Annotated in this window: 55 protein-coding genes and 1 tRNA gene (2 of these 56 only partly in view); 37 read left to right on the top strand and 19 right to left on the bottom strand. The window is 67.3% G+C overall.

Annotated features, from left to right (window positions below):
* Positions 1-1,432, top strand: the 3' portion of a protein-coding gene (locus ACGVWT_RS01855; protein WP_315461296.1) for a long-chain fatty acid--CoA ligase. It extends 158 nt beyond the left edge of the window; only the last 1,432 of its 1,590 coding nucleotides appear in the window; its start codon lies beyond the left edge, outside the window; the stop codon is at positions 1,430-1,432.
* A 341-nt stretch (positions 1,433-1,773) separates the two neighbouring features.
* Entirely contained in the window at positions 1,774-3,558 is a 1,785-nt protein-coding gene (locus ACGVWT_RS01850) for a cation:proton antiporter (protein WP_116461241.1), read from the top strand.
* Here ACGVWT_RS01850 and ACGVWT_RS01845 read toward each other — a convergent pair.
* The gene (locus ACGVWT_RS01845) at positions 3,549-3,983 is read right to left on the bottom strand and encodes a DUF488 family protein (RefSeq protein ID WP_116461446.1); all 435 of its coding nucleotides are present in this window, start codon (positions 3,981-3,983) and stop codon (positions 3,549-3,551) included. The two genes, ACGVWT_RS01850 and ACGVWT_RS01845, sit on opposite strands and share 10 nt — an antisense overlap.
* A 67-nt stretch (positions 3,984-4,050) precedes the next feature.
* Here ACGVWT_RS01845 and trmFO point away from each other — a divergent pair, with 67 nt between their 5' ends.
* Positions 4,051-5,418 (top strand): methylenetetrahydrofolate--tRNA-(uracil(54)-C(5))-methyltransferase (FADH(2)-oxidizing) TrmFO, encoded by a 1,368-nt coding sequence (gene trmFO, locus ACGVWT_RS01840; RefSeq protein ID WP_315461297.1) that lies wholly within the window; start codon positions 4,051-4,053, stop codon positions 5,416-5,418.
* Here trmFO and ACGVWT_RS01835 read toward each other — a convergent pair.
* Both ACGVWT_RS01835 and ACGVWT_RS01830 read right to left on the bottom strand, forming a co-directional pair.
* A complete protein-coding gene (locus ACGVWT_RS01835; RefSeq protein WP_315461298.1) occupies positions 5,351-5,821 on the bottom strand; it encodes an EF-hand domain-containing protein in 471 nt (156 codons plus the stop codon). The genes trmFO and ACGVWT_RS01835 overlap by 68 nt on opposite strands.
* A 59-nt stretch (positions 5,822-5,880) precedes the next feature.
* Complete coding sequence (locus ACGVWT_RS01830) at positions 5,881-6,537, bottom strand: squalene/phytoene synthase family protein (protein WP_315461299.1); 657 nt, start codon at positions 6,535-6,537, stop codon at positions 5,881-5,883.
* Between the two features lie 154 nt (positions 6,538-6,691).
* On the opposite strand from ACGVWT_RS01830, the gene ACGVWT_RS01825 reads away from it, so the two are divergent.
* The 3 genes from ACGVWT_RS01825 to ACGVWT_RS01815 are packed head-to-tail and all read left to right on the top strand — an operon-like array spanning position 6,692 to position 9,977.
* Positions 6,692-8,641 (top strand): Tad domain-containing protein, encoded by a 1,950-nt coding sequence (locus ACGVWT_RS01825; protein ID WP_394425170.1) that lies wholly within the window; start codon positions 6,692-6,694, stop codon positions 8,639-8,641.
* Positions 8,638-9,267 carry a TadE/TadG family type IV pilus assembly protein gene (locus ACGVWT_RS01820; RefSeq protein WP_315461301.1) on the top strand — a complete coding sequence of 210 codons (630 nt, stop codon included), beginning with the start codon at positions 8,638-8,640 and terminating at the stop codon, positions 9,265-9,267. The genes ACGVWT_RS01825 and ACGVWT_RS01820 overlap by 4 nt, the downstream gene beginning before the upstream one ends.
* Positions 9,258-9,977, top strand: coding sequence for a TadE/TadG family type IV pilus assembly protein (locus tag ACGVWT_RS01815; RefSeq protein WP_315461302.1), 720 nt, complete (start codon positions 9,258-9,260; stop codon positions 9,975-9,977). The genes ACGVWT_RS01820 and ACGVWT_RS01815 overlap by 10 nt, the downstream gene beginning before the upstream one ends.
* A gap of 42 nt (positions 9,978-10,019) precedes the next feature.
* Here the strand turns inward: ACGVWT_RS01815 and ACGVWT_RS01810 are convergent, their stop codons facing one another.
* Complete coding sequence (locus ACGVWT_RS01810; RefSeq protein WP_315461303.1) at positions 10,020-11,435, bottom strand: pyruvate dehydrogenase complex E1 component subunit beta; 1,416 nt, start codon at positions 11,433-11,435, stop codon at positions 10,020-10,022.
* Between the two features lies 1 nt (position 11,436).
* Positions 11,437-12,477, bottom strand: coding sequence for a pyruvate dehydrogenase (acetyl-transferring) E1 component subunit alpha (gene pdhA, locus ACGVWT_RS01805; protein ID WP_017978905.1), 1,041 nt, complete (start codon positions 12,475-12,477; stop codon positions 11,437-11,439).
* A gap of 298 nt (positions 12,478-12,775) precedes the next feature.
* Between pdhA and ACGVWT_RS01800 the strand changes: the two genes are divergently transcribed.
* The 3 genes from ACGVWT_RS01800 (at position 12,776) to ACGVWT_RS01790 (ending at position 16,509) form a co-directional block, all read left to right on the top strand.
* Positions 12,776-14,131, top strand: a complete 1,356-nt coding sequence (locus tag ACGVWT_RS01800) for an MFS transporter (protein WP_315461304.1) — start codon at positions 12,776-12,778, stop codon at positions 14,129-14,131.
* Positions 14,128-15,048 (top strand): cysteine synthase A, encoded by a 921-nt coding sequence (gene cysK, locus ACGVWT_RS01795; RefSeq protein ID WP_315461305.1) that lies wholly within the window; start codon positions 14,128-14,130, stop codon positions 15,046-15,048. Before ACGVWT_RS01800 ends, cysK begins: the two co-directional genes overlap by 4 nt.
* Before the next feature lie 201 nt (positions 15,049-15,249).
* Positions 15,250-16,509 (top strand): cell wall hydrolase, encoded by a 1,260-nt coding sequence (locus tag ACGVWT_RS01790; RefSeq protein WP_315461306.1) that lies wholly within the window; start codon positions 15,250-15,252, stop codon positions 16,507-16,509.
* A gap of 240 nt (positions 16,510-16,749) precedes the next feature.
* Here the strand turns inward: ACGVWT_RS01790 and ACGVWT_RS01785 are convergent, their stop codons facing one another.
* Positions 16,750-17,001 (bottom strand): hypothetical protein, encoded by a 252-nt coding sequence (locus ACGVWT_RS01785; protein WP_017978909.1) that lies wholly within the window; start codon positions 16,999-17,001, stop codon positions 16,750-16,752.
* A gap of 134 nt (positions 17,002-17,135) precedes the next feature.
* Here ACGVWT_RS01785 and purF point away from each other — a divergent pair, with 134 nt between their 5' ends.
* The 8 genes from purF (at position 17,136) to ACGVWT_RS01745 (ending at position 23,134) form a co-directional block, all read left to right on the top strand.
* Complete coding sequence (gene purF / locus ACGVWT_RS01780; protein WP_315461307.1) at positions 17,136-18,608, top strand: amidophosphoribosyltransferase; 1,473 nt, start codon at positions 17,136-17,138, stop codon at positions 18,606-18,608.
* Positions 18,608-19,315, top strand: coding sequence for an SDR family NAD(P)-dependent oxidoreductase (locus ACGVWT_RS01775; protein ID WP_116461254.1), 708 nt, complete (start codon positions 18,608-18,610; stop codon positions 19,313-19,315). The genes purF and ACGVWT_RS01775 overlap by 1 nt, the downstream gene beginning before the upstream one ends.
* Before the next feature lie 81 nt (positions 19,316-19,396).
* On the top strand, positions 19,397-19,975 hold the full coding sequence (locus ACGVWT_RS01770; protein ID WP_024310548.1) for a NifU family protein: 579 nt from the start codon (positions 19,397-19,399) through the stop codon (positions 19,973-19,975).
* Positions 19,975-20,568 carry a malonic semialdehyde reductase gene (locus ACGVWT_RS01765; protein WP_116461255.1) on the top strand — a complete coding sequence of 198 codons (594 nt, stop codon included), beginning with the start codon at positions 19,975-19,977 and terminating at the stop codon, positions 20,566-20,568. The genes ACGVWT_RS01770 and ACGVWT_RS01765 overlap by 1 nt, the downstream gene beginning before the upstream one ends.
* Before the next feature lie 222 nt (positions 20,569-20,790).
* Positions 20,791-21,432: a tRNA (adenosine(37)-N6)-threonylcarbamoyltransferase complex dimerization subunit type 1 TsaB gene (gene tsaB / locus ACGVWT_RS01760; protein ID WP_315461308.1), complete on the top strand. Its 642-nt coding sequence runs from the start codon at positions 20,791-20,793 to the stop codon at positions 21,430-21,432.
* A complete protein-coding gene (gene rimI, locus ACGVWT_RS01755) occupies positions 21,432-21,899 on the top strand; it encodes a ribosomal protein S18-alanine N-acetyltransferase (RefSeq protein ID WP_063689428.1) in 468 nt (155 codons plus the stop codon). The genes tsaB and rimI overlap by 1 nt, the downstream gene beginning before the upstream one ends.
* A gap of 85 nt (positions 21,900-21,984) precedes the next feature.
* The gene (locus tag ACGVWT_RS01750; RefSeq protein WP_017978916.1) at positions 21,985-22,407 is read left to right on the top strand and encodes a Fur family transcriptional regulator; all 423 of its coding nucleotides are present in this window, start codon (positions 21,985-21,987) and stop codon (positions 22,405-22,407) included.
* A gap of 10 nt (positions 22,408-22,417) precedes the next feature.
* Positions 22,418-23,134: a 1-acyl-sn-glycerol-3-phosphate acyltransferase gene (locus ACGVWT_RS01745; RefSeq protein ID WP_116461257.1), complete on the top strand. Its 717-nt coding sequence runs from the start codon at positions 22,418-22,420 to the stop codon at positions 23,132-23,134.
* Positions 23,135-23,137: 3 nt separating this feature from the next.
* On the opposite strand, the gene ACGVWT_RS01740 is transcribed toward ACGVWT_RS01745, so the two are convergent.
* Positions 23,138-24,115 carry a hypothetical protein gene (locus ACGVWT_RS01740; protein WP_315461309.1) on the bottom strand — a complete coding sequence of 326 codons (978 nt, stop codon included), beginning with the start codon at positions 24,113-24,115 and terminating at the stop codon, positions 23,138-23,140.
* Between the two features lie 112 nt (positions 24,116-24,227).
* Here ACGVWT_RS01740 and miaB point away from each other — a divergent pair, with 112 nt between their 5' ends.
* From miaB to ACGVWT_RS01710, 6 genes are all read left to right on the top strand, one after another.
* The gene (miaB, locus tag ACGVWT_RS01735) at positions 24,228-25,568 is read left to right on the top strand and encodes a tRNA (N6-isopentenyl adenosine(37)-C2)-methylthiotransferase MiaB (protein ID WP_315461310.1); all 1,341 of its coding nucleotides are present in this window, start codon (positions 24,228-24,230) and stop codon (positions 25,566-25,568) included.
* A 95-nt stretch (positions 25,569-25,663) separates the two neighbouring features.
* Complete coding sequence (locus ACGVWT_RS01730; protein WP_043059261.1) at positions 25,664-26,659, top strand: PhoH family protein; 996 nt, start codon at positions 25,664-25,666, stop codon at positions 26,657-26,659.
* Positions 26,660-26,707: 48 nt separating this feature from the next.
* Positions 26,708-26,971, top strand: coding sequence for a type II toxin-antitoxin system VapB family antitoxin (locus ACGVWT_RS01725; RefSeq protein ID WP_043059260.1), 264 nt, complete (start codon positions 26,708-26,710; stop codon positions 26,969-26,971).
* Positions 26,968-27,363, top strand: coding sequence for a type II toxin-antitoxin system VapC family toxin (locus ACGVWT_RS01720; RefSeq protein ID WP_315461311.1), 396 nt, complete (start codon positions 26,968-26,970; stop codon positions 27,361-27,363). The genes ACGVWT_RS01725 and ACGVWT_RS01720 overlap by 4 nt, the downstream gene beginning before the upstream one ends.
* Entirely contained in the window at positions 27,360-27,872 is a 513-nt protein-coding gene (ybeY, locus tag ACGVWT_RS01715) for an rRNA maturation RNase YbeY (protein ID WP_315461312.1), read from the top strand. Before ACGVWT_RS01720 ends, ybeY begins: the two co-directional genes overlap by 4 nt.
* An 11-nt stretch (positions 27,873-27,883) precedes the next feature.
* Entirely contained in the window at positions 27,884-28,792 is a 909-nt protein-coding gene (locus ACGVWT_RS01710; protein ID WP_116461262.1) for a hemolysin family protein, read from the top strand.
* A gap of 39 nt (positions 28,793-28,831) precedes the next feature.
* Here ACGVWT_RS01710 and ACGVWT_RS01705 read toward each other — a convergent pair whose 3' ends face one another.
* Together ACGVWT_RS01705 and ACGVWT_RS01700 are read right to left on the bottom strand one after the other, a co-directional pair.
* Positions 28,832-30,037, bottom strand: a complete 1,206-nt coding sequence (locus tag ACGVWT_RS01705; protein ID WP_315461313.1) for a cyclopropane-fatty-acyl-phospholipid synthase family protein — start codon at positions 30,035-30,037, stop codon at positions 28,832-28,834.
* Between the two features lie 29 nt (positions 30,038-30,066).
* Positions 30,067-30,975, bottom strand: coding sequence for a histone deacetylase (locus ACGVWT_RS01700; protein WP_315461314.1), 909 nt, complete (start codon positions 30,973-30,975; stop codon positions 30,067-30,069).
* A gap of 60 nt (positions 30,976-31,035) precedes the next feature.
* Between ACGVWT_RS01700 and ACGVWT_RS01695 the strand changes: the two genes are divergently transcribed.
* The 10 genes from ACGVWT_RS01695 to ACGVWT_RS01650 all read left to right on the top strand — a co-directional run bounded on the left by ACGVWT_RS01695 (position 31,036) and on the right by ACGVWT_RS01650 (position 41,102).
* On the top strand, positions 31,036-32,043 hold the full coding sequence (locus ACGVWT_RS01695) for an alpha/beta hydrolase (RefSeq protein WP_315461315.1): 1,008 nt from the start codon (positions 31,036-31,038) through the stop codon (positions 32,041-32,043).
* Complete coding sequence (locus tag ACGVWT_RS01690; RefSeq protein WP_116461266.1) at positions 32,040-32,534, top strand: RNA pyrophosphohydrolase; 495 nt, start codon at positions 32,040-32,042, stop codon at positions 32,532-32,534. Before ACGVWT_RS01695 ends, ACGVWT_RS01690 begins: the two co-directional genes overlap by 4 nt.
* A 49-nt stretch (positions 32,535-32,583) precedes the next feature.
* Positions 32,584-33,513 carry a YdiY family protein gene (locus ACGVWT_RS01685; RefSeq protein ID WP_315461316.1) on the top strand — a complete coding sequence of 310 codons (930 nt, stop codon included), beginning with the start codon at positions 32,584-32,586 and terminating at the stop codon, positions 33,511-33,513.
* 51 nt (positions 33,514-33,564) lie between these two features.
* On the top strand, positions 33,565-34,761 hold the full coding sequence (locus ACGVWT_RS01680; RefSeq protein ID WP_394425159.1) for a M20 family metallopeptidase: 1,197 nt from the start codon (positions 33,565-33,567) through the stop codon (positions 34,759-34,761).
* Positions 34,758-35,774 (top strand): arginine N-succinyltransferase, encoded by a 1,017-nt coding sequence (locus ACGVWT_RS01675; RefSeq protein ID WP_315461318.1) that lies wholly within the window; start codon positions 34,758-34,760, stop codon positions 35,772-35,774. Before ACGVWT_RS01680 ends, ACGVWT_RS01675 begins: the two co-directional genes overlap by 4 nt.
* A gap of 2 nt (positions 35,775-35,776) precedes the next feature.
* Positions 35,777-37,039, top strand: a complete 1,263-nt coding sequence (locus ACGVWT_RS01670; RefSeq protein WP_315461319.1) for an N-succinylarginine dihydrolase — start codon at positions 35,777-35,779, stop codon at positions 37,037-37,039.
* Positions 37,040-37,092: 53 nt separating this feature from the next.
* Positions 37,093-37,326 (top strand): hypothetical protein, encoded by a 234-nt coding sequence (locus tag ACGVWT_RS01665; protein ID WP_063689472.1) that lies wholly within the window; start codon positions 37,093-37,095, stop codon positions 37,324-37,326.
* Positions 37,224-38,285, top strand: a complete 1,062-nt coding sequence (cysD, locus tag ACGVWT_RS01660; protein ID WP_315471929.1) for a sulfate adenylyltransferase subunit CysD — start codon at positions 37,224-37,226, stop codon at positions 38,283-38,285. Before ACGVWT_RS01665 ends, cysD begins: the two co-directional genes overlap by 103 nt.
* A 157-nt stretch (positions 38,286-38,442) precedes the next feature.
* Positions 38,443-40,356: a sulfate adenylyltransferase subunit CysN gene (cysN, locus tag ACGVWT_RS01655; protein ID WP_315461321.1), complete on the top strand. Its 1,914-nt coding sequence runs from the start codon at positions 38,443-38,445 to the stop codon at positions 40,354-40,356.
* Complete coding sequence (locus ACGVWT_RS01650; RefSeq protein WP_315461322.1) at positions 40,353-41,102, top strand: 3'(2'),5'-bisphosphate nucleotidase CysQ; 750 nt, start codon at positions 40,353-40,355, stop codon at positions 41,100-41,102. Before cysN ends, ACGVWT_RS01650 begins: the two co-directional genes overlap by 4 nt.
* Here ACGVWT_RS01650 and ACGVWT_RS01645 read toward each other — a convergent pair.
* Both ACGVWT_RS01645 and ACGVWT_RS01640 read right to left on the bottom strand, forming a co-directional pair.
* A complete protein-coding gene (locus ACGVWT_RS01645) occupies positions 41,094-42,086 on the bottom strand; it encodes a bile acid:sodium symporter family protein (RefSeq protein WP_315461323.1) in 993 nt (330 codons plus the stop codon). The two genes, ACGVWT_RS01650 and ACGVWT_RS01645, sit on opposite strands and share 9 nt — an antisense overlap.
* Positions 42,087-42,164: 78 nt before the next feature.
* Positions 42,165-42,241 (bottom strand) — tRNA-Arg (locus ACGVWT_RS01640).
* Between the two features lie 84 nt (positions 42,242-42,325).
* Here ACGVWT_RS01640 and ACGVWT_RS01635 point away from each other — a divergent pair.
* A complete protein-coding gene (locus ACGVWT_RS01635; protein ID WP_315461324.1) occupies positions 42,326-42,823 on the top strand; it encodes a hypothetical protein in 498 nt (165 codons plus the stop codon).
* Here ACGVWT_RS01635 and ACGVWT_RS01630 read toward each other — a convergent pair.
* From ACGVWT_RS01630 to hemB, 3 genes are read right to left on the bottom strand one after another with little or no spacing between them, the layout of a single operon-like run.
* Positions 42,820-45,033, bottom strand: coding sequence for a fused MFS/spermidine synthase (locus ACGVWT_RS01630; protein ID WP_315461325.1), 2,214 nt, complete (start codon positions 45,031-45,033; stop codon positions 42,820-42,822). The genes ACGVWT_RS01635 and ACGVWT_RS01630 overlap by 4 nt on opposite strands.
* Entirely contained in the window at positions 45,030-45,566 is a 537-nt protein-coding gene (locus tag ACGVWT_RS01625) for a GNAT family N-acetyltransferase (protein WP_315461326.1), read from the bottom strand. Before ACGVWT_RS01625 ends, ACGVWT_RS01630 begins: the two co-directional genes overlap by 4 nt.
* Positions 45,563-46,555, bottom strand: coding sequence for a porphobilinogen synthase (hemB, locus tag ACGVWT_RS01620; protein WP_116461277.1), 993 nt, complete (start codon positions 46,553-46,555; stop codon positions 45,563-45,565). Before hemB ends, ACGVWT_RS01625 begins: the two co-directional genes overlap by 4 nt.
* A gap of 90 nt (positions 46,556-46,645) precedes the next feature.
* Here hemB and ACGVWT_RS01615 point away from each other — a divergent pair, with 90 nt between their 5' ends.
* Entirely contained in the window at positions 46,646-47,524 is an 879-nt protein-coding gene (locus ACGVWT_RS01615; RefSeq protein WP_315461327.1) for a diacylglycerol kinase family protein, read from the top strand.
* Here ACGVWT_RS01615 and ACGVWT_RS01610 read toward each other — a convergent pair.
* Complete coding sequence (locus ACGVWT_RS01610; RefSeq protein ID WP_315461328.1) at positions 47,508-47,936, bottom strand: hypothetical protein; 429 nt, start codon at positions 47,934-47,936, stop codon at positions 47,508-47,510. The genes ACGVWT_RS01615 and ACGVWT_RS01610 overlap by 17 nt on opposite strands.
* Positions 47,937-48,019: 83 nt before the next feature.
* Here ACGVWT_RS01610 and ACGVWT_RS01605 point away from each other — a divergent pair, with 83 nt between their 5' ends.
* A complete protein-coding gene (locus ACGVWT_RS01605; protein WP_315461329.1) occupies positions 48,020-49,384 on the top strand; it encodes a deoxyribodipyrimidine photo-lyase in 1,365 nt (454 codons plus the stop codon).
* A 3-nt stretch (positions 49,385-49,387) separates the two neighbouring features.
* On the opposite strand, the gene ACGVWT_RS01600 is transcribed toward ACGVWT_RS01605, so the two are convergent.
* Entirely contained in the window at positions 49,388-50,278 is an 891-nt protein-coding gene (locus tag ACGVWT_RS01600; RefSeq protein ID WP_394425151.1) for a LysR family transcriptional regulator, read from the bottom strand.
* A 100-nt stretch (positions 50,279-50,378) separates the two neighbouring features.
* Here ACGVWT_RS01600 and ACGVWT_RS01595 point away from each other — a divergent pair, with 100 nt between their 5' ends.
* Entirely contained in the window at positions 50,379-52,457 is a 2,079-nt protein-coding gene (locus ACGVWT_RS01595) for a malate synthase G (RefSeq protein WP_315461331.1), read from the top strand.
* A gap of 10 nt (positions 52,458-52,467) precedes the next feature.
* On the opposite strand, the gene ACGVWT_RS01590 is transcribed toward ACGVWT_RS01595, so the two are convergent.
* The 3 genes in view from ACGVWT_RS01590 to ACGVWT_RS01580 are tightly spaced (at most 33 nt apart) and all read right to left on the bottom strand, a layout consistent with a single transcriptional unit that may run on beyond the window.
* Positions 52,468-53,469, bottom strand: coding sequence for an NAD-dependent epimerase/dehydratase family protein (locus ACGVWT_RS01590; RefSeq protein WP_315461332.1), 1,002 nt, complete (start codon positions 53,467-53,469; stop codon positions 52,468-52,470).
* 33 nt (positions 53,470-53,502) lie between these two features.
* A complete protein-coding gene (locus ACGVWT_RS01585; RefSeq protein WP_315461333.1) occupies positions 53,503-55,011 on the bottom strand; it encodes an MFS transporter in 1,509 nt (502 codons plus the stop codon).
* Positions 55,008-55,082: the 3' portion of a tryptophan halogenase family protein gene (locus ACGVWT_RS01580; RefSeq protein ID WP_315461334.1), read on the bottom strand. Its footprint extends 1,401 nt past the window's final position; only the last 75 of its 1,476 coding nucleotides appear in the window; the start codon falls outside the window, past its right edge; its stop codon occupies positions 55,008-55,010. The genes ACGVWT_RS01585 and ACGVWT_RS01580 overlap by 4 nt, the downstream gene beginning before the upstream one ends.

Below are 55,082 nucleotides of genomic sequence, written 5' to 3'. Positions count from 1 at the left end.
GCGGGCGCTGGAACGGCTGGGCATGCGCGCGGGCGACCGGATCGCGACGCTGGCGATGAACCATGCGCACCACCTGATCGCCTGGTACGGCACGATCGGCATGGGCGGCGTGATCCATACGATCAACCCGCGGCTGTTCGACGACCAGCTGATCTATATCGCCAATCATGCCGAAGATCGGGTGCTGTTCTACGACCGCGCTTTCCAGTCGATCGTCGACCGACTGCGCGGGCAATGGCCGACGATCGAACATTACGTGGTCATGGACGGCGATGGGCCGGACAGTTTCGCGGCGCTGATCGCCGCGGAAGACGACGATTATGTCTGGGCGACCGGATCGGAGCGCGACCCGTGCATGCTCTGCTATACCAGCGGCACGACGGGCAACCCCAAGGGCGTGCTGTACGAACATCGCTCGACTGTGCTGCACGCGATGCTGGCGTCGTCGCCCGCGGTGCTGGGACTGTCCTCCGCCGATGTGCTGCTGCCGGTAGTGCCGCTGTTCCATGCCGCGGCCTGGGGCACGCCGTTTGCGGCGCCGATGGCGGGGACGAAGCTGGTCTTTTCTGCGGTCAACGATCCCAAGGTGCTGTGCGGCCTGATGAACGAGGAGCGCGTGACGATATCCTCGGGCGTGCCGACCGTCTGGCTGGCGATGTTTGCCTATGCGGATGCGACCGGCGAGAACCCGCGCCATCTGCGGATGGCGACGATCGGCGGGTCCGCCGCGCCGCGCGCGATGATCGCGCGGCTGATGGGCATGGGCGTCGACGTCAAGCATCTGTGGGGCATGACCGAAACCTCGCCCGTCGCGACGGCTGCGGCGCCGCCGCCCGACTGGGAAGACTGGTCGGAGGATGCCAAGCTCGACGTGCTCACCAAGCAGGGGCGCATCCCCTATGGCGTCGAACTGGCGGTAATCGATGACGAGGGGCGGCATCTGCCGCGCGACGGCACCAGCGCGGGGCGGCTGCACATCCGCGGGCCGTGGGTGGTGAAGCGCTATTACGGTGCGGAGGCGGATGCGATCGACGCGGACGGCTGGTTCGACACCGGCGACGTCGCGGTGCTCCATCCGGACGGCACGATGCAGATCACCGACCGGTCGAAGGACGTGATCAAATCGGGCGGCGAGTGGATCAGCTCGGTCGAGCTTGAAAATGCCGCGGTCGGCTGTCCCGGCGTCGCCGAGGCGGCCGCGATCGGCATCGCGCATCCGAAATGGGACGAACGGCCGCTGCTGGTCGTCGTGCGCAAGCCGGGCAGCGAGGTGAGCGAGCGCGAGATCGTCGAGCATCTGAAGGGCGCGGTGGCGAAATGGTGGCTGCCCGACGCGGTGGTGTTCGTCGACAGCCTGCCGCACACGGCGACGGGCAAGCTGCTGAAGACGGCACTGCGGGAGCAGTTCAAGGATTTCAAGCTGGCGGCGTAAGGGCGCCCTTTTTGTCATCCCGGCGGACGCCGGGATCCATGGATACGATGATGCCGGGGTAGCGCGCACCATTCGCCGCCCGCCCCCATGGATCCCGGCGTCCGCCGGGATGACGAATTAAGGGGTGGCGTAGGCACCTGCCCTCCCCCAACCGTCATTCCCGCGGAGGCGGGAAGCCAGACTGGCTGGCGGTGCGGCTCTATCGGCGCCGTTAGAAATGTGGATTTCCGCCTTTTCGGGAATGACGGGCGAGTGCAGCGCGGGAATGACGATGTGTTGCCGGATGGTAGAAACACCATCAAGGGGCTGACAAATGGCCCCCGGTCCCTACAGTCGCCCCTATGGCGATCGGACTGGATAATGCGGGGTTCAGCGACGCGCTGGTGATCCTGGGGGCGGCGGGACTGGTGATTCCCGCCTTTGCGCGATTTCGGGTGAGCCCCGTCATCGGCTTCATTCTGGTGGGGATGCTGGTCGGTCCGTTCGGGCTGGGGCAGCTGACCACACAGGCGCCGTGGCTCTATTATCTCACCATATCCAACCCGCATTCGATCGAGCCGTTCGCGGAATTCGGCATCATATTGCTGCTGTTCTCGATCGGGCTGGAACTGTCGTTCAAGCGTCTCTGGGCGATGCGGGCGCAGGTGTTCGGCACCGGGCCGGCGGAGCTGATCGGATCGGCGGTGCTGATCGCGATCGCGGTGCACCTGTTGGGCCAGGATTGGGCCGGCGCGGCGGGGCTGGGCCTGGCGCTGGCGCTGTCCTCGACCGCGCTGGTGCTGCCGCTGGTGGGGACGACGAGCCCGGTCGGGCGCGGCGCGTTCGCGATGCTGTTGTTCGAGGATCTGGCGCTGGTGCCGATCATCTTTGCCCTTGGCGCAATGGCGCCGACCGCGAGCGAGGAAGGCTGGGTCGGCATCGCCGGCGTCGCGCTGCGCGGGGCGGCGACGGTGGTGGTGATGTACCTTGGCGGGCGGCTGGTGCTGCCGCGACTGTTCGCGCAGGCGGCGCGGACGAAGAGTCCGGAGCTGTTCCTCGCCGCATCGCTGCTGGTCGTCATCGTCGCCAGCGTCGCGACGACCGCAGCGGGCCTGTCGCCGATCGTCGGTGCGCTGCTCGCCGGGCTGCTGATCGCCGAAACCGAATATCACACCGAGGTCGAGGTGATGACCGCGCCCTTCAAGGGGCTGGCGCTCGGCGTGTTCCTGATCACCGTCGGCATGAGCGTGAACCTGCGCGAAGTGCTCGACAATTGGCCCGCGCTGCTCACCGCGGTCGTGGCGGTGGTGGGGGTGAAGGCGGTCGTCACCTTCCTGCTGCTCCGCGTCGCGCAGACCGGGCGCGGGATCGCCGCGGAAACCGGGCTGTTGATGGGCAGCCCGTCGGAAACGACGCTGATCGTGCTCGCCACCGCGGCGCAGGCGCAGCTGATCCTGCCGTCGACCGCCGCCTTCTGGCAGACCGTCACCGCGATCGGCCTGACGATCACGCCGCTGCTCGCCAAGGCCGGCCAGCGGCTGTCGCGCGGCATCGATCGCGCGCCGATCGATGCGGGGCCGATCGACGATGGCGAGGGGCCGGGCACGGTCGTGATTGGCTTCGGCCGTGTCGGGCGGATGGTCGCCGACATGCTGAAGATCCATGGCCAGCGCTATCTCGCGGTGGATGCGGACATCGACAATGTCGCGGATGCGCGGCGGGCGGGGCATCCGGTGCTGTTCGGCGACGTAGCGCGCGCCGAGCTGATCGACCGGCTCGACCTCGCCCGCGCCCGCGCGCTCATCCTGACGATGGACGATCCGGTGCTGACCGTGCGGCTGGCGCGGCGGATGCGCGCGCTGGCGCCAGAGTTGCCGATCATCGCCCGCGCCCGCGATCCGCAGCATGCGGCGGAACTGTACCGCGCCGGCGTGACCGATGCGGTGCCGGAAACGCTGGAAAGCTCGCTGCAATTGTCGGAAGCGGTGCTGGTCGATTTAGGCGTGGCGATGGGCCCGGTGATCGCCTCCATCCACGAAAAGCGCGACGAACTGCGCCAGTCGATCAAGGCCGAAGCGGAGATCGACCGCGAACCGCGCATCCGGCGGGTGAAACGGTTGAGCGAGGCGACCGCGCCTCAGGCGTAGAGATCCACCACCTCCACCCCCTCACCCACGGCATCGAGCAGCAGGGTGCGATGGCAGTGCGTCGGTTCGCGTTCGTAGCAGAGGAGGGCGCTGGGCTTTTCCTGTGCGAGGTCGAGCATCCGGGCGGCGGCGGCCTGGGCCTCGGGTAGCGCCAGCTGGTCGTCGTAGACGGCGGTGAGGGTTTCGACATCGCCCTTCTTGGCAGCATCGCGGCCGCGCTTGGGGGTGCCGAGGGCCTTCAGGTGGACATAGTCGATACCCACCTCTTTAAGGCTGGCGGCGAGCGAGGATTTAGAGAAGCCGGGACGGCGGGATAGCGGCAATGCGCGGACGTCGATGACGCGCTCGACGCCGGCCTTGCTGAGCGCGGCGAGGAAGTCGGCCATGGTCGTCGCTTCGTAGCCGATCGTGTAGATGGTCGTCATGGCGGTACAACGCGCGGAGCCCCTGCCGCGTTGCTCCCCTGCCCGCTGCGGCCTAGAGGCTTGGCGCATGACTCATGACATCCATATCGTCGGCGGCGGGCTCGCCGGATCGGAAGCGGCGTGGCAGCTGGCCGAGGCGGGGTTTCGCGTGCGCCTGTCCGAGATGCGGGGCAGCGGCGAGCGTACGCCCGCGCACCAGACCGATGGCCTTGCCGAACTCGTCTGTTCGAACAGCTTCCGGTCCGACGACGCGGAGGCGAATGCGGTGGGGCTGCTGCATCAGGAGATGCGGCGGCTGGGGTCGCTGATCATGGCGCAGGCGGACGCGCATCGCGTGCCGGCGGGGTCGGCGCTGGCGGTGGATCGTGATGGCTATTCGGACGGCGTGACGCAGGCGCTTGCCAACCATCCGAACGTCACTTTGGTGCGCGAGCGGGTGGATGCCTTGCCGGAAGGACCGGCGATCCTGGCAACCGGACCGCTGACCGCGGCGTCTTTGGCCAATGAAATCGGCGGAGCGACGGGGGCTGAGGCGCTGGCGTTCTTCGACGCGCTGGCACCGATCGTCCACTTCGACACGATCGACATGGATATCGCGTGGAAGGCGTCGCGCTGGGACAAGGGCGAGGCGGATTACATCAACTGCCCGATGGACAAGGAGCAGTATCTCGCCTTCCACGCCGCGCTGCTGGCGGGCGAGAAGACCGAGTTCAAGGAATGGGAGAAGGACACGCCCTATTTCGATGGCTGCATGCCGATCGAGGTGATGGCGGAGCGCGGGGTCGATACGCTGCGCTATGGGCCGATGAAGCCGGTGGGCCTCGACAATCCGCGCACCGGGCGCTGGCCTTATGCGGTGGTGCAGCTGCGCCAGGACAATCGGCAGGGCACGCTGTGGAATATCGTTGGTTTCCAGACCAAGCTGAAGCATGCCGAGCAGGTGCGGCTGTTCCGTACGATCCCGGGCTTGCAGAATGCCGAGTTCGCGCGGCTGGGCGGCCTGCATCGCAACACCTTCATCCGCTCGCCCGAATTGCTGGATGAGACGCTGCGGCTGAAGAACCGGCCGAACCTGCGCTTCGCCGGACAGATCACGGGGTGCGAGGGCTATATCGAGAGCGCGGCAATCGGCCTGCTCGCCGGGCGTTTCGCGGCGGCCGAACTGCGGGGCGAGACGCTGGCGCCGCCGCCGATAACGACCGCGCTCGGCGCGCTGCTGGGGCATATCACCGGGGGTGCGGAGGCGGAGACGTATCAGCCGATGAACGTCAATTTCGGGCTGATGCCGCCAATCCCCGGCCGCACCAAGAAGGCGGATCGCAAGCGGATGTACACCGACCGGGCGCGCGCCGCGTTCGAGCCGTGGCTCAGCTCTCTTCCGCCGGAGCCTGTTGCGGCGGCGGACATTTCACGCGAGACGGTGCCTTCCGCTTGACGGCGGTGGTGGCGAATTCGGCCGCATTCATCGCGCCGGAGGCGTCCTTGTCGGCGGTGGCGAATTTGGTCGTCGCCTTAATCGCCCATTCGTCGAAGCTGAGCCGGCCGTCGCCGTTGGTATCAAGCTTGACGAAGGCCTTGCGGCGGGCGGCGAGATATTCGTCGCGCGTGATGCGGCCGTCGCGATCCTTGTCGTAGCGGTTAAAGCGTTTCTGTTCACGCGTGGCGGGCGCAGCTTCCGGAACGGGCGGGTCTTCGGCGTCAGAGGTGGTCTGCGCAGCGGCCTGCTGGACGAGCGGTTGCGCCGGCAGCAGGTCGGGCTGGCCGCGATGTCCGGCGATCAGCACCCCTGCCCCGACCGCTGCCGCCAGAGCACCGCCACCCGCCAGATATCGCCACATCGCCCGCCCTCCCGATTGCGGCGGAAGGCTATCATGCGAAGCGGCGCAGGCAACCGCCGCTATCGCCCGGTGAAGCGGAAGCGCGCGACGCGCCAGGCTTTGGCGAGCGGCGTGCCGCCCTCCAGATCGAGCCTGGCGAGCAGCGCGAGAACGCCGACCGCCCGCGCGGGCGCCGGCCATGTCGCGGTGAAGGCTTGGGAAAGCGCCGCCCGCGCTTCGGACGACGCACGATCGGCCAGCCCGGCGGCGGTGAGATGGCGGGCGAGATCGGCATAGGCCCAGCCCTGCCCTGCGATCCGCAGCACCGCCGGCTCGGCGCCGAGCAATCGTCCCGCCAGCGCGAACAGCGTGCCCCCACGCGAATCGGCATGACGGGCGAGCGCGTCGCCATTCAGCGGATCGGTGACGACCAGTTCTTCCCACCCGTCGGTCATCGCCGCGATCGCCGCGCCGCTCACGCCCCGCGGCAGGAGCAGGCGTGCGACGTCCTGAAGCAGGGGTTCGGCCGGGGGCGGCATCGTATCGAGCCGCTCCAGCGCATCGTGCCACCAGGCGAGCCGCATCTGGCCGACCATCGGTTCGCGCGTCGTCCGGACGATCCCCGCGAGCCGATCGTCGAGCTCGAACAATGTGCGCAGCGCATCCCGCGACGAAGGCGGGGCGGCGGCGAGCATCAGTTCGCGATCGGGCGGCGGGACAGCGGAGGGATCGGTCATTGTGACGGATCGCTGCCCGTCCGCATCGCGACTTGCAAGTCCTGCGCGCGCGCTCTCACCTCGGCCGATAGAGCCGGATCGGGCGCGGCGTTTACGCATTCGTCAACTTTAACCGCCTAGAATTCCGATCGATTATGGACGGGACCTGGGCGGCGTGACGATCGATCGGCATCAGACGGACAACCACGGCCAGCTATCGTTCCTGTCGCGTTTCGCCCGCGCGAAGGGCGGCAATACGCTCGCGATGCTCGCCGCCTTCCTGATCCCGATGTCCGCGCTCACCGGGTCTGCGGTCGATTTCGGGCGCATGTATCTGGTGAAGGTACGGTTGCAGCAGGCGTGCGACGCGGGTGCCCTCGCCGGTCGCAAGGCGATGACCGACAGCAGCAGCAGCACGCTGGACCCGGCGGCGGCGGCCACGGCGAAGACGTTCTTCGCGAACAACTTCCCCAGCGGGATCATGGGCACCCCCGCCTATACCAGCGCGACCGTCCCCTTCACGCCGACCAAGACGAGCGACAATCAGGTCGCCGGCACCGCCTCCGTCCGGGTGCCGACGACGATCATGAAGATGTTCGGCATGTCGGCCCGGACGATGACCGTGACGTGCGAGGCACGCTACGACGTCGCCGATTCGGACGTGATGTTCGTGCTGGATACCACCGGCTCGATGGCGTGCACGCCGGCCAACGGCTGCACGTCGCAGACCGGCAGCTATACTAGGCCCGACGGCACCACTGGCTATTATGCGGTCGAGGCGGATGGATCCAAGATTTCCGGCCTGCGATCAGCGGTGCTCAGCTTCTACGACACGATGGCGGCGAATGCGGATACGTCGACGCACGTGCGCTATGGCTTCGTCACCTATACGTCGACGGTGAATGCCGGGTTCGCGCTGCCATCGAGCGCGATCGTCGACACATGGACCTATCAGTCACGGCGGATCGTCGGCGAAACCAACAATGGCGACGATACGTCGAGCACCAGCTACAATGTGTCGCAGAGGAACTGCAACAACCGCGCGACGGGACGTTCGCCGCAGAACGTGCTGAACCCCGACGGATCGGTCGCGACCTACGTGTTCCGCACAGACGGCACCGCGGAATATGTTACGTCCAGCTGGTCCAGTAACTCCGGCGGCACCTGCACCGTCACCACCGATCCCAAGATGCCGATCTGGCAATATCAGCCGGTGTCGTACGACGTCAGCCAGTTCAAGCTGGGCAATGCGGTGCCCGATCCCAGCAAGGTCACCGGGCAGACGGCCAAATGGCAGGGGTGTCTGGAGGAGCGCAATACGACCTATGGCGCGCTGAGCTTCGACCAGAGCAACCTGCCGCCCGACTTGGATCCCGACGCCGTCGCCACCAGCGATGCGACGCGCTGGCGGCCGATGTGGCCGGAGGTCGTCTATTATCGCGGCTCGACGTCCAACCCCAATGCCGGCAACACCGCGCGGCCCTATTCGCCGACTTCGCCCTTCGTGTACGGCGACGTGTCGACCACGACGACCAGCGCCACGGCGACCTGGACGTCGCTCGCCTACCCTGCGAACCTGCGGGCGGCCTATGTGTCGTGCGGCAAGCCCGTGCGCCGGCTGGGCGTGATGACCCGCAGCGACGTGTCCGACTACGTCAACGCGGTCGATTTCAAGGCGCAGGGCGGCACCTATCACGACACGGGCATGATCTGGGGCACGCGGCTGATGTCGCCGACCGGCCTGTTCGCGACCGATACCGCCGCCTGGCCGGGGCGTCAGGCGCCCAATCGGTACATCGTGTTCATGACCGACGGCGACATGGCGCCCAATCCGATGATCTATGGCATGTACGGGCTGCAGGCCTATGACGGCCGGGTCGCGAGCACCGGTACGGATGCCAACGGCCTGATCCCCTATCACAACGCGCGCTTCCTCGCCGAATGCACCGCGGCCAAGGCGCGCAACATCACCGTCTTCGTCATCGGTTTCGGCCAGACGCTGACGCCGCAGCTGACGCAATGCGCCTCGCCCGGCCAAGCCTTCTACGCCAGCGACAATGCGTCGCTGGATGCGGCCTTCCGTCGGATCGCCAATCAGGTGGCGCTGCTGCGGGTGTCGAAATGAGCATCGGCCGCGGGCTGCTGTCGCGGCTGGGCCGCGACCGGCGCGGCGTCACGTTGGTCGAGTTCGCGATCATCTTTCCGGTGATGGCGCTGATGATGATGGGCCTCGGTGACATGCTGTATCAGATGTACGTCAAGCAGCTGCTGTACGGCGCGATCCAGAAGGCGGCGCGCGATTCGGCGATCCAGGGCGGCGCCCAGCAGACCGCCGCGATCGACGGGCGTGTGTTGCAGACGATGACGGGCGTCATGAAGATGCCGACCGCGTCCTGCGCCAGCACGCCGGCGCCCGGCACCTATTGCTCGACGCGGCTTAGCTACGCGACGTTCAGCGCGGTCGGCCCCGAGCCGTTCGAGGATACCAACGGCAACAACCAGCGCGATCCGGGCGAATGCTATCGCGACATCAACGGCAACGGCAGCTGGGATGCGGAGCCGGGCACGGCAGGCCAGGGCGGCGCGAACGACGTGACGCTGTACCGGATGCGCATCACCTATCCGCGCATCTTTCCGGTCGCGCCGCTGATCGGGGCATCGCCCTATCAGACGGTGACCGCAGAAACGCTGTTAAAGAACCAGCCCTATGCCACGCAGGCGGCGCCGACGGTGAAGCGTCTATGCAATTGATCCCCCCACCCCAAACCCTGTGGCGGCGGCTGGCGCGCAACCGCCGCGGCGTCGCGATGATCGAATTCGCCTTTGCCGGGCCGGTCGTGCTGGCGCTCGGCCTGTATGGCGCGGAGATGGGCAATCAGGCGCTGACGCATATGCGGATCAGCCAGATCGCGCTGGCCCTTGCCGACAATGCATCGCGCATGGGGCAGATCGGTTCGAACAACATCGAACAGATGCGCGACGGCGACATGAACGACGTGCTGCAGGCGGCACGGTTGCAGGGTGCGCCGCTTCAGCTCGGCACGTATGGCCGGATCACGATCTCCAGCCTGGAATATGTCCAGCAGAGCTATGACAGCGCCCGCGTCCAGCGCATTCACTGGCAGCGGTGCATGGGGATGAAGCGGGGCGCGGGCTATGAGTCGAGCTATGGCACGACGTCGGCGACCGCCGGTTCGACCGCGACGTCGGCCGATGCCGGCACCGCGGCGCCGAACGGCATGGGCGATCCTGGCCGCATGGTCAGCGCGCCCGCCGACACGGGCGTCATCTTCGTCGAGGTGAATTACCAGTATCAGCCGCTGGTCAGCGCGTGGCTCGCGAAGCCATTCCGCATGCACTATGTCGCGTCGATGGTCGTACGCAACAACCGCGACTTCCGGCAGATCTACAATCCGCTCAATTCGGCGACGCCGTCCACCTGCAACCTGTTCGCGGCGTAAACGGTCGAAGGGGACGGCAGCGCCGCCCCCTTCCCGTCATGGTCAGACGATCTTCTTGACGGTCGCGACGATCTTCGCGGCGTCGATCAGCGCCTTCTTTTCGAGGTTCGCGGCGTAGGGCAGCGGCACGTCCTCGTTGGTGACGCGCAGCACCGGCGCGTCGAGATCGTCGAAGCCCTGTTCCATCACCACTGCGGCGATCTCGCTGGCGATCGAGCAGGTCGGCCAGCCTTCCTCGACGACGACGAGGCGATTGGTCTTGGCGAGGCTCTTCAACACGGTCTTGGTGTCGAGCGGACGCAGCGTGCGCAGATCGATGACCTCTGCCTCGACGCCATCCTTCGCCAGCGTCTCGGCGGCTTCGAGCGCGAGCCCGACGCCGATCGAATAGCTGACCAGCGTGACGTGCTTGCCTTCGCGCATGATCCGCGCCTTGCCGATCGGCAGAACGTGATCGTCGAGCTTGGGCACGTCGAACGAGCGGCCGTACATCAGCTCGTTCTCGAGGAAGACGACGGGGTCTTCGCTGCGGATCGCGGCCTTCAGCAGGCCCTTGGCGTCGGCCGCGTCATAGGGCGCGATGACGATCAGGCCAGGGACGGAGGCGTACCACGGACCGTAGTTCTGGCTGTGCTGCGCGCCGACGCGGCTGGCGGCGCCGTTGGGGCCGCGGAACACGATCGGGCAGCGCATCTGGCCGCCGGACATATAGTTGGTCTTGGCCGCCGAATTGATGATGTGGTCGATCGCCTGCATGGCGAAGTTGAACGTCATGAATTCGATGATCGGACGCAGACCGCCCATCGCCGCACCGGTACCGACGCCGGCGAAACCATATTCGGTGATCGGCGTATCGATGACGCGCTTGTCGCCGAATTCGTCGAGCAAGCCCTGCGTGACCTTATAGGCGCCCTGATACTGGGCGACTTCCTCGCCCATCACGAAGACGCGCTCGTCGCGGCGCATTTCCTCAGCCATCGCGTCGCGCAGCGCTTCGCGGACGGTGGTCTTCACCATTTCGGTGCCTTCGGGGATCGCCGGGTCCTGCTTGCCTTCGTTCTCGGCCGCTTCGAACATCTGGCGCGTGCCGGTCTCGACCTTTTCCTGTGCGGGGTGCGCAGAGTCTTCGACCTTGTCCGCCGGCTTGGCCTCGTCCGCCTTGGCGTCGGCCTTGGGGCTGTCGTCCTTGGTCGTGGCGACCGAATCGGCGCTCTCGCCGTCTTCGAGCAGCACGGCGATGACTTCGCCGACCTTCACATTGTCGGTGCCTTCAGCGACGACGATCTTGCCGATCGTGCCTTCATCGACGGCTTCGAATTCCATCGTCGCCTTGTCGGTTTCGATCTCGGCCATGATGTCGCCGGACTTCACCGTGTCGCCTTCCGTGACGAGCCACTTGGCGAGCGTGCCCTCTTCCATCGTCGGCGACAGCGCCGGCATCTTAATCTCGATCGCCATCTCAGTACGTCTCCACCAGCACGTCGGTATACAGCTCGGCCTCTTCGGGCTCGGGCGTGCTTTCGGCGAAATCGGCGGCTTCGTTCACGATCTTGCGGATATCCTGTTCGAGCGTCTTGAGATCGGCCTCGGTCACACCGTGGCCTTCAAGCAGCTTCTTGACGTGGTCGATGGGGTCGGACTTGTCGCGGACGCCCTGCACCTCCTCGCGGCTGCGGTACTTGGCGGGGTCGGACATCGAGTGGCCGCGGTAGCGATAGGTCTTCATCTCGAGGATGACCGGGCCCTTGCCGGCGCGCACCCAGGCGAGCGCTTCCTCGGCGGCACCGCGGCAGGCGAGCACGTCCATGCCGTCGACCTGGATGCCGGGGATGCGGAAGCTTTCGCCGCGGCGGTACAGCTGGTCTTCCGACGAGGCGCGGTTGACGCTGGTGCCCATGGCGTATTGGTTGTTCTCGATCACGAAGATGATCGGGAGCTTCCACAGCTCCGCCATGTTGAAGCTTTCGTACACCTGGCCCTGGTTCGCCGCGCCGTCGCCGAAGTAGGCGAGGCAGACGCCGCCATCGTTGCTGTACTTGTGGCCGAAGGCCAGACCGGTGCCGAGCGACACCTGCGCGCCGACGATGCCGTGGCCGCCGTAGAACTTATGTTCGGTCGAGAACATGTGCATCGAGCCGCCCTTGCCGCGGCTGATGCCGGCGGCACGGCCGGTCAGTTCGGCCATGATGACCTTGGGGTCGATGCCATAAGCGAGCATGTGGCCGTGGTCGCGATATCCGGTGATCACCGAATCCTTGTCGCCGTCTAGCGCCGACTGCAGGCCGACCGCGACCGCTTCCTGACCGATGTAGAGGTGACAGAAGCCGCCGATGAAGCCCAAGCCATAGAGCTGGCCCGCCTTTTCCTCGAACCGGCGGATCAGCAGCATCTGCTTGTAGAAGTCGAGCAGTTGCTCCTTCGTCGCCTCGAACGGCTTGGGATCGGCGGGACGCTCGCGATTGCTGAGCGGTACGGCGGGAGGAGCAGGCGATTTGGCCACGTATTACCTCAACGGTCCTGGGGATGTGACCGAGCCTATAGGCCGGGTTCGCGGGGAACATCAATTCCCTGGGGTAAGATGGCTGTGACGTAGCGTTTCCGGTGCCGCCTGCATCTCGTCATCCCGGCGTACGCCGGGATCCATGGGAGCGCCGGGCTGACGGTGACGCGCCTGACGTCTGCCTCGTGTCCATGGATCCCGGCGTGCGCCGGGATGACGGAGGAAAGGTAGGAACGCCATCATCCGAAAGCGCAACTATGTTGCCCTTCCCCTCGGCCCGCGCCAAAGCTCGTCCCACATGAGTACGCGCCCCGTCCATCCGTTCCGCATCGCCAACTTCCGCGCCTATTGGCTGTCGCGGTTCAGCGGAACGATCGCCGTATCCGCGATGTCGATCGTGATCGGCTGGCAGGTCTACAATTTGGCGCGCGTGACTATGGACGTGCGGCAGGCGGCGTTCATGCTGGGCATGATCGGCTTTGCGCAGTTCGTGCCGCTGTTCCTGCTGACCCCGGTCACGGGCCTGGTTGCCGACAGCGTGGACCGGCGCTGGATCGTGCGCAGCACGACGGCGCTGCTGGTCGTGACGGCGGGGATGCTGTGGTTCCTGACCTGGTCGGGGCACCTCAGCCTGATCGCGCTATTCGCCGCGGCGGTGGCGTTCGGCGTTGCGCGCGCCTTTTCGGGGCCGGCCTATTCGGCGCTCGCGCCCAATCTGGTGCCACGCGAAAGCCTGCCGACCGCGATCGCCGTTAGCTCGATCGCGTGGCAGGTGGGGACGATCGCCGGACCGAGCGTCGGCGGGCTGCTGTACGCGATCCACCCCGAGGTGGCGTACGGCGTCGCCACCGTGCTGTTCGCGGTCGCGCTGACCTTCATGTTCCTGATCGGCTCGGTGCCGCAGCCGCCCGCGCAGGCCGACCACCGGCCGCTGGCGCGAATCGCCGAGGGGTTCCGCTATGTTCGCCGCAACCGGCTGGTCCAGGCGGCGATCACGCTCGATCTGTTCGCGGTGCTGCTCGCCGGCGCGACCTCGCTGCTGCCCGTCTATGCACGCGATATCCTGCACGTCGGATCGCAGGGGCTGGGCGTGCTGGCCGCGGGTATGGGCATCGGCGCGGCGGCGACCGCGATCTGGTTCTCGTTCAAGCCGATGAGCACCAATGTCGGCGTGAAGATGCTCGTCGCGGTCGTCGTCTTCGGCCTCTCCATCCTGACCTTCGGCATCGCGAGCCATGTTACCGGCGCGCTCGGCCTGACGACGCGAACGGTTCAGCTGGGCGATTTGCCGGTATTCGTCCATCCCGCCTTCCTGCTCAGCCTCGTCGCGCTGATCGTCGCGGGCGGCGCGGACATGGTGTCGGTGTACGTCCGCCAGTCGCTGATCCAGCTGCACACCCCCGATGCGATGCGCGGGCGGGTGAGCGCGGTGTCGCAGCTCACCATCTCGGCGTCCAACGAACTGGGCGAATTCGAGAGCGGGGTGATGGCCTCGCTACTCGGCCCGGTGGGCGCCGTGGTGTTCGGCGGGCTGGGCGCGATCGGCGTTACCTTGCTGTGGGCGCGGCTGTTCCCGGAACTCGGCGCCGCGCGAACCTTTGACCCACCAGAGATCCTGCAAACCGAACCTAGCCACGGAGAAGCCAAGCCATGAAGGCCAACACCATCCTGGAAACGATCGGCAACACGCCGCACATCCGCGTGTCGAAGCTGTTCCCCGATTCGGAGGTCTGGATCAAATCGGAACGGTCGAACCCCGGCGGATCGATCAAGGACCGAATCGCGCTGGCGATGGTCGAGGCCGCGGAGGCGAACGGCGACCTGAAGCCCGGCGGCACGATCATCGAACCGACCAGCGGCAACACCGGCGTCGGCCTGGCGATGGTCGCGGCGGTGAAGGGCTATAAGCTGGTGCTCGTCATGCCCGAATCGATGTCGCTCGAGCGGCGGCGGCTGATGCTGGCCTATGGCGCGACGTTCGACCTCACCCCGCGCGAAAAGGGCATGAAGGGCGCGATCGAGCGCGCGATCGAGCTGGTGCATGCGACGCCGGGTGCGTGGATGCCGCAACAGTTCGAAAATGGTGCGAATGTCGATGTCCATGTCCGTACGACGGCGCAGGAAATCCTGAACGACTTCCGCGATTCGCCGATCGACGTGATCATCACCGGCGTCGGCACCGGCGGCCATATCACGGGCGTCGCCGAGACGCTGAAGAAGGAATGGCCGAACCTAAAGGTCTTCGCGGTCGAGCCGGCGGCATCGCCGGTGATCGCGGGTGGCCAGCCCGGGCCGCACCCGATCCAGGGCATCGGTGCGGGCTTCATCCCGCGCAACCTCCACACCCAGGCGCTGGACGGAGTGATCGAGGTGGATGCGGCCGTCGCCAAGGACATGGCGCGGCGCTCGGCGCGTGAAGAGGGCATTCTGGTCGGCATCTCGTCGGGCGCGACGCTGGCGGCGATCCTGCAGAAGCTGCCGGACCTGCCGGATAACGTTCGGGTGCTCGGGTTCAACTACGACACGGGTGAACGCTATCTGTCGGTGCCGGACTTCCTGCCGGAGCAGTAACGCCGGCCCCTGCCCCCACCTCGTCATTCCCGCGCAGGCGGAATCCACACTGGTTGGCCTCGCGGCGCGATCCGCGACGGGAGCGGGTCTGGATCCCCGCCTGAGCGGGGATGACGGGCGCGGGGCGGGGTGGCACACACCCCCGTAATGACTTTGGCGAATCAGGGCGGTGCGGCCCCCTACCCCCTTTGGCTGCGCCCCGTGCTGGCCGTCACTGCGCTGGCGGCGATCGCCGTGCCGGCACTGGTCGTGTCTCATCCGCCGGCGATCCCGAAGCAGCCGAAGGCGGTGAAGCTTCCCCCGCGGCGCGTCGTACCCGCCGCCGAAGTACCGGACGTCGAGCCGGTCGCGTTCGTCGACCTGTCGGCCGAGGATGCCAAGGCGTACAACGATGCTATCCCTTTCTCCACCCTGCCCAATCCGGCGGCGCGGCCGTTCCACTTCGCCGGGGCCGCAGAGGATCGGGCGCGGGCGCTCGACTGTATGGCGGTGGGCGTGGTGTACGAGGCAGGCGACGATGCCGAGGGCGAGCGCGCTGTCGCGCAAGTCGTGCTCAACCGGCTGCGCCATCCCGCCTTCCCCAAGACGATCTGCGGCGTGATCTTCGAAGGGCAGGAGCGCAGCACCGGTTGCCAGTTCAGCTTTGCCTGCGACCATGCGCTCAGTCGCTGGACCCCGACCGCGGACCAGTGGCGGCGTGCCCGCGCCGTGGCGGACGCGGCCTTGTCGGGCGCGGTCTATCGACCGGTGGGCTATGCGACGCATTACCATACCGACTGGGTCGTCCCCTATTGGCAAGCGAGCCTGGACAAGGTGGTCGCGGTGCACAGTCATCTGTTCTTCCGCTGGACGGGCTGGTGGGGCACGCCGCCCGCGTTCAACCGGCAGGTGAGTTCGGCGGAGCCGGTGATCGCCCAGCTCGCCCCCGTGTCCGATGCGCACAAAACCGGCGCGGCGCTGGCCGAGGCGGATACCGCGCTGCTCGATGCGGCGGAGGCGCTGGGGATGCTGGGCGACGACGTTGTGGCAGCAACGGTCGCAGCGACGGCGCCGGCGGCGGACGGGACGAACGAGACGATCCTCGCGACGCTGCCCAAGGGCGTGACGCCGGACCTGTATCCCGCGGTGGCGATGAAGGCCTGCGCCGAGCGCAAAACCTGCCGCTTTTCGGGCTGGACCGAGGCTGCGGCGACGCCGGTCGCGCTGCCGCTGACGACGGAACAGGTCGCCGCGATGGCGTTCAGTTACTGGCGCGATCGGGATGCGGGGATCGAGAAGCCGCTGTGGAACTGTGGGCTGGTGAAGCGGGCGGACCGGCGGCAGTGTATGAAGCAGCAGGTGTTGCTGAGCGCGGTGCCGGTGGCTGCGGCGACGGCGGTGCCCGCGGCTGTTCCGGCGGCGAAGGGGCCAGAGGATCTGGGCGGCGTGCGGCGTAAGGGTGACGCCGCTGGGGCGCGGTAGGCAACCGCAAACGCACCGTCACCCCGGACGTGTTCCGGGGTCCACCGGGCCGCCGAAGGCCGGCTGGAGCCTCTTGCCGCCCCCCAGCCGCGGAGTGGACCCCGGAACGAGTCCGGGGTGACGGGGGATGTGGGGCGGCGTCAAATGCGGCTACTGCGGCTGCTGCGAGACGTTAAATCAGCCAAGCCGTCGTTCCCGCGCAGGCGGGAATGACCGGGGATGTGGGACGGGCCGCTCCCTCTACTTATGCCCGCGGATCGCCTTGATCAGCGCGGGCTTGTCCATTTTCGATCGGCCTTCGATACCGATCTCGCGCGCTTCCTTCATCAGGTCGGCCTTGGTGCGGTCCTCGAGATGCGTGGCCTTGTGGTCGAGCGATCCGTTCGCCTTGGCATTGGCGATGCGCGCGGCCTTTTCCTTCGAATTGCCCTGTTTGCGGAGCTCTTCGTACAGCCCGTCGTCCTTGATCTGTGCGCCGTGGTCTTTTGCCATGGGATGCCTCCTCAGCGGAAGCCCATCCAACGGCCCATCCCGCGAAACGGTTCGTTCGCGGATGACAAATACGCGACAAAGCCGGAATGCGCTCCTATATGGCCACCCGCCCGATAGCCCGAGCCCCTGTCCTTATGCTGACCACCAATCCCTTCGACATCACTTCGGACGATGGCGATACGCTGCGCGAGGAATGCGGCGTGTTCGGCGTGTCCGGCAGCGATAGTGCCGCCGCGCTGGTCGCGCTGGGGCTGCACGCCTTGCAGCATCGCGGACAGGAAGCCGCCGGGATCAGCAGCTTCGATGGCACGCTGTTCCACACGCATCGCGCGATGGGCCATGTCGCGGGCAATTTCGACCGCGACGACGTGATCCGCGCGCTGCCCGGCACCACCGCGGTCGGCCACGTCCGCTATTCCACGACGGGCGAGACGGCGCTGCGCAACGTCCAGCCGCTGTACGCCGATCTGTCGACCGGCGGCTTTGCGGTCGCCCACAACGGCAATATCTCCAACGCGATGAAGCTGCGCCGCGAACTGGTGCGGCGCGGATCGATCTTCCAGTCGACCAGCGATACCGAGACGATCATCCACCTCGTCGCGACCTCGAACTACCGCACGCTGCTCGACCGCTTCATCGACGCGCTGAAGCAGGTTGAGGGCGCCTACAGCCTGGTCGTGATGACGCCCGAGGGCATGATCGCCTGCCGCGATCCGCTGGGAATCCGGCCGCTGGTGATGGGGCGCCTGGACGGCGCGGTGATCTTTGCTTCCGAAACCGTGGCGCTCGACGTGTGCGGCGCGACCTTCGAACGGCAGGTCGAGCCGGGCGAGCTGGTGATCGTGCAGGGCAAGGACATCCGCTCGATCAAGCCCTTCGCAGAGGTCGCGCCGCGGCCCTGCATCTTCGAATGGGTGTATTTCAGCCGCCCCGATTCGATCGCGGGCGATCAGTCGGTCTATTCGGTGCGCAAGGCGATCGGTGCGCAGCTGGCGATCGAGGCGCCGGTCGAGGCCGACCTCGTCATCCCGGTGCCCGATTCGGGCGTGCCCGCCGCGATCGGCTATGCGCAGGAATCGGGCATTCCGTTCGAGCTGGGCATCATCCGGTCGCATTATGTCGGCCGCACCTTCATCCAACCCGGCGACAAGGTGCGCCATCTGGGCGTCAAGCTGAAGCACAATGCCAATCGCGCGCTGATCAAGGGCAAGCGCATCGTGCTGATCGACGATTCGATCGTCCGCGGCACGACCAGCCTGAAGATCGTGCAGATGATGCGCGATGCGGGCGCGGCCGAGGTGCATATGCGGATCGCATCGCCGCCGACGCGGCATAGCTGCTTCTATGGCGTTGACACGCCCGAGCGCGCCAAGCTGCTCGCCGCCAAGCATGACGTGGGCGGCATGACCGACTTCATCCATGCGGACAGCCTGGCCTTCGTGTCGATCGATGGCCTGTACAAGGCGCTGGGCGAGGAACAGCGCGCGTCGCGCCTGCCGAAGTATTGTGATGCCTGCTTCACCGGCGACTATCCGACGACGCTGACCGACCATGACGATGTCGCCGACGTCGACCAGTTTGCGATGCTCGAAGAGCGCGTGAACTGATGGCCAAAGCACTGGAAAACCAGCTTGCGCTCGTCACCGGCGCCAGCCGCGGCATCGGCGCGGCGACTGCGATCGCGCTCGCCGCAGCGGGCGCGCATGTGGTGCTGACGGCGCGGACGGCGAAGGACCTGGAGGCGGTCGAGGAGACGATCTTCGACGCAGGCGGATCGGCAACGATCGCGCCGCTCGACATGACGCAGACCGACAGCATCGCCCGGCTGGCGAGCGCGGTCGGCGAACGCTGGCAGGCGCTGGACGTGCTGGTGCTCAACGCCGGCATGCTGGGGACGCTGGCGGCGGTGCCGGCGATCGACCCCAAGGAATTCGCGCAGGTGCTGACGCTGAACGTCAGTGCGCAGGTGGCGATGATCCAGGCATTCGATGCGATGCTGCGCAAGGCGCCGGCGGCGAAGGTGATCGGCGTCACCTCCAGCGTCGGGCGCAACCCTCGCGCCTATTGGGGGGCCTATGGCGCGTCCAAGGCAGCGTTCGAGACTCTGATCGGCGCCTATGGCGACGAGACGAGCGAGATCAGCGGCATCCGCACCGCGATCCTCGATCCCGGCGCGACGCGGACCAAGATGCGCGCGCGCGCCTATCCGGGCGAGGCGCCGGAGTCGGTGAAGCCTCCGGAAGTGGTGGCCGAGCGGATCGCGGCGCTGGCGATCGCGGGCTTTCCGGCAGGGCATCGCGAGCGGGTGGGCTGAGGCGCTCCGCTTCGCGACGGGAAACAAAGCCTTTCCGCGGCTGTGCTTGATCCGCGGTCGCGCGCGGTCCACATGGCCCCCATGCTGATCGAGACCGAAGCCACACCCAATCCGGCGACCCTCAAGTTCCTGCCGGGCCGCATCGTTATGGACGCCGGCACGCGCGATTTCGCGACGCCCGAAGAGGCGGAGGCGAGCCCGCTCGCCGAGATGCTGTTCGCGCTCGGCGACGTAACGGGCGTGTTCTTCGGCCGCGACTTCGTGTCGGTGACCGCCGCGCCGGGCGTCGACTGGGTCGGGCTGAAGCCGGACGTGCTCGCCATCCTGCTCGACCATTTCGCGGCCAACATGCCGCTATTCCGTCAGGGCAGCGCGGGCTTTAGCGTCCCGGCCGGCGACAGCGACGAGGTGACGACCGACGACCCCGCCGATGCCGAGATCGTCGCGCAGATCCGCGAACTGATCGACACCCGCGTCCGCCCGGCGGTGGCGAACGACGGCGGCGACATCGTCTATCGCGGCTTCGACAAGGGCAAGGTGTACCTGCGCATGCAGGGCGCGTGCGCCGGCTGTCCGTCGTCGAGCGCGACGCTGAAGAACGGCATCGAGCAGCTGCTGAAGTATTATGTTCCCGAAGTCACCGAAGTGAGGGCCGTCTGATGTCCGCTCCCCTGCCCGATGCCGCGCTCGACACGCTGTTCCGTGAGGCACGCAGCTACAATCATTATTCCGACCGTGCCGTCGGCGAGGATCAGCTTCGGGCGATCTGGGACCTGATGAAATGGGGGCCGACCTCGGCCAACCAGCTGCCCGCGCGGCTCGTCTGGTGCGTCAGCGATGAGGCGAAGGCGAAGCTTGCCGCCTGCGCGTCGGAGGGCAATCGCGACAAGATCCTGAAGGCGCCCGTCACCGTCATCATCGGCATGGACGTGGAATTCCACGAGCATCTGCCCGAGCTGTTCCCCCATACCGATGCCAAGGCGTGGTTCGACGGGAATACCGAGCTGCGCACCGCGTCCGCATTCCGCAATTCGTCGTTGCAGGGCGGGTATTTCATTCTCGCGGCGCGGGCGCTGGGTCTGGATACGGGGCCAATGTCGGGCTTCGATCAGGGCGCGGTAGACAAGGCGTTCTTTGCCGACCAGCCGGGCGTGCGCAGCAATTTCATCTCGACATTGGGCTATGGCGACCCCGCCAGCCTGCACCCACGCTCGCCGCGGCCGGCGTTCGAGAAGTTCAACACGGTCGCGTAAGGCCGTCGCCGATTGGGGTTTGCCAGCCCCCTTCCGCATATTGCCGTCACCCCGGACTTGGTCCGGGGTGCACCATCCCGCGAAGTGGGAGCCGGAGCGTCTCGCCGTCCCCCTCGCCTCGGAGTGGACCCCGAAATGACTCTGGGGTGACGGGGGAATTGCGGTTACCGCCACTCGCATCTTGCCCCGGCGCGCGGGCTGCCGCAAAGCAGGCGCTTCATCATGACTGCCCGCACTCTCGTCATCGACACCGCCACCGCCGCCTGCTCAATCGCGCTGATCGAAGGCGGGCAGGTCATCGCCGCCGAGCATCGCGAGGTCGGGCGGGGCCATGCCGAGCAGCTGCTTCCGATGATCGCCGCATTGCCCGATGGCGGACGTGCCGGGCATATCCTGGTCGACGTCGGCCCCGGTAGCTTCACCGGTCTGCGCGTGGGCATCGCCGCGGCCCGGGCACTTGCGCTCGGCTGGGGCAGCACCGTCGCCGGCTATTCCAGCCTGTCGCTGCTCGCCGCTGCCGCCTTTGCCGGCGGGCGGGAGGGGCAGATCGCCGCGATGCTGGAGGGCGGGCACGGCGAGGTGTTCGTCCAGGGCTTCGCGGCCGGACCGGTGCCGCTCGATGGGCTCGCCTCGGTGAAGCCGGAGGCGGCGATCGCCGCCCTGGGCGAACGCTATCCCATCGGCAACGGCGTGCGCTGGCTGCAACAGGTCGCGCCCGACCTCGCCGGCCAGCCCGCTTTGCCCGATGCGCGCGACGCGCTGCTTCTGCCCGAGGCGTTGAAGACGCTGCCCGCGCGTCCGGTCTACGGCCGTGCTCCCGATGCCAAGCTGCCTGGCGGCCGCGTGCCGGAGCCGGCGGCCTGATGGCGACGCACCAGATCCTGCTGCGCACCGGCGATCCCCGCGACGTAGCGACGGTCGACGCGCTGATGACCGCCGCCTTCGACCCGCGCTATGGCGAGGCGTGGACGCGCAACCAGTGCCTGGGCGTGCTCGCGATGCCGGGCGTGCGGCTAACGCTGGCGCTGGTCGACGATCGGCCCGCCGGTTTCGCGATGGTGCGCAGCGTGATGGACGAGGCAGAGCTGCTGCTGCTCGCGGTGGATCCCGCCTTTCGTCGGCGGGGTATCGGCACCGCTCTGCTGCGCGCGGTGATCGCCGAGGCGCAGATGAGCGGCATCGCGGACCTGCATCTGGAGGTGCGGGCGAACAATCCCGCGGTGGCGCTGTACACTGAGCAGGGCTTTGCCAAGGTGGGCGAGCGGCGCGGCTATTATCGCGGGCGCGGCGGCGAGGCGTTCGACGCGCATACGTACCGGCGGGCGGTGTAACCCGACCCCACCGATCGCCGCGTCCGATCACTGTTGCGAGTCGGTTTCGCTTTTCGCAACAAGCGCACTGTTCTACACGGTGCTCATGCCTCGCAAGATCGACCTCGAAGCCCTGTGCAACCAGAAGGGCCTGCGCATCACCGAACAGCGTCGCGTCATCGCGCGCGTTCTGTCGGAAGCCGAAGACCATCCCGACGTCGAAAAGGTGTATGAGCGCGCCTCGCTGATCGATCCGGGCATTTCGATCGCGACCGTCTATCGCACCGTGCGCCTGTTCGAAGAGGCGGGCATCCTGGATCGCCACGATTTCGGTGACGGCCGCGCGCGCTACGAGCCGTCACCGGAAGCGCATCACGATCACCTGATCGACGTCGAGACGGGCAAGGTCATCGAATTCGTCGATCCGGAACTGGAGCAGCTACAGAAGGCGATCGCCGAGAAGCTCGGCTTCCGCCTGGTCGACCATCGCATGGAATTGTACGGCGTCAGCCTCGATCGCAAGGCGTAAGCGCGGGCGCGTGATCGCCAACCTGCGCCTCGCGACCCGGTTGGCGGCGCTGGTGATCGCCCTGATCGCTGCGCTATGCATCCACGGCCTGTGGCGGGTATTCCGCCTGCCCTCGCCCTGGCCGCGCCTGTTCCTGGGCAGCGTCGCGTGGATCGTCGGTGCGCGCGTGCGCGTGATCGGCCGGCCGCTGAAGCGTGACGTCGTATTCTTGGCCAACCATCTGAGCTGGATCGACATTCTCGCCATCGCCGGCGCGACGGGCAGCGCCTTCGTCGCCAAGGCGGAACTGCGCGCGGCGCCGCTCGTCGGCTGGCTGTGTACGCTGAACCGCACGATCTTCGTGACGCGCGAGGACCGGTTGCAGGTGTCCGCACAGATCGCGCGGTTGCGCGATGCGCTGGCCGAAGGCTGGGCGGTGACGATCTTCCCCGAAGGCACGACCAGCGACGGCACGACCCTGCTGCCGTTCAAGGCGGCCCTGCTCGCCGCACTCGATCCTCCGCCGCCGGGCGGCCGGGTGCAGCCGGTGCGCGTCGATTACGGGCCGGCGACCGCCGAACTCGCCTGGGTCGGCGACGAGCCGGGACAGGTCCATGCGCTGCGCGTGCTGCGGCGGCGGGGTACGTTCCCAGTGACGCTGCATATGCTTGATGCCTTCGACCCGGCCGACATCGGTGGTCGCAAGGCGATCGCCGCCCGCGCGCGAGACGCGATCGGCGCTGCCTAAGCATCAGGCGGGCGGCGGATCGGGTTCGAGCGAATCGACCCGGCGGCGGAAACAGGCGAGCGTCGCCTCGACGGTATCAGCACCGGATTTCGTACAGGCGCGCACGATCGCACAGCCGATCCGGTCGACGCGCTTGTCGCCGCTGGAGATATCGGCGTGACACCACCGCACCCGATCGCCATCGACGCCATAGCGCAGGCGGAGACGCCGCAACCGCCGGGCGATAACGACGATATCGTCGGGCTGGGTGGACGCTTCGGGGGTCGGGGTGGTGGGGCCGGAGGGTACCGCCCCCGCGGTCCCCCTTCGGGTGGCGCTAGTCTCGCGGACGATCGTAGGTTCGGCTTGCCGTGCTGGAGCGATCGCTTCTGGCGAGATCGCCGAGGAGGCAGGCTTTGCCGCGGGGGCCGGGGCGGCCCGCGGCGATCCCGGACAGTCGCCGATCCGCTCTGCGTTCACCTGCCAGCGCTTGATACGCCCCCGGCTTCGAAAGCTTCCGGACTCCACGACATAGTCCGCCCGCAATCGCGTCTCGGCGATCGTCGCACGAAGGCCTGTCGCGATTTGGAGCGCGGGTCCGCCGCCCATCATCACGCTGCACCGCCGGTTTCCCACTGCGTGCGTTCGGTCGATGGCGAGCTTCAGGGGAGAACACAGCATGCCGCTGTCCCCGATCGCCCGAATGCCGGCCTGCTCACCAATCAATTGGTCGACAATCGCGGGCGTGTCGCCATCGGTGATGCAGCGATTCCATTCCCGGCCCTGTTCCGGTGGCACTCTCGGTTCACCCGGTGCAGGATCGGTCAGCGTCACCCCCGACCGGAAGCGCCACAGGCCCGCCACCATCTTCGGCGTCGCGCCATTGACGACGATGTCGGGACCGTCCGCACCCGATCGAGACGGCGCAACCTGTGCGCTAAGCGACGCCGCAACGGCTGCCGCCGCAATGAAGACGCCTGCATACCCTATTGCCCGTCCCATGGCGTTCTCCCCCAAGCGCACTTTTCAGGAAAAAAGGGAGCGCGGCTACCATCTTCTGCCGGCCGCTCCTCCCGCTGGCGACGGAGAGCCGCTTCCTGTATGGCCCGCGGCCATGACCCCCGCGGACACCAGCAAGCGCAAGCCCCAGACCTTCCACGTCAAGTCGTTCGGCTGCCAGATGAACGTCTATGACGGCGAGCGGATGGCGGAATTGATGACCGCCGAGGGCATGACCGCCGCGGCCGACGCGGCCGACGCCGACCTGGTCGTGCTCAACACCTGCCATATCCGCGAAAAGGCGACCGAGAAGGTCTATTCGGACATCGGCCGACTGCGCAAGGACGCGCGCCTCGCCGAGCGGGCCGCGCCGATGATCGCGGTCGCCGGCTGCGTCGCGCAGGCGGAGGGCGAGGAGATCGTCCGCCGTGCGAATGTCGATGTCGTGGTGGGGCCGCAGGCCTATCACAACCTTCCCGGCCTCGTCGCCCAAGCGGCGAGCGGCGCCGCCGGGCTCGACACCGACATGCCGTTACTCTCGAAGTTCGGCGCATTGCCGGCGCGGCGCCGCGTCGGGCCGTCGGCATTTCTGACGGTGCAGGAAGGCTGCGACAAATTCTGCACCTATTGCGTCGTGCCCTACACGCGCGGCGCCGAGGTGAGCCGTCCGTTCGCGGCGATCGTCGACGAGGCGAAGGCGCTGGTCGATGCCGGTGCGCGCGAGATCACGCTGCTGGGCCAGAACGTCAACGCCTGGGACGATGACGGGCGGGGCCTGCACGACCTGATCCGCGTGCTAGACCGCATCCCCGGCCTCGCCCGTATCCGCTACACGACCAGCCATCCCAACGACATGGCGCAGGGCCTGATCGACGCCCACGGCGACGTCGAAAGCCTGATGCCGTTCCTGCACCTGCCGGTGCAGGCGGGCAGCGACCGGGTGCTGAAGGCGATGAACCGCAGCCACGATCGCGACAGCTACCTGCGCCTGCTCGACCGCGTGCGCGCCGTGCGCCCCGACATCGCGCTGTCCGGCGACTTCATCGTCGGCTTTCCCGGCGAAACGGAGGCGGAGTTCGCCGAGACGCTCGCCCTCGTCGATGCGGTCGGATACGCGCAGGCCTATTCGTTCAAATACAGCCCCCGCCCCGGCACCCCCGCCGCGGACATGGCCGGGGCCGTGCCGCCAGAGGTGATGGACGAACGGCTGCAGCGCCTGCAAGCCGCGCTGGGCCGCGACCAGCAGGCGTTCAACCAGGCGAGCGTCGGCCGGACGTGCGACGTCCTCATCGAGCGCCAGGCCAAGCTGCCCGGCCAGATGCTCGGCAAGTCGCCCTGGCTGCAATCGGTGCATATGATGACCGACGCCGCCATCGGCGACATCGTGACGGTCGACCTGCTTTCCGCCGGCCCGGTCTCGATGGCGGGTGCGGTGCGCGTGAAGCAGGCCGCGTAGGTCAGGATGCCAGCCTAGATCACACGTTTGCCGCTTCCCTTTCGCGCGCGGGCATCCCACATTCGGTGCATGCCATTTCGGCACGAAAGGATTGCATGAGTCGCAAGCCCGTCCCCGCCCGCTCCGGTGAACGCAGCCGGGCGGAGGTGTTGTTCGACAAGCCGCAGCTGCTCGCCACGCTGTTCGGCCAATATGACCAGAATCTGGTGGCGCTCGAAAACCGGCTGGGCGTCTATATCACCGCGCGCGGTAACCGCGTCGGACTGGAGGGCGCGGCCGAGAATGTCGCGCTGGCGCGCGACGTGTTGCAGGATCTGTACCAGCGCATCCAGCGCGGTGAGGAAATCGACACCGGCCTAGTCGATGCGTCGATCGCGATGGCGGCCGAACCGACGCTCGACGGCATCGTCAGCACCGAACGCAGCGCGATCCCGTCGATCATGATCCGGACGCGGAAGAAGACGATCGTACCGCGCACCCCGGCGCAGGCGCATTACATGCGCGAGTTGAGCACGCACGACATGATCTTCGCGCTCGGGCCGGCGGGTACCGGCAAGACCTATATCGCCGTCGCGCAGGCGGTGTCGCAGCTGATTACCGGCAGCGTCCAGCGGCTGATCCTGTCGCGTCCCGCGGTCGAGGCGGGCGAGAAGCTGGGCTTCCTGCCCGGCGATATGAAGGACAAGGTCGATCCGTATCTGCGGCCGCTCTACGATGCGCTGCACGACTGCCTGCCGGCCGAGCAGGTCGAGCGCCGGATCGCGAGCGGCGAGATCGAGATCGCACCGATCGCCTTCATGCGCGGCCGCACGCTGGCCGATGCCTTCGTCATCCTCGACGAGGCGCAGAATACGACGCCCGCGCAGATGAAGATGTTCCTGACCCGCTTCGGCCAGAACAGCCGGATGGTGATCTGCGGCGATCCCAACCAGACCGACCTGCCCGGCGGCGTTGCGGCAAGCGGCCTGGCCGATGCGACGATGCGGCTGGAGGGCGTGGAGGGTATCTCGATGACGCGCTTCAGCAGCGCGGACGTCGTCCGCCATCCGATTGTCGGGCGGATCGTCGAGGCGTATGAGGGGGCCGGTTGACGGGAGCGTATATCCTCGCCACCTTGGCGGGATATACCGGAGGTGACGATGGCGTCGCTCTACATTAAGAATGCGGACACCGCCGATCTGGCGCGCGAAGTCGCCGAGCTGCTCGGCACGAGCAAGACGGCAGCGGTCCACGATGCCCTGCTCCACCGCAAGCGTGAGCTGGAGCAGGAGCGTCGGTCCCCTGGCGTGCCGCTGCGCGAGCGCATGAAAGCCTGGCGCGAGGCACATCCCCTGGGTCGTCCAACCGGCCTCGTTGCGGACAAAGCGTTCTATGATTCGCTCAACGACGAGGACGACGATTGACCATCTTCGTCGATGCCTCGGCGATCGTCGCGATCGTCTATGGCGAACCGGAGGCCGACGATTTCGCTGATGCGATCGAGGCGCATAACGACCGCTTGTATTGTGCGGTCGGCGCTTGGGAAGCTGCCCACGCCATCGCCCGTCTGCGGGAGGTGAGCCTGCACGAAGCAGCAGAAGCCGTGAACGGTTTTGCCTATGAGGCCGGCTTGCGCGTCGTGTCGATCGGCGAACTGGAACGAGATGAAGCGATCCGTGCGGCGGCGCGTTACGGCAAAGGCCACCACCCCGCCCGCCTCAACATGGGCGATTGTTTCGCTTATGCCTGTGCCAAGACCAACGACGCCCGCCTGCTGTACAAAGGCGACGATTTCTCGAAAACGGACCTTGCATGATCCACATCGAACTTGCCCATGAAGCGCCCTGGGCCGACGCCACCGACTGGGACGCGCTCGCCGTCCGTGCCGCGCGCGCGGCGATCGAGCGGACGCCGCATGGCGAATTGCTCACGACGCCCGCGACCGTAGAGATCAGCGTCCGCCTGACCTCCGACGACGAGGTACAGGCGCTCAACCGTCAGTATCGGCAGAAGGACAAGCCGACCAATGTCCTGTCCTTTCCGATGGTGCAGCCGGATCTGATCGACACGGTCAGCCAGAATAGCGACGATGGCGAACTCTTGCTCGGCGATATCGTCCTTGCGCATGGCGTATGCGAACGCGAGGCCGCCGAAAAGGGCGTGAGCGTGGAAGAACATGCCACGCACCTGCTGGTACATGGCACGCTGCATCTGCTAGGCTATGACCACATGGGGGACGACGAGGCCGAGGCGATGGAGGAGATCGAGCGTCAGGCTCTGGCCACGCTCGGCATCGCGGACCCTTATCTCGTGCGTGAGGACTGACACAGACTGCCATGGCAGAGGACCGAAGTAGCGCCGGTTACGGCGACTCCAATGAATCGAGTATCTGGCGCGGGCTGCGCACGCTGATCTTCGGCGGCGGCCAGGAGGAATCGCTCCGCGACCAGCTGGAAGAGGCGATCGACCGGCATGAGGACGATCCCGGCCCCGACGCCAAGGGCGACCTGACGCCGCTGGAACGGCAGATGGTGCGCAACCTGCTGCACTTCGGCGAGCGCGACGCGGGGGATGTCGGCGTACCGCGTGCGGACATCATCGCGATCGAGGAAAACACCACCTTCGCGCATCTGGTGCAGATCTTCGCTGAGGCGGGGCACAGCCGCCTGCCGGTCTATCGCGGGCAGTTGGATACGATCATCGGCATGGTCCACATCAAGGATGTGTTCAACATTCTGGCGACCGGGGCCGAACATCCGACGAGCATCGCCGGGCTGATCCGCGAGCCGCTGTACGTGCCGATGAGCCGCGGCGCGCTCGACCTGCTCGCCGACATGCGCCAGCGCCATGTCCACCTCGCGATCGTGCTCGACGAATATTCGGGCACCGAAGGCCTCGTGACGATCGAGGATCTGATCGAGGAGATCGTCGGCGAAATCGAGGACGAGCATGACGAGGCGCCGAGTGCGCTGCTCGTGCCGATCGACGGCGGCGCGTGGGAAGCGGATGCCCGCGCCGAGCTGGAGGATGCGGCCGAGCTGATCGACCCGCGTCTGGGCGAAGCCGAGAGCGACGTCGACACACTCGGCGGCCTTGCCGCGGTGCTGGCGGGGCATGTGCCGCATGTCGGCGAGTGCGTGGATCACCCGTCGGGCTGGAAGTTCGAAGTGCTCGATTCGGACGAGCGGCGCATCCATCGCCTGCGGCTGCACCCACCCGTGGCGCGCGAGGTGGAAGACGCCTGAGTCCGGGCCGGCGCGGGATCGTCTCGCGCCGGCCGACGCTCAGCCGCGTTTCACCAGCGTGACCTGCGCGACGTCGATGCCGCCGCCGCGGAAGCCGCCTTCGCAATACATCAGGTAATAGCGCCACAGGTCGCGGAAGCGGGCATCGAGCCGTTCGGGCAGACGCCCTGCCTTGTCGGCATTGTCGAACCGTTCACGCCAGTGGCGCAGCGTCTGCGCGTAATCGAGACCGAAGGCGTGGTGATCGGTCCAGGCGAGGCCGCGTGCTTCGCATAAGGCGCGAAAGCGGCTTTCCGACAGCAGCATGCCGCCGGGGAAGACATAGCGCTGGATGAAGTCGACGCTGGAGGCGTAGCGTTCGAACACGTCGTCAGCGATGCTGATATATTGGATCGCGGCGCGGCCGCCGGGCTTCAGGACACGGGCGAGCGTGTCGCAATAGGCGGGCCAATAGGCCTGGCCGACCGCTTCGACCATCTCGATACTGGCGACCGCATCATAGATGCCGGTGACGTCGCGATAGTCGGTGAGCGAGACGGTGACGCCGGGAAGCGCGCGCGCATCGACCTCCGCCTTCTGCTCGGTCGAGAGGGTGAGGCCATGGATGCTGCGGCCCGCCGCCGACGCCGTGGCGGCAAACGATCCCCAGCCGCAGCCGATTTCCAAAATGGTGTCGCCGGGCGTTGTGCCGGTCCGGTCGAGAATCGCCGTGAGCTTGCGGCGCTGGGCCTGCTCGAGCGTATCGCCCGAACCGTAGATGCCGCTGGAATAGGTGAGACTGGGGTCGAGCCATTCCTGGTAGAAATCGTTGCCGAGGTCGTAATGGTCGGCGATGTTGCGGCGCGACCCCTTGCGGTCGTTACGGCGCAGCGCGTGCCAGCCGCGGAGCAGCAGCTTCGGAATACCGCCGGCGCGCGCGACATTGGCCAGCGGCACGCGGTTGCGCATGAACAGGTCGAACAGCGGCACCGGATCGGGACTGGACCAGTCGCCGTCCGCCCAGGCCTCATACCAGCCCACCGAACCGCCCGTGGCGAGGCGCACGAGCGCGCGCCAGCGGTGAATGGTGACGAGCGGCACCGGCCCCGGCTTGCGCCCGCCGAGCAGCCGGTGAGTGCCATCGGGCAGACGCGCCTCGATGCCGCCGCGCACCAGCCCGGTGTCGATCCGGTCGAGGAAGCGATGAAACGCGGGCGCGAAAAGGCGTTGCTGCAATGTGTCCCCGGGCATGTCGGGCGCGCTCATGCCGCAGCTTGGCCGCAGTGGAAAGGGGGTCAGGAAATCGCGGCTTCGCGAGCCATCGCCTCGCCCAGCGTGAGGATCGCGGTGACGTGGCGGCGGGCGATCTCCAGCGCGTCGTCGCCATAGCCGCCGCCGACCGTGCTCGCGAGCGGCACGCCGCCCGCCAGCCGGGCGATCAGGCGCTCACGCGCCACCAGACCGTCGAGGCTGAGCGACAGGCGCCCGAGGCGATCGCCGACGAAGGGATCGACGCCTGCCTGATACAGGATCAGCTGCGGCCGGTGCTCGGCGAGGAAGGGCGCGAGCGTCGCCTCCAGCGTCGCGAGATAGCCGGCGTCATCCACGCCATCGGCGAGCGGCACGTCGAGCGTCGAGCGCGCCTTTCGGGCGGGGAAGTTCTTCTCCGCATGGATCGAATAGGTGGCAATCCCCGGCCGCCCGGCGAGCAAGGCGGCGGTGCCGTCGCCTTGATGCACGTCGCAATCGACCACTACGAGGCGATCGACCGTGCCCTCTTCGACCAGCCGCACCGCAGCGAGCGCGAGGTCGTTGAACACGCAATAGCCGGCGCCGGTATCGGCGAGCGCATGATGGCTGCCGCCCGCGGTATTGGCAGCAAAGCCGTGGCGAAGCGCGAGCTGCGCGGCGAGCCACGTGCCGCCGGGCACCGCGGCGGCACGGGCCGCGACCGCAGGGGTGATCGGAAAGCCAATGCGGCGGGTCTTGGGCGCAGGGACACGCGCTTCCAGAACTTGCGCGACATAATCGGGATCGTGGACCGCCTCCAGCCAGTGGCGCGGCATGGCTTCGGGTTCGTGCCAGGTCACGCGGTCGCCCGCCTCGCGCAGCAGGTCGCGGATCAGCCCGTTCTTGTTCCAGCGGTACGTGGAGCGCGCCGGCGCGGGCGCGACATAGGCGGGATGATGGACGACGGCGATCACGCTGCCTAGGTAGGAGCGATCGAGCGCCGTCCCAAGCGGTGCCCCGCCGGAGAGAGCCGAATGACCGAAACGACCGCCGCCCCCACTCCCTACGTCCGGCCGGACGTGCGCGGATTCCTGGATTATCTGAACGCAATGCCGGGGCCGCGCACGCATCAGATGACGCCCGAGGCGGCTCGGCAGGTGTTCACGGCGATGAAGGACGTCGCCGATCTGCCGGTGGGCGAGCTGGCGGTGCTCCGCGACCTGTCGATCCCCGGGCCCGGCGGCTCCATCCCCGCCCGTTTGTTCGACGCACGCGACACGCGTCAGCCGGGGCCGGCGCTGGTCTTCTATCACGGTGGCGGCTTCGTGATCGGCAATATCGACACGCATGCGGGCTTCTGCGCCGAGATGGCGCGCGTGCTCGACGTGCCGGTCGTCTCGGTCGACTATCGGTTGGCCCCCGAACATCGCTGGCCCGCCGCGCCCGACGATTGCGAGGCGGCAGCGCGTTGGGTGGCGGAAAGCCCGACGGAGCTGGGACGCAGCGTTACCGGCCTGATCCTGTGCGGCGACAGCGCGGGCGGCACGTTGACCATCGTCGCAGCGATGGACTTGCGCGACCGGCCGGCGGCGGTGCCGGTGATCGTGCAGGCGCCGATCTATCCGGCGGCTGATTCGTCGCAGCCCTATCCGTCGTTCGATCAGTTCGCCGACGGCTATCTGCTGACGCGCGATACGATGCTGTGGTTCGTCGATGCCTATGCGGCCGATATCGCGCATAGCCGGGGATCGCCCCTGCTCGGGCGGCTGGACGGCTTGCCACCGGCGGTGATCGTCACCGCCAGCCTGGACCCGATCCGCGATCAGGGCCGCGCCTATGCCGCCGCGTTGATCCAGGCGGGCGTGCCGGTGGTGTTCCGCGAGGCGGTGGGGACCGTCCATGGCTTCATCACGCTGCGCAAGGCGATCCCGTCGAGCCAGGGGGACGTCGCCGGCTATCTCGCGGCGCTGAAGGACGTGATCGTGGAGGCAGAGGCCGCGCGCGTCATGGCGCAGGCCGCGGGACAGGAGGCCGCACGATGACCGATCCCGCCACCCTGCCCTATCGCCCCTGCGCCGGCGTGATGCTGCTGAACCGCGAAGGCAAGGTCTTCGTCGGGCAGCGGATCGATACGACGCTGGAGGCATGGCAGATGCCGCAGGGCGGGATCGATCCGGGCGAAGAGGCCTATGACGCCGCGGTGCGCGAGTTGGGCGAGGAAACGGGCGTCGCGCCGCACCATGTCGAACTGATCGTCGAGGCGCCGCAGGACTTTTTGTACGACCTGCCGCCCGACATGATCGGGAAGGTGTGGAAGGGCAAGTGGCGGGGGCAGCGGCAGCGCTGGTTCCTGTTCCGCTTCCTAGGCGAGGACCGCGACATCGATATCGCGACCGAGCATCAGGAGTTTCGCGCCTGGCGATGGAGCGACCCCGCCGACCTGCCAACGATGATCGTGCCGTTCAAGCGAGCGCTGTACGAGGACGTGCTCGCCGCGTTCGCGCCTCATCTCGCCGCAGCGGACCCGCGCTGACCTGCGTTGGGGGGTGTCAGACGCGCGACGAACGGCTAGAGCGCCGGATGTGCGCGCTACCTTGCTCCTTTCGCTGTGCCTTGCCCCCCTGCTGATCGCCAATGCGCCGGTCGCCGATGGCGGCCAGCCGGACGACACCAAGGTGCCGATCCCCGCAGCGATCCGATCGATGCTGGATGCCGCGATCGAAAGCGGCAACGACGGCGACGTCTCGGTCGTGGTCAAATATGCGCGGCTGGCCGATCCGGCGAGTGCCGACGCGGTGCTCGCCATCGCGCAGAAGTGGCGCAACGATCGGGCACAGGCGCGGCAGACCACGATCAGGCAGGCCAGCATGTTCGACCTGTGGAGCGGCCGAGCAGAGCTGGGCGGTTACATCACCACCGGCAATACCGAGAGCAAGGGCGGATCGGCGATCCTCGACTTGACGCGCGAGGGGCTGCAATGGCGCCACAAGTTCCACGTGCAGGCGGATTATCAGGAAAACGCCAACATCACGACGCGCGAACATTACCTCGCGAGCTACGAACCCAATTACAAGATCAACGACCGTCTCTACGCCTATGGCGCCGCGCAATATGAGGCGGACCGGTTCCTGGGCTATTACAACCGCTATTCGGCGTCGGCCGGCGCAGGCTACAGCGCGATCAAGAGCCCCAAGGTGCGGCTTGACGTCGAGCTGGGCCCGGCGTTCCGCCAGACGCATTTCACCGACGAGACCCGGCAGAGCAATATCGCCGCGCGCGGGACGCTGGCGTTCAACTGGCGCGTGCTGCCCGGCCTGTCGGTGACGCAGAACGCCTCCGCTTATGTGCAGAGCGCCAATTCGACGCTGAGCGGCACAAGCGCGCTGAATGCGAAGCTGATCGGGCCACTGTCCGCTGCGTTTTCGTATAACGTGCAATATGAAAGCGAGCCGCCGGTGAAGTCCAAGAACACCGACACGATCGGCCGGGCGTCGCTGGTCTATACTTTCTGAACCTGGTTTCATCGGAGACCATATTCGACTAGCCTCGCTGCGATGAGAGGCATGTCGAACGACGAACGCGCCTTGGTCGAGCAGATCGACCAGGCGGCTATGCTGGCGCAGGTCGAGCGCTGGGCGGCGGTGAACAGCGGTACGCGCAACCTGGCCGGCGTCGGGCAGATGGCCGCACTGCTTGCCGATGCCTTTGCGGTGCTGCCCGGCGAGATCGTGATGGTCGAGCCGGAGCCGGTCGAGGCGGTGGCGGCAGACGGCACCGTCGCCGCGCTGGCGCACGGTAATCACCTGCACCTGCGGGTCCGGCCCGAGGCGCCGGTCCGCATGCTGTTCACCGGGCATATGGATACGGTCTATCCCGTCGATCACCCGTTCCAGACGCTGACCCACCGCGACGACGGCACGATCAACGGGCCGGGTACGGCGGATATGAAGGGCGGGATTGCGGTGATGCTCGCCGCGCTGACCGCCGTGGAGGCCGGGGGCGCCGATGGCTTCGGCTATGACGTCGTCATCAATTCGGACGAGGAGACGGGATCGCTCTCGTCCGCCAAGTTGCTCGCCAGGGCAGCACGGGGGGCGGTCGCGGCGCTGACCTACGAGCCGGCGCTCCCCGACGGGACATTGGCCGGCGCACGCGGCGGCACGGGCAACTTTTCCATCGTGATCCGCGGGCGGAGCGCTCACGCGGGGCGCAACCCCGAAGAGGGGCGGAATGCGATCGTCGCTGCCGCCGCGCTGGCGGTACGGCTGGCGGGGGCGGGTGGGCCGGGCCTGTCGGTCAATCCGGCGCGGATCGATGGCGGTGGGCCGAACAACGTCGTGCCCGACCTCGCCATCCTGCGCGTCAACTTCCGCCCCGCCGCCGCGGATGCGATCGCGCGGGCGCAGGCCGCGATCGACGAGAGTGTCGCTGCCGTCGCCGCAGCGCATGACGTGCGGATCGAGGTGCATGGCCGCTTCAATCGCCCGCCCAAGCCGATCGATGCCGGCGCCGAACGCCTGTTCGCCTGCGTCGCGGAAGCCGGCGCGGACCTGGGCCTCAGCATCGGCTGGCGCGCGACCGGGGGCGTATGCGACGGCAACAACATAGCCGCAGCCGGCGTACCTGTGGTCGACACGATGGGCGTGCGCGGCGGCGCAATCCATTCAGCGGACGAATTCATGATCGTCGACAGTCTCGCCGAGCGGGCGGCGCTGTCGGCGCTCACCATCAGTCGTATCGTACAGCGGGGACGGCCATGACCTTTCGCATTCGGGCCGCGCGCGCCGACGATCTGCAGCATCTGTATGAAATGGCGAAGCTGACCGGCGGGGGGTTCACCAACCTGCCGCCCGACCGCAAGGCGCTGCGCACGAAGCTGGACCGCAGCGGCGAGGCATTTGCGCGCGACGATGGGCCAATCACGGACGAGCTGTTCGTCCTGATGCTGGAGAATGGCGAGACGGGGGAGGTGCGCGGCACCTGCCAGCTGTTCACGCAGGTGGGGCAGAAACACCCCTTTTACAGCTATCGCCTGGGCACGCTGACGCAGCACAGCAAGGAACTGGAGCGCACGTTCCGTGCGGAAATGCTGGCGCTGACCACCGATCTGGAGGGCGCGTGTGAGGTCGGCGGGCTGTTCCTGCATCCGGGCGAGCGCGCGGGTGGGCTCGGCCTGTTGCTGGCGCGCAGCCGCTATCTGTTCATCCGCGCGCATCGGGCGCGCTTCGCCGATCGGATCCTCGCCGAATTGCGCGGGATCATCGACGAAGCGGGTGGATCACCGTTCTGGGACGGTCTGGCGGGGCGCTTCTTCGGCATGAATTTTCAGGACGCCGACCAGTTCAATGCGACGCATGGCCACCAATTCATCGCCGACCTGATGCCCAAGCATCCGATCTATACAGCGATGCTCTCCGAAGCGGCACGCGCGGTGATCGGCCTGCCGCATCCGAGCGGCCGGGCGGCGATGCGCATGCTGGAGAATGAGGGTTTTCACTATGAAAACTACATCGATATCTTCGATGGCGGACCGACGATGACGGCGCGGACCGACCGGGTGCGGACGATCGAGAGCGCACGCGACTGCCCGGTGATCGCGATCGATGACGATGGCGGGGACGAGGCGTTGGTCGCCACGGGACGGCTCCAGGACTTCCGGTGCGCGTTCGGGCATGTTCGCATGGTCGGCGATGGCGTGGTGCTGTCTTCCGACTGCGCCAAGGTGCTGGGCGTACAGCCCGACGATCGCGTCCTGTTCGCATCGCGGTGGTGAACATGCTGACCGAAATCAATTTCGACGGGATCGTCGGGCCGAGCCACAATTATGCCGGTCTGTCGGCGGGCAACCTCGCCGCGACGGCGCATGCCGGACAGGCGTCGCAGCCGCGCGCGGCCGCCTTGCAGGGCCTTGACAAGATGCGGCGCAATCTGGCGCTGGGGCTGACGCAGGGTGTGCTGCTGCCGCATCGCCGGCCGGATCATCGCTGGCTGGCGAGCCTGTCGACGGACTATGCGGGCGCCCCTGCCCTGTTGCAGGCGCAGGCGATGTCGGCATCGGCGATGTGGGCGGCCAATGCCGCGACCGTCTCGCCTGCGCCGGATACGGCGGACGGCCGCTGCCATCTGTCGGTCGCCAATCTGATGACGATGCCGCATCGCAGCCACGAATGGCCCGAGACGCTCGCGCAGTTGCGCACCGCCTTCGCGCACGACGCCTTTGCGGTGCATGGGCCCGTGCCCGCGCCGTTCGGCGACGAAGGTGCGGCCAATCATATGCGGCTGTGCGCGCGCCATGACGCGCCGGGCGTCGAGGTGTTCGTCTATACGGTGCCCGGTGGCCCCTTCCCCGCGCGCCAGCATCCGACGGCGAGCGAGGCAATCGCGCGCGCGCACGGGCTGTCGCCCGAGCGGACGCTGTTCGTGCAGCAATCGGCGGAGGCGGTGGCGGCGGGCGCATTCCACAACGACGTCGTCGCGGTCGCCAACGAACGCGTGCTCTTCGCGCACGAGCTGGCCTTTGCCGACAAGGGCGGCCTCTACGCCGACCTGCGCCGCCTGCTGCCCGAGGTGGAGATCGTCGAGGTACCGGCCAGCGAGGTGAGCCTGGCCGATGCCATCGCCTCCTACCTGTTCAACGCCCAGCTCGTCACGACAGCGGACGGACCGACGCTGGTCGTGCCAATGGAAGCGCGCGGCAATGCCGCCGTCTGGGGCTGGCTGGAGCGGCATCAGGCCGGCAACGGGCCGATCCGCCGGGTCGAGACGGTCGATGTCACGCAGTCGATGGCGAACGGCGGCGGGCCGGCATGCCTGCGGTTGCGGGTGGTCGCCGACCCGGAGACGGTCGATCCGCGGTTCCTGGTCGATGCGGCGAAGCTCGACGCCATTGACGCGGTGGTGCGGCGCTGGTGGCCGGAGGCGATCGATCCGGCAGCGCTGGGCGATGCGGCGCTGGTTCGGGACGTCGAAGCCGCGCACGAACGGCTGCTGGATGCGCTGCACCTGTCGGGTTACTTTACTGTTAACCACGGGCCTTAAGTCGCAAAGTGCGGAAATCCGCCATTGGCGCGCGGCTTGCTTAACCTTGCTACATGTGGACCCGCATCAGACGCCTCTTCACCATCAAGACCAAGTTCGAGGCGTTCGTCATCATCTATGGCCTCGCCATGGGGGCGGTGGAGCGCGGCATGCATTATCTGCAGCAATATCCCGGCTGGCAGGGGTGGATGCTGTTCTGCTGCTGCCCGATCGCGGTGTTCATGGTCGGAGGCGTGCTGATCGATTCGGTCGAGCGGCGACGCGAGGAGTGGGGCCAGCCGGAATAGGGGCACCCCCAAGGATAAGTTGGTCGCATCGCGCGAGCGGAGGCTTATCTGAAAGTCCCATGAGCGGGCTTACCCATTTGCAGCGGCTGGAAGCCGAGAGCATTCACATCATGCGCGAGGTCGTCGCCGAGGCGGAGCGGCCGGTGATGCTGTATTCGGTCGGCAAGGATTCGGCGGTGATGCTGCATCTGGCCAAAAAGGCGTTCTTTCCGGCGCGACCGCCCTTCCCGCTGCTGCATGTCGATACGACGTGGAAGTTCCGCGCCATGTATGCGCTGCGCGACAAGGCGGCGGCGGATGCGGGGATGGAGCTGATCGTCCACAAGAATCCAGAGGCGGAGGCCGCGGGGATCAACCCGTTCGACCATGGCAGCCGGCATACCGATCTGTGGAAGACCGAAGGGCTGAAGCAGGCGCTGAAGGCGGGCGGCTATGACGTCGCCTTCGGCGGGGCCCGGCGCGACGAGGAAAAGTCGCGCGCGAAGGAGCGCATCTTTTCCTTCCGCTCGGCGAGCCAGGGCTGGGATCCCAAGGCGCAGCGCCCCGAGCTGTGGAACCTGTACAATGCGCGTATCCATCGCGGCGAAAGCATCCGCGTGTTTCCGCTGTCCAACTGGACCGAGCTGGATATCTGGCAATATATCCTGCGCGAGGGGATCGAGATCGTACCGCTCTATTTCGCCGCGCCGCGTCCGACGGTGGAGCGCGACGGCATGCTGCTGATGGTGGACGACGATCGCTTTCGCCTGGCGCCCGGCGAAGTGCCGGTCGAACGCTCGATCCGGTTTCGCACGCTCGGCTGCTATCCGCTGACCGGCGCCGTGGAGAGCGAGGCGGCGACGTTGCCGCAGGTGATCCAGGAAATGCTGCTGACCACCACCAGCGAGCGCCAGGGCCGCGCGATCGATCACGATCAGGCCGCGAGCATGGAGAAGAAGAAGCGCGAGGGGTATTTCTGATGGCTGCCGTCACGACATTCCTCCCCCGCCAGGGGGGGGTGGCAGTGCGCCGCACTGACGGCGGGGGGCTTCCCCGTACGGTTTTGCTTGCGGCCCGCCCCCTCCACCATCGGGCTTTGCCCGGCGGTCCCCCTGCCCGTGCCGGGGAGGATCGGGCATGACCGCTTACACACCGGATGCGCTGATCGCGGCGGATATCCATGCCTATCTCGATACGCATCAGACCAAGTCGATGCTGCGCTTCATCACCTGCGGGTCGGTGGATGACGGCAAGTCGACGCTGATCGGGCGGCTGTTGTACGATTCGAAGACGATCTTCGAAGATCAGCTGAGCCAGCTGGAAGCGGACAGCAAGCGCGTCGGCACGCAGGGGCAGAATATCGACTTCGCGCTGCTGGTCGACGGGCTTGCCGCCGAGCGCGAGCAGGGCATCACGATCGACGTCGCCTATCGCTTCTTTGCGACCGAAAAACGCAAGTTCATCGTCGCCGATACGCCGGGCCACGAACAATATACGCGCAACATGGTGACGGGCGCGTCGACCGCCGATTGCGCGGTGATCCTGATCGACGCGCGCAAGGGCGTGCTGACGCAGACGCGGCGGCATTCGTTCCTCGCGTACCTGATCGGCATCCGCCAGATCGTGCTGGCGGTAAACAAGATGGATCTGGTCGGCCATGATCAGGGGACGTTCGACGCGATCGTTGCCGACTATGCCGAATTCGCACGCGGGATCGGGATCGAGGCGTTCACCGCCATTCCTTTGTCGGGCCTGACCGGCGCCAATATCACGACCCGGTCGGATGCCATGCCGTGGTATAGCGGCCCGGCGCTGCTGCCGCATCTGGAGGCGATTCCCGTCGACGCCGATCACGCCGCGGCGGGCCCGTTCCGGCTGCCGGTACAATGGGTCAACCGGCCCGACCTCGATTTCCGTGGCTTTGCCGGGACGATCGCCGGCGGTCGCGTCGCGGTGGGCGATGCGGTGCGGATCGTCCCCTCGGGCAAGACGACGCAGGTCGCACGGATCGTGACGTTCGATGGCGACCGTCAGACGGCACAGGCTGGCGAAGCGGTGACTGTGGTGCTGGCCGACGAGGTGGATTGCTCGCGCGGCGACGTGATCGCTGCCGCCGATGCACCGCCCGAAGCGGCCAACCAGTTCGAAGCGACGATCGTCTGGCTGTCCGACACGGCACTGGTGCCGGGCCGCGGCTATTGGCTGAAGATCGGCCCGCGGACGGTAGGTGCGACCGTGCAGGCGCCGGGATATGTCGTCGACGTCAACACGCAGGCGCATCTGTCCGCGAAGACGCTGGAGCTAAACGACATCGGCTTCGCCGAGGTATTCACCGACGAGGGCATCGTATTCGAGCCCTATGCGCAGAGCGCGGCGCTCGGTGGCTTCATCCTGATCGATCGCGAGACCAATGCGACCGTCGCGGCCGGGCTGATCCACCATGCGCTGCGCCGGGCGCAGAACGTGCATTGGCAGTCGGTCGACATCACGCGTGAGGCGCATGCCCGGCAGAAGGGGCAGTCGCCGCGGCTGCTGTGGTTCACCGGCCTGTCGGGATCGGGCAAGTCGACGATCGCCAATCTGGTCGAGAAGAAACTGCATGCGCTGGGGCGGCACAGTTTCCTGCTCGATGGCGACAACGTTCGGCATGGCCTGAACCGCGACCTGGGCTTCAGCGATGCCGACCGGATCGAGAATATCCGCCGCGTCGGCGAGGTCGCCAAGCTGATGACCGATGCCGGACTGATCGTGCTCACCGCGTTCATCTCGCCGTTCCGCGCGGAGCGGCAGATGGTGCGCGGGATGCTGCCGCCGGGCGAGTTCGTCGAAATCTTCGTCGACACGCCGCTGGCGCAGGCGGAGGCGCGCGACGTGAAGGGTCTGTACGCCAAGGCGCGGCGCGGCGAGATCGCCCATTTCACCGGCATTTCGAGCCCCTACGAGGCGCCGGACGCTCCCGATATTCGTATCGACACGACGCGCGAGAGCGCCGAGGATGCCGCCGAACGGATCGTCGAGCATGTGCTGGGCGTGTGGAGCTTCGAATTGTGACCTTGCCTGTCCTGTCGGACGTCGAACTGGCCCGCAGCGTCGCGGAGGAGGCAGGGGCGCTGTTGCTCGCGATCCGCGCGCGCGGTGGTGCGCAGGGCAAGGTACTGGGCGATGCCGGCGACGCAGAGGCGAATACGCTGATCCTCGACCGGCTGCGCGCGGCGCGTCCGGACGATTTCATCCTGTCGGAAGAATCGCTCGACGATCGTGCGCGGTGCGCGGCGGAGCGGGTGTGGATCGTCGACCCCCTCGATGGCACGCGTGATTATGCCGAGGGGCTGGACGATTGGGCGGTGCATATCGGCCTGGCGGTCGGTGGCCGTCCGGCGGTGGGCGCCGTGGCGGTGCCGGCGACGGGACGCGTCTATACGACCGCCGAGGCGTGCTCGCGCCAGATCGTCTGCGGCGCGCCGCCGCGGATGGTGGTAAGCCGGACCCGGGCGACCGATATGGTCGAGCGCGTCGGCGTCGCCTTGGCAACAACGCGGGTCGGGATGGGGTCAGCGGGCGTCAAGGCGATGGCGGTGGTCGATGGACGCGCCGACATCTATCTGCACGACGGCGGGCAGTATGAGTGGGACAATTGCGCGCCCGCCGCGGTGGCGCTGGCGGCGGGGCTGCATGCCTCGCGCATCGACGGCAGCCCGCTGGTCTATAATTGCGAGAACCCGTTGCTGCCCGACCTGCTGATCTGTCGGCCGGAGCTCGCCGATCAGGTGCTGGCGGCGGTCGCCGCGCTACGCTGAGACGGCTTCGGCCTCGGCGAGGCTTGCGGCATTGGCGTAGCGGCGGGCGATGATCGCGCAGGCGATCAACTGGATCTGGTGGAACAGCATCACCGGCAATAGCACCGCTCCGACCTGCGCCGCCGGAAACAGCACGCCGGCCATCGGTACGCCCGACGCGAGGCTCTTCTTCGAACCGCAGAACAGCAGCACGATCTGGTCTTCGCGTGTGAAGCCGAGCGCGCGGCCGGCGAGCCAGGTGAGGACCAGGACGATCGCGAGCAGTGCTACGCAGGCGGCGGCGATCAGCGCGAGATCGGCCGCGGAGACGCGGTGCCACAGCCCCTCGACCACCGCAGCACCAAAGGCGGTGTAGACGACGAGCAGGATCGAGCCGCGGTCGACAATGCCGACCAGCCCCTTATGCCGCCCGATGAAGCCGCCGATCCACGGGCGCAGCAGATGCCCGGCGACGAACGGGACCAGCAGTTGCAGCACGATCGATTCGACCGCGGCGAGGCTGATCCCCGCCTGTCCGCCGACGCCGCTCATCGTCAGCGCGACCAGCGCGGGCGTCAGCACGATGCCGATCAGGTTGGAAAAGGACGCGCTGCACACCGCCGCCGCGACATTGCCGCGCGCGATGGCGGTAAAGGCGATCGAAGATTGCACGGTCGAGGGCAGCAGCGTCAGGAACACCATGCCCGCCGCGACCGGCGCGGCGAGGCCGGGCAGCCGTCCGAATGCCAGCCCCAATAACGGGAACACCGCGAAGGTCGTCGCGAGGACGGCGAGATGCAGCCGCCAGTTGCGCGCGCCCTGCCAGATCGCCTCGCGCGACAGCTTGGCGCCGTGCAGGAAGAACAGCAGCACGATCCCCGCATCCGCCACGATCCCCGCCACGCGCGCCCATTCGCCGCGCGCGGGCAGCGCGCTCGCCAGCACGACGGTGCCGAGCAGCATGAGGATGAACGGTTCGACGAAGCTGAGGATACGGCGGATCATGCGGCCGCCCTAAAGCGCGTTTCGCTGCGCCACAAACGATAACCCCCGCCACATCAATGATGTGAGCGGGGGAAATCCTGGCGCGCCCGGAACGATTCGAACGTCCGACCCTCAGATTCGTAGTCTGATGCTCTATCCAGCTGAGCTACGGGCGCGCATTGGAGGCGCGCTGATAGCAGACGCTTCGAAACGCGCAAGTGCGTTGCGCCATTTTCTTGCACACCCTACAGCCGACCCCCATGAAAGTCGCTCTGTCGCTCGCTATTGCCCTCGCCACGCTGTCGGCCTGTTCGCGCGACACGACCCGCTATCCCTCGCTGGCGCCGCGTGCGGTGGAGAAGCTTGGCTTCGCCGAGCCCGAGGTGCCGGTGGTCGAGGCCAAGCCCGATCCGGCGCTGGACGCCAAGATCGCGGAGTTCGGCGTCAAGCTGGACCGCATGAGCAAGGGATTTGCCGCCGACGCCGCCAAGGCGGATGCCGCTGCGGCGAAGGCGAAGGGCAAGGCCGTCGGCAGCGATGCGTGGCTGGATGCGCAGACGGCGCTCGCCCAGCTCGACGACTGGCGGGCGCAGACGTCGTCGCTGTTGAGCGATATCGACGTGATCGCGGCCGATCGGGCGGCAAAGCTGAAGCCGGCCTATCCCGCGCTTGGCACGGTCCGGGAGCGTATTGCGGCGGAGGCCGCCAGGGAGGCCGCGACGATCGACCGCATTCAGGCATCGCTTCCCGCCGCCTAAGGCCCCCATTTCAGCAGCGGCAGGATCGTCGAATAATCGTCGGTCCACGGGGTGAGGCCCGCACGCGGCGTCAGCGGTTGCCACTGGCCGCCCCGTTTCGCGAGAGCGGCTAGCGTCGCGGGGTCGCGAGACAGCGCAATCCACTGGCTGGCGGAGGCGATCGCGGTGTAGCGCGGCGGCTGGTAAAACAGCTTCGCCGCATACCAGCCGCCGTCCCTTGCCAAGGCCGCGACGACGGGTTCGAGATCGAGGAACCGGTTCGAGATGTGGACGAGCAGCAGCCCCCGGGGCTGGAGCACGCGGGCATAAGCCCGGAACGCTTCGCGCGTCATCAGATGCGCAGGGATCGCGTCGGAGGAAAAAGCGTCGAGCGCCAGCAGATCGAGGCTGTCGGGTGCGTCCTGCTCGAGGCTGAGACGCGCGTCGCCGATGCGGATCGTGGGGTTGGGCAGGCAGTTGCGCAAATAGGTGAACTGGCCGGTGTCGCGCGCGATATGCACGACGACGGGATCGATCTCATAAAAGCGCCAGCGCTGGCCGGGCTGCGCATAGCAGGCGAGCGTGCCCGTCCCGAGCCCGACGACAGCGACGCGCGCGCGCGGTCCGTATAGTGGATCGAGCGCGCTCATCGCACGGCCGATACCGGAGGGCGGCGCATAATAGGTCGTCGGCAAGCGTTCGAGGATCGGGTTGCCGATGAACTGGATGCCATGGACAGTCGTGCCATGGTCGAGCTCGCGCACGCCGGGACGGTCGCGGACGGTATAGACGCCAAAATAGCTGCGGGTGCGCGCGCCCTGTTCCAGCGACAGCTCGACCGCACGCCAGCCGCCGAAGATCACCAGCGCAACGGCGAGGGTGAGTGCATAGGCCGGACGCGCGCCGATCGCGATCACGCCGATCAGCGCGATGACGATGAAGGTCAGGCCCTGATGGCCATCGCCGAACAGATCGCCGGGGCCGCGGAAGGTCAGGCCCGCCAACACCGCGAGCAGGACAATGACGACCGCATAGGCCAAGAGACGGCGCCGCGGCGTGGTCCACAATGATCGGATAGCGCGCGTCAGGTACAGTTGCGGCACCAGCAGCCCGGCGGCGAAAATCAGGATCGGATATTCGTACGTCCAGTCGAAGACGACCGGCGCGATCAACGCCGCGAACACGCCGCCCAATGCGCCGCCCACCGCCATGGCGAGGTAGAATCCGGTCAGGCGATCGGGCGCGGGGCGCAGGCGATAGAGCTGCGTGTGCAGCGCAACCGAGGCCATGAACAGCAAGGTCAGCGCGATGGCGAGATTGACCAACGGCGATTCATTGAAACCGCCGACCATCACGCCGCCGAACAGCAAGATGGTGATGGGCGCGATCCGCGTCAGCAGATCGGCGAGGAACCGGTCGGTGGCGAAGGCGACGGAAAAGCTGAGCAGATACAGGCCGAGCGGCAGCACCCAGAGCAGCGGCATCGCGACGATGTCGGTGGTAATATAGGTCGAGGTCGCGAGCATCAGCCCTGAGGGGATGAGCGCAAGTGCGATCCAATGCGCGATGCGGCGCCGGGTCGCGGGCGCGCTGGTCGGGCGCGCCGCGGCCTTGCCCACCCCACGCGGCAGATGCCAAGCACAGCCGACGACGAGTGCGATCAGGAGGACGTAGCCCGCGCTCCAGACGAGGCTTTGCGTGTGCAGCGTCAGCAGCGGCTCGACGACGAGCGGATAAGCGATCAGGCCGGCGAAGCTGCCGAGGTTCGAGGCGGCATAGAGCGCATAGGGATCGCCGCCTCGGCTCGCCATGCTGAACCAGCGTTGCACCAGCGGCGCCTGGGCGGAAACGGCAAAGAACAGTGGCCCGATCGATGCGCCGAGCAGCCACGGCACCCAGACCGCCAGCGACACGCTGGCAGGCCCCGCCCCCAACGCCAGCCCGATCGGCAGCCACGCACCGGCGACGAGCAGCACGCCGAGATGCACCGCCGCCTGCGCCATCGGCCGGATGCGCCCCAGCGCATGGGCATAGGCATAGCCAGCGAGCAGCAGCGTCTGGTAGACGAGCATCGCCGAATTCCACACCGCCGGCGCCCCGCCCAGGCGCGGTAAGGCCATGCGAGCCACCATCGGCTGGACGAGGAACAGCAGAAACGATCCCGTCAGGATCGTCGCGACGAACAGCAGGCGGCCGGCGTGGCCGATGGCATTGCCTTCACTGTCGCTCACGCGGGGCGGTCGATCGCGTAGACGATATGCCGGCAAAGGGGATGGCCCTTCGCGAAACGGGGATGGTCGAAATCGAACTCCGACCGATGGGTCATGCCGAGCCGCAGCATCAGGCCCCACGAGGCGCGGTTGGCGGGCACCGTCCAGGCATAGACCCGATCCGCTGTCGTGGTGACGAACGCCCAGTCTATACAGGCGCTTGCCGCCTCACGGGCATAGCCCTGACCCCAGGCATCCCGTCGCAATCGCCAGCCGATCTCCCAAACGCCCTTCACCGGCGTGTTCTCGTGGCCACCGCGGCGAATGCCACAAAAGCCAAGGAACGCGCCGTCTGCCCGTCGCTCGACCGCCCAGAAGCAGCAACCATCCGCCGCTTGGTTGGCGATCTGCCGGTCGACAGCCACATCACTGGCGGCGCGATCGACGACACCGTCCAGATGACGCATGACGTCAGGATCGCGCCCCATCGCGGCGAACGGCTCACGATCCTCTTCGCGCCACGGCCGGAGGATCAGCCGCTCGGTTTCGATCACGCGCCGAGCAGCCGCGCGGCGTGTGCCGCATGGTAGGTCAGGACACCCGAGCAGCCAGCGCGCTTGAAGGCCATCAGCGTTTCCAGCACCAGCGCGTCGCGATCGCCAGCCCCGGCGGCCACCGACGCTTCGATCATCGCATATTCGCCCGACACCTGATAGGCGAAGACCGGTACCTCGAACCGCTGTTTCACGCGGACGATGATGTCGAGATAGGGCAGGCCCGGCTTCACCATCACTGTGTCGGCGCCCTCGGCGAGGTCCAACGCGACTTCGCGCAACGCTTCCTCGGCGTTGGCATGGTCCATCTGATAGGTCTTCTTGTCGCCCTTCAACAGGCCGCGGCTGCCGACCGCGTCGCGGAACGGGCCGTAGAAGCCGCTGGCGTACTTGGCGGCATAGCTCATGATCTGGACGTTATGGGCGCCCTCCCCTTCCAGCGCCGCGCGGATCATGCCGATACGACCATCCATCATGTCCGACGGCGCGATGATGTCGGCACCGGCGCGCATCTGATTGACCGCTTGCTGCACCAGCAGGTCGGCGGTCGTATCGTTGACGACATAGCCCGCCGCATCGACCAGCCCGTCATGGCCGTGGCTGGTATAGGGATCGAGCGCGACGTCGGTCAGCACGCCGACCTCGGGCACGGCATCCTTGATCGCGCGGGTGGCCTGGCACATCAGATTGTCGGGATTGAGCGCCTCGCGCCCGTCCTCCGTCTTGAGGTGCGCGGGCGTGTAGGGGAAAAGCGCGACGCACGGGATGCCGAGGTCCCTCGCCTCTTTCGCGCGCGCGACGATGCCGTCGACCGACCAGCGCGACACGCCGGGCAGGCTGGCAATCGGTTGCTCCACCCCCTGCCCCTCGACCACGAACAGCGGCCAGATCAGATCGGCCGGCGTCAGGACGGTTTCGGCATGGAGCCGGCGGCTCCAGTCGCTCGCACGGGTGCGACGAAGGCGAAGCGCGGGATAGGATGCTGACATGGATTCGGCTTTGCGGGATCGTAGGCGTACTCGCAAGCGTTACGCAGGCGTAATCCTTATCCGCATGGAAGTTCTGGGGAATCTTGCGACATGGTGCAATTCCGATCCGCCGCGATGATCGTCAATGCCAAGTCGCGGAAAGGGCAGAAGCTTTTCCAGCGGGCCTGTGCGGCGATGGATGGGCTGGACTTTCCGGTCGATGCCCATGCGGTCGAAAATCCCGATGACCTGGAAGCGACGGTCGAGCGCGCACTGGCGAAGAAACCCGACCTGGTGATCCTGGGCGGGGGTGATGGGACGGTCAGCGGCCTCGTCGATCTGCTGGTCGGCAAGGGCGTAACGCTAGCGGTGCTGCCGCTCGGCACGGCGAACAGCTTCGCGCGGACGCTGGGCCTGCCGATCGATGTCGAGGGCGCGATTGAGGTGATCCGTAAGGGCGTGCCCAAGCGCATCGACCTCGGCATGATCGACGACGATTATTTCGCCAATTGCGCCGCGATGGGGATCAGTCCGCAGATCGCCGAGACGGTGCCGCACGGCTTGAAGAAGGCGCTGGGGCGGATCGGCTATCTCGGCTGGGCGGCGTGGCAGTTCGTCCGCTTCAAGCCGTTCATGCTGACGATCGACGACGGCGTAGAGACGCACCGGCTGCGCGTGGTCGAGGTGCGGATCAGCAACGGGCCGTATCACGGCGGCACGTGGCTGGTGGACGAGGCGTCGGTACAGTCGGGCCGCATCGTGGTGCAGGCGGTGACGGGGCGGTACAAGCGGACGCTGGTCAAAAACTGGGCGGCGAGCTTTTTGGGGCTCAAGGCGCGGCACCAGGATACAGTGAGCTTCAGCGGCACTGCGCTGAAGGTCGATACGCGGCCGTCGTTGCCGATCTCGATCGATGGCGAGGTGCTGGCGCATACGCCCATCACCGCGCGGGTCGCCGCGGGGGCGATCGAGGTCATGGCGCCCGCGTGATCGTCACCGGCGCCGTGTGGAGCGGATAGTCGCGGTCGTCCTCCGCCATCACGATGCCGCCCTTGGCATCGCGGAGGTAGAAGCGGCAGAAGATGCTACGCTCGTCGACGAAGCGCAGGCAGACGCGATCGGGCGTGATGCGGTAGCGGCCGCTCGTGTCCGGACGATCGTAGGCGAGCGTATAGGCGTCGCCGGTTGTGGCAAAGCGCTCGGTCGGGCCAGGGCGACCGCCCGTGCCGGGGCGGGTCTGCACGCTTCCGCGGACCAATTGCTCCAGCGCCTGCCCGCGGATCAGCGTCAGCGTTGCGCTATCGCGGATTGGCACCGGCAGGCGCGGCGGTGCGGGGCTCGGCGCGGAGGGCGAGCAGGCGGCGAGCGCCAGCGGAACGGTGAGACGAAGCGGACGGAGCATCACGCAGGACTTTTGCGGGCGGCAGTCGGTCCCGGCAAGCCCAGGCAGGAACTTAACCTATGTTCCGCCGATTGGAGCGATCGATGAACGCCCCTACCCTGTTATGGCTGCGGCAGGACCTGCGCCTGCACGACCAGCCCGCCCTCGCCGCCGCTGCCCATGCGGGGCCGGTCATTCCGGTCTACATTCTGGACGACGATGCGCCGGGCGAATGGCGGATCGGCGGGGCGCAACGGTGGTGGCTGCATCACAGTCTCGCTGCATTGGCCAAGGGCCTGAAAGCCAAGCACAGCCGGCTGATCCTGCGACGCGGCGATGCGGTAAGCGTGCTCCGCCAACTGTGCGAGGAGACCGGCGCGGACGCCATCCACGCCACGCGGCATTACGAGCCATGGTGGCGCGAGGCCGAGGCGGCGCTGGGCCACCAGCTGGTCCTGCACGATGGCGATCGCCTGGCACGGGTCGAGGATGTGACCACGGGGGCGGGCACGCCGTTCAAAGTCTTTTCGTCGTTCTGGAAGGCGTTGCAGGAGCATTTGCCGCCCCCCGAACCCCTGCCGATACCACGCACGATTGCGGCGCCGGACCATTGGCCGAAGAGCGATACCTTGACGGACTGGGCTCTGCTGCCGTCGAAGCCGGACTGGTCGGGCGGGTTCGGCGAGGATTGGGTGCCGGGCGAAGCCGAGGCGCTTGCCAAGGTAAAGCAATGGCCCGCAGACGTCGGCGACTATGATCGGCGCCGCAATCTGCCATCGGAAGAGGGCACGTCGCGCCTGTCGCCGCACCTGCATCATGGTGAGGTTTCGCCGCGGACCCTCTACCATGCGCTGCGGGGCAAGGCGGACACGATGCCGTATCTGCGCGAGATCGCATGGCGCGATTTTACCGCCGGCGTGCTGCTCGCCATGCCCGATTACGGCACGATCAACGGACGTCGGCAATATGATGCGATGCCATGGCGGACGGGCGCAGCTGCGAAGCGCGATCTGAAGGCCTGGCAGCAGGGGCGCACCGGCTATCCGATCGTCGATGCGGGCATGCGTCAGCTGTGGACGAGTGGCTGGATCCACAATCGCGTGCGGATGATCGCGGCAAGCTTCCTCGTGAAACACCTGCTGATCGACTGGCGCGAGGGCGAACGCTGGTATTGGGACTGTCTAGTCGACGCCGATTACGGGAACAATGCGGTCAATTGGCAGTGGATCGCGGGGACCGGCGTCGACGCCAACATGTTCGGGCGTATCATGGCGCCGCTCAGCCAATCGGAGAAATTCGACGCGGCCGATTACATCCGCCAATGGGTGCCCGAGCTGGCGGACCTCTCCGATACCGCGATTCACGACCCCGATGCGCACGACGCCCGGCCCAAAGGCTATCCGCCCAAGATCATCGGCCATCGCGAGGCACGCGATCGTGCGCTGACGGCCGCCAAGACCCTGCGCTAAGCGTCAGGTCCAGGCGGCGGGGTCGATCGTATCGCGTATGAAGTCGATGAAGGCGGTTACGGCGGCCGGGACCGCGGGGCTGCGCAGGTGGACGGCGTAGATGCCGACGTCGGCCGACCCCTCCCATTCGGGCAGCACGCGAACGAGCTGTCCCGAGGCGAGCGCATCGCCGACATCCCATAACGAGCGTAACGCGATGCCGACGCCGCCCAATGCGAGTTCGCGCACCAGTTCGCTGGAGTTGGTACGGACGTGACTGGGTTCGGTGACGAGCGTTGTGCGCCCGGCGGATACGAGACGCCATGGCATCTGCCCATCGGCTGCCAGCAGGCGATGCTGGGACAGGTCGTCCACCTGTTGCGGTGTACCGTTGCCAGCAAGGTATGACGGCGCCGCGCAGAGGATGCGGCGGCTGGTGGCGAGCCGGCGCGCCACGACGTTCGCGGGCACCTCTGCCGCAATGCGGATCGCGCAGTCGACCCGCGCCCCGAACAGGTCAACGAAGCCGTCGTCGAGATCGAAGCGCAGCTCGACCGCTGGGCAGGCCGTGACGAACCGGCCGAGGTGAGGCGCGACATGCAGCCGCCCGAACGAGGTCGGGGCCGAGACGTGAAGCGGTCCCGCCGGCGCGGTGCGGGCACCGGTCACCCGCGCCTCCGCCGCGTCGAGCGCGCCGAGAATGTCGCCGAGATCCGTGCGGAACCGCTCGCCCGCCGTCGTTAGCGCCAGCCGTCGGGTGGTGCGGTGGACGAGCGTGACGCCGAGCCGCTGTTCGAGCTTTTGAAGGCGCTTGGAAACCATTGCGGGCGACAGGCGCAGCGCCCGTGCGGCGGCGGAGAGGCTGCCGGCGTCGGCTACGGCAACGAACAGCGCATAATCGGGATCGAAGGCCATTCGTTCCTCTTACGATAAACTGCTTCAATATCTTTGCTGCTACCGAACGGATAGCGATCGGTCTAGGATGACAGGCAAGACCACAGCGAAGGATGACCCCATGATCGCGCGCGCCGGCCTTGGCATCGCCCCCGAACTCGCCGACTTCATCGAACGCGAGGCGTTGCCGGGCACCGGCATCGCGCCCGACGCTTTTTGGTCGGGGGTGGCGGCGATCTTCGAACGGTTCACGCCGGAGAACCGCGCGCTGTTGACGACGCGGGACCGGATGCAGGCAGCGATCGACGCCTGGCATCGCGACCATGCGTTCGAGCCCGCCGCCTACGAGGCGTTCCTGCGCGAGATCGGCTATCTCCTACCCGAGCCGGAGCCCTTTGCGGTCGACCCCGCCAATGTGGATTCGGAAATTGCCGAGCGCGCAGGGCCGCAATTGGTCGTTCCGATCCTCAACGCCCGCTTCCTGCTGAATGCCGCGAATGCGCGTTGGGGCAGCCTGTACGATGCGCTGTACGGCACCGATGCGCTGCCCGGCGCGGCCGCGTCCGGCGGTTATGACGCGGCGCGGGGGAGCCAGGTTATTGCCTGGGCGAAGGCGTTTCTGGACGAGGCGGTTCCGCTGGCCGATGGCCGCTGGGCGGATTGGACCGGCGGTACGCCCGCCCTCGCCGCCCCCGCGCAATGGGTGGGCAGCGCCGGCGATACGTTGCTCTTCCGGCATAACGGCCTGCATATCGAAGTCGTCGTCGACCGCAGCCACCCGATCGGCCGCGACGATCCCGCGGGTATCGCCGACGTCGTCCTCGAATCCGCTCTGACGACGATCTGCGACCTTGAGGATTCGGTCGCGGCGGTCGACGCCGAGGACAAGGTCGCTGGCTATGCCAATTGGCTGGGGCTGATGCGCGGCGACCTGACGGCGAGCTTCGACAAGGGCGGGCGGACGGTGAGCCGGACGCTGGCCGAAGATCGCACTTATACCGCACCCGACGGCGGCACGATCACTTTGCCCGGCCGCAGCCTGCTGTTCGTCCGCAACGTCGGCCATCTGATGACGACGCCGGCCGTGCGCCTGCCCGACGGCAGTGAGGCGCCCGAGGGCATCCTCGACGCGATCGTCACCAGCCTGATCGGGCTGCATGACGTGCGGGGGCAGCGTCGCAACAGCCGCGCCGGATCGATCTACATCGTCAAGCCCAAGATGCATGGGCCGGACGAAGCGGCCCTGACCAACGCGCTGTTCGACGCGGTTGAAGACCTGCTGGGCCTCGATCGCCACACGATCAAGGTCGGGCTGATGGACGAGGAGCGGCGGACCAGCGCGAACCTGGCCGCGTGCATCCACGCCGTCCGCCACCGGCTGGTGTTCATCAACACCGGCTTCCTCGACCGTACCGGCGACGAGATGCACACATCGATGCATGCCGGTCCGATGATCCCGAAGGGCGAGATGAAGGCGAGCCGCTGGATCGCCGCCTACGAAAACCGCAACGTGCAGATCGGGCTTGCCTGCGGCCTATCGGGCAAGGCGCAGATCGGCAAGGGCATGTGGGCGGCGCCGGACCGGATGGCGGACATGCTCGACCAGAAAATCGGCCACCCGCAGACGGGCGCGAACACCGCCTGGGTCCCCTCGCCCACTGCGGCGACGCTGCACGCGACACACTATCATCGCGTCGACGTCTTCGCCCGCCAACGCGAGCGCGCCGCCGAGCCGGTCGCGCCGCTTGGCGATCTGCTGACCATCCCAGTCGCCGAGGCGGGGCGGAACTGGACGCCGGACGAGGTGCGGGCCGAACTCGACAACAACGCGCAGGGCATGTTGGGCTATGTCGTGCGTTGGATCGATCAGGGCATCGGCTGTTCTAAGGTGCCCGACATTCACGACATCGGCCTGATGGAAGATCGCGCGACACTGCGCATCTCATCGCAGCATATGGCAAACTGGCTGCTGCATGGCGTCGCGACACCGGCCGAGGTCGATGCCGCCTTCACGCGCATGGCAGCGAAGGTCGATGCGCAGAATGCCGACGATCCTGCGTACCGACCGATGAGCGGGCATTCGGAAAGCCTCGCCTGGCAAGCGGCCCGCGCGCTGGTGTTCGAGGGCGTCGCGCAGCCGAACGGCTACACCGAACCCCTGCTGCACCGCTATCGTGCGGAGGCGAAGGCGGCTGGCTGAGAGGGCCCGCCTACAGGCGGTGGTAGGCGCGATACCAGTCGACGAACGCCGGCACGCCGACATCGATCGACGTCGTCGGCCGGTAGCCGAGGTCGCTCGCAATCGCGTCGATATCCGCCGCGGTGCGGACGACGTCGCCGGGCTGCATCGGCAGGTTGCGGCGGATCGCCTGGCGGCCCGTCGCCTGTTCCAGCACCTCGATCACGCGGCCCAACGGCTCAGACCGGTTGTTGCCGATATTGTACAGGCGGTGCGGCGCGACGCTGCCACCGGCTTTCTCTCCGCCGTCGTCAGGCGGCGGATTGTCGTGCGCGGCGATCACGCCGGCGACGATATCGGCGATGAAGGTGAAGTCGCGCTCCATCTTGCCGTCGTTGAACACCGGGATCGGCTCGCCCGCGAACATCGCGCGGGTGAAGATCCACATCATCATGTCCGGCCGCCCCCATGGGCCATAGACGGTGAAGAACCGCAGGCCGGTGAGCGGCAGACGATAGAGATGCGCGTAGCTCTCGCTCATCACCTCGTTCGCGCGCTTGGTGGCGGCATAGAGCGAGACGGGCCGATCGACGCGATCCTCGACGCGGAACGGTACGGCGGTGTTGCCGCCATAGACCGACGAGGACGAGGCATAGACCATGTGCGCCACACCGCGATGGCGCGCGACCTCCAGCAGGTTGAGATGGCCGACGAGGTTCGACTGGCCATAGGCCTCGGGATGCTCGATCGAATAGCGCACGCCGGGCTGGGCGCCGAGATGGACGATGCGGTCGAAGGTATGCGGGGCGACCGCCGATCGCAGCGCCGTGGCATTGGCGAAGTCGACGTGAAGGAAGGTGAACAGGTCGCCATAGCGTTCGGTCAGGCGGGCGAGGCGCGCGTGCTTGAGGGCGGGGTCGTAGTAATCGTTGATCGAATCCACGCCGATCACCCGCGTGCCGCGCGCCATCAGCGCATCGGCGGTGCTCATGCCGATGAACCCCGCCACGCCGGTCACCAAAGTCGTCGGCATCGTCTCGTCCCCCCGTTCGCGTACCGCGCCGCTCTAGCCGGGGACGCGCGCCGCCTCCACCCGCGTCATCGCGATCGCCGCGAGCAATAGCGCAGCCGCCGCGAACGCCAGCGTCCAGATCGGCGCGGTCGGGAAGAAATGCTTGGTGATCGACCCCATCACCGTCGCGACGAGCAGCTGCGGCACGACGACGAAGACGTTGAACAGGCCCATGTAGATACCGAGCTTGCGCTGCGGCAGGCTGGAGGCCAGAATCGCATAGGGCATGGCGAGGATCGACGCCCAGGCGATGCCGATACCGATTTCGCTGGCGAGCAGCCATTTGGGATCGGTGATGACGAAGAAGCTGGCGAAGCCCGCTGCGCCGCACAGCAGCCCGATGATGTGGGTCTTTGCCTGTCCGATCCGCTTGGCCAGAACGGGCAGCAGCGTCAGCGCGGCGACCGCGGCGATGCCGTTATACGTTGCGAACAGCACGTCTACCCAGTTCGCGCCCTCCTGATACAGCGGGCTCTTTGCATCGGGTGCACCGTAGAAGGCGCCGGCGACGATCGGCGTGGTGTTGATCCACATGATGAACAGCGCCGACCAGCTGAAGAATTGCGCGACCGCGAGCCGCTTCATCAGGACGGGCATGCCGCCGAAATCGCCGACGATATGGCCCAGCATGCCTGCCGCATGCCCTGCCCGCGCGCGGGCGATCGCGACGATGCTGGCGAGGCCATAGCCAGCGAGCAACGCGCCAAGCAGGTACACTTCCTTTTCCAGCCGCATCGCGGCAACCGCGACGATCACGATCGCACCCGCGACGATCCAGGCGATGCTGGTGCCGTACCGACGCGCGGCGAGGATACGGAGCGTATGGCCTTGGTCCTCCGTCGCAGACCCGTCGAACGCCGCCATCTCGTCGGGCGCATATTCGCGCGTCGTCAGCACGGTCCACAGCACCGCGAGGAACAGCGCCGCGCCGCCGAACCAGAAGGCATAGCGCACGGTATCGGGAATGCCGCCGCCAGCTGCCTGGTTGGACACGCCGAGATGTTCGAGCAGCCAGGGAAAGATCGACCCGAACACCGCGCCCGCGCCGATGAAGGCGGTCTGCACCGCATAGCCCGCGGCATGCTGATCCTTGTCGAGCATGTCGCCGACAAAGGCGCGGAACGGCTCCATCGAGACGTTGAGCGAGGCGTCGAGCAGCCACAGCAGCATTGCCGCCATCAGCAGCCCCGGGCTTTCCGGCATCAGCAGCAGCGCAATCGCCGCCAGGATCGCGCCCGCAAGGAAATACGGCCGCCGCCGCCCCAGCCGGCCGAGCCATGTCCGATCGCTGAGGTGGCCGATCACCGGCTGCACCAGCAGGCCGGTCAGCGGCGCCGCCACCCAGAGCGCGGGCAGATCGTCGAGGCTGGTGCCGAGCGACTGGAAGATGCGGCTCATATTGGCGTTCTGCAGCGCGAAGCCGATCTGGATGCCGAAGAAGCCGAACGAGATATTCCAGAGGCCCGCCCAGCTTTGGCGTGGGCGAGTGGCAGTGGGGGTCATGGCATCCTCCGGTGGCCGTCTAGCGCGGCCTGATGATCTGGGAAGTTGAGCAGGCAGCCGCTCAGCAAGCT

It is taken from the genome of Sphingomonas sp. S6 (assembly GCF_043498045.1).
Taxonomy (GTDB): domain Bacteria; phylum Pseudomonadota; class Alphaproteobacteria; order Sphingomonadales; family Sphingomonadaceae; genus Sphingomonas.
This window is presented reverse-complemented; position numbering and strand designations above follow the sequence as displayed.

What these genes read in the sequence shown, in the direction of transcription:
- ACGVWT_RS01850 (WP_116461241.1), top strand. Translation starts at nt 1,774, where the DNA reads ATGGCGATCGGACTGGATAATGCGGGGTTCAGCGACGCGCTGGTGATC.
- ACGVWT_RS01845 (WP_116461446.1), bottom strand. Translation starts at nt 3,983, where the DNA reads ATGACGACCATCTACACGATCGGCTACGAAGCGACGACCATGGCCGAC.
- trmFO (WP_315461297.1), top strand. Translation starts at nt 4,051, where the DNA reads ATGACTCATGACATCCATATCGTCGGCGGCGGGCTCGCCGGATCGGAA.
- ACGVWT_RS01835 (WP_315461298.1), bottom strand. Translation starts at nt 5,821, where the DNA reads ATGTGGCGATATCTGGCGGGTGGCGGTGCTCTGGCGGCAGCGGTCGGG.
- ACGVWT_RS01830 (WP_315461299.1), bottom strand. Translation starts at nt 6,537, where the DNA reads ATGACCGATCCCTCCGCTGTCCCGCCGCCCGATCGCGAACTGATGCTC.
- ACGVWT_RS01820 (WP_315461301.1), top strand. Translation starts at nt 8,638, where the DNA reads ATGAGCATCGGCCGCGGGCTGCTGTCGCGGCTGGGCCGCGACCGGCGC.
- ACGVWT_RS01815 (WP_315461302.1), top strand. Translation starts at nt 9,258, where the DNA reads ATGCAATTGATCCCCCCACCCCAAACCCTGTGGCGGCGGCTGGCGCGC.
- ACGVWT_RS01810 (WP_315461303.1), bottom strand. Translation starts at nt 11,435, where the DNA reads ATGGCGATCGAGATTAAGATGCCGGCGCTGTCGCCGACGATGGAAGAG.
- ACGVWT_RS01800 (WP_315461304.1), top strand. Translation starts at nt 12,776, where the DNA reads ATGAGTACGCGCCCCGTCCATCCGTTCCGCATCGCCAACTTCCGCGCC.
- cysK (WP_315461305.1), top strand. Translation starts at nt 14,128, where the DNA reads ATGAAGGCCAACACCATCCTGGAAACGATCGGCAACACGCCGCACATC.
- ACGVWT_RS01785 (WP_017978909.1), bottom strand. Translation starts at nt 17,001, where the DNA reads ATGGCAAAAGACCACGGCGCACAGATCAAGGACGACGGGCTGTACGAA.
- purF (WP_315461307.1), top strand. Translation starts at nt 17,136, where the DNA reads ATGCTGACCACCAATCCCTTCGACATCACTTCGGACGATGGCGATACG.
- ACGVWT_RS01775 (WP_116461254.1), top strand. Translation starts at nt 18,608, where the DNA reads ATGGCCAAAGCACTGGAAAACCAGCTTGCGCTCGTCACCGGCGCCAGC.
- ACGVWT_RS01770 (WP_024310548.1), top strand. Translation starts at nt 19,397, where the DNA reads ATGCTGATCGAGACCGAAGCCACACCCAATCCGGCGACCCTCAAGTTC.
- ACGVWT_RS01765 (WP_116461255.1), top strand. Translation starts at nt 19,975, where the DNA reads ATGTCCGCTCCCCTGCCCGATGCCGCGCTCGACACGCTGTTCCGTGAG.
- tsaB (WP_315461308.1), top strand. Translation starts at nt 20,791, where the DNA reads ATGACTGCCCGCACTCTCGTCATCGACACCGCCACCGCCGCCTGCTCA.
- rimI (WP_063689428.1), top strand. Translation starts at nt 21,432, where the DNA reads ATGGCGACGCACCAGATCCTGCTGCGCACCGGCGATCCCCGCGACGTA.
- ACGVWT_RS01750 (WP_017978916.1), top strand. Translation starts at nt 21,985, where the DNA reads ATGCCTCGCAAGATCGACCTCGAAGCCCTGTGCAACCAGAAGGGCCTG.
- ACGVWT_RS01740 (WP_315461309.1), bottom strand. Translation starts at nt 24,115, where the DNA reads ATGGGACGGGCAATAGGGTATGCAGGCGTCTTCATTGCGGCGGCAGCC.
- miaB (WP_315461310.1), top strand. Translation starts at nt 24,228, where the DNA reads ATGACCCCCGCGGACACCAGCAAGCGCAAGCCCCAGACCTTCCACGTC.
- ACGVWT_RS01730 (WP_043059261.1), top strand. Translation starts at nt 25,664, where the DNA reads ATGAGTCGCAAGCCCGTCCCCGCCCGCTCCGGTGAACGCAGCCGGGCG.
- ACGVWT_RS01725 (WP_043059260.1), top strand. Translation starts at nt 26,708, where the DNA reads ATGGCGTCGCTCTACATTAAGAATGCGGACACCGCCGATCTGGCGCGC.
- ybeY (WP_315461312.1), top strand. Translation starts at nt 27,360, where the DNA reads ATGATCCACATCGAACTTGCCCATGAAGCGCCCTGGGCCGACGCCACC.
- ACGVWT_RS01710 (WP_116461262.1), top strand. Translation starts at nt 27,884, where the DNA reads ATGGCAGAGGACCGAAGTAGCGCCGGTTACGGCGACTCCAATGAATCG.
- ACGVWT_RS01705 (WP_315461313.1), bottom strand. Translation starts at nt 30,037, where the DNA reads ATGAGCGCGCCCGACATGCCCGGGGACACATTGCAGCAACGCCTTTTC.
- ACGVWT_RS01695 (WP_315461315.1), top strand. Translation starts at nt 31,036, where the DNA reads ATGACCGAAACGACCGCCGCCCCCACTCCCTACGTCCGGCCGGACGTG.
- ACGVWT_RS01690 (WP_116461266.1), top strand. Translation starts at nt 32,040, where the DNA reads ATGACCGATCCCGCCACCCTGCCCTATCGCCCCTGCGCCGGCGTGATG.
- ACGVWT_RS01680 (WP_394425159.1), top strand. Translation starts at nt 33,565, where the DNA reads ATGTCGAACGACGAACGCGCCTTGGTCGAGCAGATCGACCAGGCGGCT.
- ACGVWT_RS01675 (WP_315461318.1), top strand. Translation starts at nt 34,758, where the DNA reads ATGACCTTTCGCATTCGGGCCGCGCGCGCCGACGATCTGCAGCATCTG.
- ACGVWT_RS01670 (WP_315461319.1), top strand. Translation starts at nt 35,777, where the DNA reads ATGCTGACCGAAATCAATTTCGACGGGATCGTCGGGCCGAGCCACAAT.
- ACGVWT_RS01665 (WP_063689472.1), top strand. Translation starts at nt 37,093, where the DNA reads ATGTGGACCCGCATCAGACGCCTCTTCACCATCAAGACCAAGTTCGAG.
- cysN (WP_315461321.1), top strand. Translation starts at nt 38,443, where the DNA reads ATGACCGCTTACACACCGGATGCGCTGATCGCGGCGGATATCCATGCC.
- ACGVWT_RS01645 (WP_315461323.1), bottom strand. Translation starts at nt 42,086, where the DNA reads ATGATCCGCCGTATCCTCAGCTTCGTCGAACCGTTCATCCTCATGCTG.
- ACGVWT_RS01635 (WP_315461324.1), top strand. Translation starts at nt 42,326, where the DNA reads ATGAAAGTCGCTCTGTCGCTCGCTATTGCCCTCGCCACGCTGTCGGCC.
- hemB (WP_116461277.1), bottom strand. Translation starts at nt 46,555, where the DNA reads ATGTCAGCATCCTATCCCGCGCTTCGCCTTCGTCGCACCCGTGCGAGC.
- ACGVWT_RS01615 (WP_315461327.1), top strand. Translation starts at nt 46,646, where the DNA reads ATGGTGCAATTCCGATCCGCCGCGATGATCGTCAATGCCAAGTCGCGG.
- ACGVWT_RS01610 (WP_315461328.1), bottom strand. Translation starts at nt 47,936, where the DNA reads ATGCTCCGTCCGCTTCGTCTCACCGTTCCGCTGGCGCTCGCCGCCTGC.
- ACGVWT_RS01605 (WP_315461329.1), top strand. Translation starts at nt 48,020, where the DNA reads ATGAACGCCCCTACCCTGTTATGGCTGCGGCAGGACCTGCGCCTGCAC.
- ACGVWT_RS01600 (WP_394425151.1), bottom strand. Translation starts at nt 50,278, where the DNA reads ATGGCCTTCGATCCCGATTATGCGCTGTTCGTTGCCGTAGCCGACGCC.
- ACGVWT_RS01595 (WP_315461331.1), top strand. Translation starts at nt 50,379, where the DNA reads ATGATCGCGCGCGCCGGCCTTGGCATCGCCCCCGAACTCGCCGACTTC.
- ACGVWT_RS01590 (WP_315461332.1), bottom strand. Translation starts at nt 53,469, where the DNA reads ATGCCGACGACTTTGGTGACCGGCGTGGCGGGGTTCATCGGCATGAGC.
- ACGVWT_RS01585 (WP_315461333.1), bottom strand. Translation starts at nt 55,011, where the DNA reads ATGACCCCCACTGCCACTCGCCCACGCCAAAGCTGGGCGGGCCTCTGG.